Origin of the sequence: Leisingera sp. MMG026 (assembly GCF_021654205.1) — a bacterium.
GTDB lineage: Bacteria > Pseudomonadota > Alphaproteobacteria > Rhodobacterales > Rhodobacteraceae > Leisingera.
The window spans coordinates 57,672-115,342 of record NZ_JAKFZM010000012.1 but is presented as its reverse complement, the minus strand read 5'-3'; the positions used below and the strand labels follow the sequence as shown (position 1 = coordinate 115,342).

Genomic DNA, 57,671 nt, shown 5'->3' with positions numbered 1-57,671 from the left:
TCCTGGATGCTGCCAAGCGACAGACGCACAGCATTCTGCGGCGGCGTCTTGGGGGGCAGGAACGGCGCATCCGGCGCCACCGCGACTTTCAACTCACGTGCGTAAGACACGAAACTGCTGGTGCTCCAGCCCTTGGGCAGCGGCAGCCATAGATGCAATGCCGAAGGGTGGCCCTGCCAGTGCCAGTCTTTCAACACCTCAGCGGCGATGCCATGGCGCTCGGCCAGCGCAGACCGCTGCCACTGCGCCAGTTCCAACGCGGTGCCGTCCAGCACCCAGCGGGTGGCCAGTTCGCACATCAGCGGCGTGGCCATCCAACCGAACACGACAATCCGCCCGGTCAATGCCGGCAGCAGATGCTCCGGCGCTGCCATGTAACCTGCGCGCAACCCTGACACTGTGCATTTGGTAAAGGTGGTCAAGTAGATTGAACGCTCCGGCGCGAGGGCAGTAACCGCCACCGGACGCCCCTCGGCCACCGGACCAAAGGCATCGTTTTCGATGATGTGCAGATCATGTTTGCGGGCAACCCCCACCAACGCACGGCGGCGTTCCTCAGGCATCATGCCCGCCGTCGTATTGGCCAAGGACGGAAGCAAAAACAACACTTTAGGATTGTTTTCCTGGCAATACCGCTCAAGCGCATCCGGGAGGATACCATCCGCATCCACATCAACGCCCGCAAGGTTCAAACCCAAATAAGAACACCCCGAAACCAGCAAATGATGCGTGACCTTGTCTGATACCACCGTGTCGCCTGGCCGGGTCAGCGCCGACAGCGCCGCTGACATGCCATGACTGACCCCATTGGTCATAATGATCCGCTCCGGCGGCACGTCCAAACCGCAGTGCCGCAGCCATTGCGACCCCGCGGCACGATGGGCGTCATGACCGATGTTCGGGCGGCAGGACAGATAGTAGCTCGGATCCAACCCCTCCGGCAGCTTCCTCAGCGCTTGTTCGAACCGCTCAGCGTGCTGCTGCGAGAATGCCGGGCGTGAAATCGACAAGTCGAAACCGCCGCCGCGCTCAGAGCTCAGCTGAAACGGCTGATCGTTGGACTTGTCAGGATCCAGAACGTAGCTGCCCCGGCCGACCTGGCCGTCAATCAGCCTTTGCCGCCGCAAACTTTCATATGCCTTGCTGACGGTGTGGACACTGAGGCCGAGATCATCAGCCATTTTGCGATGAGTCGGCAGCTGCGTCCCCTTCGGCAGCTTGCCGTCTGAGATTGCCTTGGCAATGGCCAGCGCAAGGCTCGCATGCAGGGGGGAGGTCAAGGCGGAGGGATCAGGATGCCAAATTGTCATGCGACATTTTACAAGTGACGGCCCCGATTTCGCAATACAATTTCCACGCAGCTGCCTTCCAAACGCAGGCAATGATCCAACTGCTGGCTTTGCAATAGTCAGTTTCGGCTGCCATTTGATGCGATAACCAGCTCTCCCGTCCGCAATCCTAGCCGGCTGGCAGCTCCAATGCGCGAGGAATCAGATAACCCGGCCGCGCCGGTCACGCCAGTTTCAGCACCTGCTCGACTACATATTCGGTCTGCGCTTCAGTCTGAGCAGGCCCGATCGGCAGGCTGATCACCTGCGCAGCCAACGTCTCAGAAACAGGGAACGCACCCTTGCCATAGCCAAGCCCGGCATAGGCGTTCTGCAGATGCGGCGGTTTGGGGTAGTGGATGACAGTGCCGACTCCTGCAGCCTCCAGCCGGGTGCGGAAAGCATCCCTGTCCGGATGGCGCACCACAAAGAGATGCCAGACCGGGTCCGCCCATTCCGGCACCGCAGGCAGTACCAGTCCCGCCGCAGACAGTGCCTCCAGGTAACGGGCGGCGATGGCCTGGCGGCGGGTGTTCCAATCATCAAGCACTTGCAGTTTCACTTGCAGCGCCGCTGCCTGCATCGGATCCAAACGGCTGTTCTGGCCAGCCAGCTCATGCTCGTATTTAACCGCCGAGCCATAGTTGCGCAGCATCGAGACTCGCTCTGCCAGCTCCGGCGAGGTGGTGGTAAACCCGCCGCCATCCCCAAGCGCACCCAGGTTCTTACCCGGGTAAAAGCTCCAGCAAGCGGCCTCGCCGAAGCTGCCGATCCGCTTGCCTTTGTATTTGGCGCCATGCGCTTGGGCGGCGTCCTCCAGAAGGTGCAGCCCGTGCTGTCCGGCCAGCTCAATCAGCGGATCCATGTCGGCAGGCTGGCCATAAAGATGAACCGGAATGATTGCCTTGGTGCGGGACGTGATGGCAGCAGCCACCGCCTCCGGGCCGATGTTGTGGGTGGCTTCCAGCGGTTCCACCGGAACGATGGTTGCGCCGCAAAAGCTGACTGCCAGCCAGGTCGCGATATATGTGTTCGCGGGCACGATCACTTCATCGCCCGAGCCGATCCCCATTGCCTTCAGCGCAAGGATCAGCGCGTCCAGGCCGTTTCCAGTGCCCAGGCAGCGCGGCGCACCGGTATAGCGGGCGAAATCCGCTTCAAACGCCTCCACTTCGGGACCTAGAATAAAGTAGCCCGAGCGCGTGACCCGCAGCACAGCTGCCTCCAGCTGGTCCTGGATTTCGGCATGGGCGCCCGCAATATCTAGGAAAGGAACCTTCACGCTGCACCTGCCGCAGCTTTGAATTCATCATAGTCGCGGATGTAATCCGCTTCGTCATAAACTTCGGAGGTCAGCACCATGCAAACCGCCCCGGAGGAGAAATTGTCGAGGTAGCGCCACATCATCGGGCAAACATACAGCCCGTAGTAGGAGCGGTTCAGGTGGAAACGCTTGGTCGCAAAGCCGTCGTCCAGCAGGATATCGAAACTGCCCGACATGCAGATTATGAACTGATGCAGCGCCTTATGCGCGTGCTCCCCGCGGTCGGCCCCACCCGGCACGTCATACAGGTAATATACCCGTTTGATATCAAAGGGGATATGGTTGCCGCCCTCAACAAAGGTCAGGTTGCCCCGCACGTCTGTTATCTTGGGCAAGTCAATGATTTTGCAGTCAGTCAGAGGCACGGAAACCGCCTTCGCATTTGAATGTCCCTTGTGTATATGCATATCTGAACCGGACCAGCAAGCAGCGCCGGCCGACAGCGCCGCCTCAATCAAGGACAACGTCCCTCCCATGAGCAAAAAGCTACTGATCATCGGTGCGGGTGAATTCGCCGACATCGCCTATGAATACTTTACCGTCGATAGCGACTATGAGGTCGCGGGTTTTGCGGTGGAGGCAGAGTTTCTGACCGAGGATGAGAAATTCGGCCTACCTGTGGTCGCGCTGGAAACCGTGGAAACCATGTTCCCCGCCTCCGAGGTTGAAGCGCATGTGGCGGTGACCTCCACCAAACTGAACCGGATCCGCGCACGGCTGATCGAGATCGCCCGCAGCAAGGGTTACACGCTGGCCAACTTCATCAGCCCCCATGCCATGGTTTGGCGCACAGCAGAGCTGGGCGACAATGTTTTCATCTTTGAAAACAACGTTGTGCAGCACGGCGTCAAAATCGAAAGCGGCTGCGTCCTGTGGTCGGGCAACCATATCGGCCACCAGACCCGGATCCGCGAGCACTGTTTCCTGGCGTCGCATGTGGTGGTCTCGGGCTATTGCGATATCGGCGCACGCAGCTTTGTCGGGGTCAATGCGACCTTTGCGGACAACGTGAAAATCGGTGAGGACAGCTTTGTCGGCATGGCCGCCGCCGTGAACAAGAGCTTTGACACACCGGGCCAGATCCTGAACGGCAACCCGGCCGAGCCTGCAAAAGTTTCCTCCTACCGCTATTTCCGGATCAAACAGTAAGATGGGCTGGGTTAAGAAAGGGCTGGTATTTGCCCCGGACGGAAGCCAGGACTGGGCTAGGCATTCCTTTATGACACCTTGCCCCTGGCAGCGGGACGCGGACACCATCCGTCTGTTCGGAGGGATGCGGGATGATCAGGGGATCAGCCGGATTGGCTGGGTGGACGTCGATGCCTCCGACCCCCTGCAGGTCAAGGCTGTGTCCGAACAGCCGGCGATCGGGCTGGGGGCGCCAGGCATGTTCGATGACAACGGCATGATCCTGGGTGATGTGCTGGAGGTCGCAGAGGATGAGCTGCGGCTGTACTATGTCGGGTTTCAGCTGGTGGAAAAAGCCAAGTTCCTGGCCTTCAGCGGGCTGGCCATCAGCCGCGACCGGGGCGACAGTTTCGAACGGGTGCAGCAGACACCGGTCATCGACCGCTGCCCCGAAGGTGCCTTCATCGGTGCGCTTCATTCTATCGCCACGCTTCCCGATGGCTCCTACCGGGCTTGGATATCCCGCGGCTTTGGCTGGCAGGACATCGGCGGCCGGCTGTTCCCGCAATATGACTGCTGGACGCTGACCAGCGAAGACGGCGTGCGCTTTGACAACGCAACCGCGCGGCGGATCATCCCCCCTGCCCCGGAGGAATACCGCGTCGGCCGCCCGCGTGCGAACCAGCTGCCGGACGGATCATGGGAGTTGCGCGCAACCTCCGACACTCTGTCAAAGCAATATGCCAGCTTCCGGTTCACCTCTCCTGACGGGGTTAGCTTTGCCCGGACCAGTGACGAGGAACTGCCGCGCGGCACCGCAGGTTCCTGGGACGGCGAGATGACCTGTTATCCGGCACGGATCGACACCACCCAGGGCCGCAGCTTTCTGTTTTACAACGGCAACAACATGGGCGCGACCGGCGTGGGTGTTGCCATGTTTGAGGATTGACTCGTGGCGATTGAGGTACAGCGCTACGCAGCTGAAAACGCCAGCCACTGGGACGATTTCCTGAAGGTGTCGAAAAACGGCACCTTTCTGCTGCAGCGCGGGTTCATGGACTATCACGCCGACCGGTTTCAGGATCATTCTTTGATGATCCATGAAGATGGCAAGCTGCTGGCGGTGCTGCCAGCCAATGCCGATGGCACGGCGCTGAATTCCCATGGCGGGCTGACCTATGGCGGGGTGATTTCCGGCACCAAGATGAGTGCGGAGCGCATGCTTATGGTTTTTGACGCGCTTGCCGCCTATCTGCGCCCCGCCGAGTTCACCGAAGTGAACTACAAAGCCATCCCCTATATCTATCACCGCCAGCCGGCCGATGAAGACATCTATGCGCTGTTCCGGCAAGGCGCGCAGGTTGTACGCACGGATGTGTCAGCCACCATCGCAGTACCGCACCGCCTGCCCTTTGGCAGCGGCAAAAAAGACGGGCTGCGCAAGGCGCGCAAGGCCGGTCTGGAAATCCGCGAAAGCACCGATTGGAGCGCCTGCTGGGCTTTGCTTACCCAAGTTCTGGACGACCGGCATAATGCGCGGCCTGTGCATAGCGAGGCGGAGATCCGGCTGCTTGCGGGCCGTTTTCCTGATCGGGTCCGGATGTTCGGCGCCTTTGACAGTGATCAGATGATCTCCGCCCTGGTGATCTTTGACTGCGGCCAGACCGTGCACGTGCAATATATCGCCTCGTCTGCCCCAGGCCGGCAGAAAGGCGGTGTCGACATGATCGTCCACCACTTGCTGGACGCTGTTTTTACCGGCAGGACATGGTTTGACTTTGGCATATCCACCACTGATCAGGGGCGGGAACTGAATACCGGCCTGGCCCGGCAGAAAGAGATGTTCGGCGCCCGCAGCACGGTGTATCAGCAGTACCGCTGGCAACTCATCTGACGAACGCTTCTGCCGTCCGGACCTCTGACAGAGGAGGCGGCCGGCGGAATAAAAGGACAAGCAATGACACAGACTCCCGCCGCCAGTTTCATCCTGCTGTCCTATTGCCAGGAAGACACTATCGCCGAAGCGGTGCAGTCCTTGCTGGACCAGAATTGCGATCCGATCGAGATCATCATCTCGGATGATGCCTCCGCCGACGGAACGTTTGAGAAGATCAAGCAGCTGGCCGGCACCTATTCCGGTCCGCACAGGGTTGTGGCCCGGCGGAACGAAACCAATATGGGCGTCAATCGGCATATCGAACATGCTATCTCCCTCGCCACCTCCGACCTGATGATCTGGACCGCCGGCGATGACCGCAATGCCCCCAACCGTGCACAGCGGGTTATCGACAGCCACCGGGAAACCGGCGCCAAACTGCTCTATTCGGATGCGGAAACCGTCGGCCCGGACGGAGAACCCGGCGAGAACGCCTACCGCCGCGCCCTGTTCTACAAGGACTTCAGCACCGAGGATGCGGCCACGGCCTTTTCGCTCTACCTGGGGGCAACTGCTGCATGGCACAAAGACCTCTATCGCAAATACGGCGGCTTTCCCAAAGACCGTGCCTATGAGGACCTGATCCTCGGCTTCCGCGCCCTGCTGGAGGACGGCCTGCACTATATTCCCGAGAAGCTGGTGACCTACAAAGAAGACGTCGGCATCTCAGCCCAGCTGACCAAGAAGATCAGCACTCTGACCAATCAGGAGCGCCGGGCGCGAATGCTGAAAGGGCACCTAGCCGTCTTAGAGCAGCGACTTGCGGATGCCAGAACCTTTGGCCTGGCGGATAGCTCTCCGGTTGTCAGGAAGATCAAGCAAGCTGCCGGCAAGATCCATGCCCGGTTGGATTTCTATAACGGTATCGGCGCCGTGCTGGCCAGCCGGCACTATGGCTGGGGGGCAAAGCTGCAGGGCATCGCCAGCGAAGGCATGCGCAGGCTGCGCAACAGGTAACGGGGCAGGCACAAAACCCCGGCCAGCCGGCAGGCCGCAGATTGTCAGGCTTGCAGCCTCCAGGGATCTTCCTGTTCCAGACTACCTGAAACCGCCTCGGACTCTGAATTTGTCCTGAAGGCGCCGATGGCCCCGGCCATGGCCTGCGCTTCTTTGGACAGACCCAGGCTTGAGGAGGTGACCTCTTCGAACAGGGCCGCATTGCGGGTGGTGGCATCGTCAAGATTGGACATTGCCGAATTGATCTCCTGCAGGCTGCCGGATTGCTCTGAAGAGGCCTGGGAAATAGTTTTCATCAGATCTGCTGCGCTGTCGACAGAGGCGGAGATTTCACCAATTGCCGTGCGGGTCTGTTCAACCAGATCCGCACCAAGTTCGACATTCTGGCCGGCTTCATCCACCAGAGCCGAAATTTCAGTCGCAGCTTCTTTCGACCGGTGCGCCAAGGTCCGCACTTCCGAGGCCACCACCGCAAAGCCCTTGCCAACAGTGCCGGCACGTGCCGCCTCGACCCCGGCATTCAGCGCCAGAAGGTTGGTCTGCTGGGCAATCGCCTCAATCATGCCGATGATCCGTGAGATTTTTTCTGAGCTTTCCTTGATTGCTTCCATTGCGCTGTAGGTCCGCTTCACCACCTCAATACTGGCGCTGGCATTCTCGCGTGCCGCTTCAACAGAGGCGGACGCCTCCCCCGAGGCCTGGGCGGTGCCGGCAATGGAAACCGAGAGCTGGTTCACGGCAGCAGCCGTGCCTGCCAGTGTCTGCGCAGTTCGCTCCGAGCGTTCGGACAGATCGCGGGAGGCCGAGGAGATTTCGGTGCTGCCGCCGGCAATCGACTGGCCGCTGGTGCTAAGGCTGCTGACCGACGCCTCCAGTTTTTCCAGCGCCGCATTGAAATCATCCCGCAGCTTGGTATAGCCCTCGCCCATTTCCCCGTGGATCCGGGCTGTCAGATCGCCCTGCGACAGCTGCTCCAGACCCTCGCCAATGGCCGTCACTGCCGCCGTCTGCTCTGCCAGGCGGGCGTCACGTTCCGCATCCGCTGCGGCCTCGACTTCTGCTTTCTCCACCAGCCCGTCGCGAAACACCGAGAGCGCCGTGGCAATCCGGAAGATTTCATCACTCGACCGGTCGTACCCTGTTACCGGGCGCAGATTGCCGGCAGCCAGCCGTTCGGTTGTGCCGCTGATATCAGCCAGAGGGTGCAGAATAAGGATCCGGGTCAAAAACAGAGACGCCAGGAAGACACCGGCAGCCACAGCCGCCAGGATTTGCAGCTGTTGCTGCGCTGCCTTCACCTCAGCCGCAAGACCGCCGGCAATGGACGCGATTTCCAGTCGGCTTTCGGCCCCAAGACTGGTTGCGTGATGTGCAAATTCCAGCACCGCATCCACAGTAGCCTGCGACGCCGCAGCAGCCGCAGCTGTGGCCTCCAGCGACGCCACCTTGAAGACCGGCAATCCCTCCGACGGATCGGCCAGGCCAACCAGGTCCTTAAGCTCCTGTGCAAATACCCCGTTATTGAAACCGGCATAACCCTGCAGCGCCTTGGCAGCGTCCTGAAGCGGGGCAGCAGCGGCATCTGCGGCATCAATATCATGCGCAGCCGCCACATCCAGCGCCGCCACCTGGAAGGCACTGATCCAGCCATTGATCTCCAGCAGCTGCTGCAGCACGCCGACCTGGTTGTCCAGCAGCCCCTGGATCGCCGACCGGTTATCAGAGCTGGCCTGGGTTGCCGCAACAGACAGGGTGAACACCATACGCTCCATCGCCTGGGTCAGCGGGCGCACGCTGGCATTGCGGGCGCTCAGAACTTCCTTGCGGCTGTCCTTCAGCTCCTTACGGCTAGCGGTAAGGGTATAGCGGAACAGCTCCACACCCGCGCGGACCTTTTTGGCCCTGAATGTATCCAGGCCCAGCTCTTCCAGCCGCCCCATGACCGGCTCCAGCCGGCTCAAAGCGTCATTCGCCATTTTCTTGAGCGCCCGCTTGGTGGGCACGTCGCGCACGTGGCCCAGCGCCAGTGCCGCACCGGACAAAATGCTGATATCAGCGCGGGCTTCCAGCAGCGCTTGCAAGCTGCCGAACTGTTGCTCAACCAGGTTTTTGAGGACCTCATCAACCTGGCCGATTGTGTCTTCGCCGCCTGCCATCAAACTGTCGCTGGCCTCCGACGCGACCTGCACAAGCTTTTCCTGCACCGTTTGGCTAAGAGTCTGCAGGCTGCCGGTCTGGGAGTCGATCCAGGCCTGGTTTCGAAAGGCGCTTTTGCGGGCCGCGATCAGATTGCTGAGCATTTCGGAGGCCGCGTCCGCCTCCGGCCTAAACATGGCCCGCTCTGCCGCAGGCAGTTCAGCCAGGCTGTTTTCAAGATGCGCAATCGCTGCAACCGCCTCAGTCTCGGCCTGGACCAGCTCGTCAACTGATCCAGCTTGCAAGACCGCGATCATCGCATCCTTTGCCCGGCTTCCCGCCTTGACAAGACGGCCGCTCAGCTCCAGCCGGGGCACCTTCTGTTCCGTCAAAACCTCCATTTGGCGGCCGGTCTGGGAAAAGACCAGCGTAACCATGACACCGCCAACAGCAATAGCAGCCCCCATTGCCATCAGGATCAGCGTGATTTTTGCGCCAATGCTGGAAAACAATCGGAAACCGCGCTTGGCGGGAAGTTTTTTCTTTGCAGTCATAGTATCACCCAAGGCATCCGCCCATATTCCGTGCCAAGACCGGACTAGCAGCCGGCCTCACCGCCGTTATCGGCCGGTCAGGCATTCAATGGTGCAGGGCCGCTGCCGCACAGCTGCCCGCATCTCCCAAACAAAAGGGACGCAAGAATGTAAAAAAAATATGAGCGGTAATCGGGAAATCTGTTGAATTTTATCGACTGGCAGTGAAAGCAGCCCGCTGCAAAGGCCGCTTCAACACTACCGGTCAGATCTCTCCGGAGAGACGGCGCGCCGCGTGCAGGGGCAAATTTGTGGTTTCGGTAACAGGCCGGTAACCGGAAAGCGGATCAAATATATGCCGGATCTGCCCGCCCTCGCGGCACGTGGTCAGCAACACCGGACGGCCATTCACCTGCTGGCCCGAGACAGTAACCGGCAAGGTGCCTGTCAACCAGCCGCCATAGCTGACGGCCCCGCTGCCGCTGCGGATGACAATCTCGAAGTAGTCCAGCGCTGCCATTCTGAAGATCAGATCCGGCACCTCGCTTGGCCCGCCGCCCAAATGCTCAACCGTCAGATCGGCACCGATAAGGTTTTGCACCGAATAACCCCAGCGGTGCATGAAATCCTCAACAACGTCCAGGATCTCTTGCGTCCGCTCCTCGGGCTGCACGCCCGGGCCGTATTCCGAAAACCGGCGTTCGAAAGACAGATTTTCTGGCACTCCGCCTCCTAGACCTTGGTTCAGGGCCAAACTGCCCGATTTGCTGCTGGTTCCGGCAAAGCCTAGCACGCACAACTGCTTCCTGCAGAAAAGATATTTTTGGAATACAAGTTACACAGCGTCACCGTGGCTTTTGCACAATCGCTTGACCGGCTACTCCGGTACGCCCGCCTGCCGCAAGGCAGAAGCCCATTCCTGTCCCGCCGGGCTCATCGCTGCAGGATTGTCGCGCTGGAACTGCGACAGGCAGAACTCCGGCGCGGCCTCAAGCAGTTTTTGGACTGTGCTGCGGGCTTCAGCACCCCGGCCGGACATTTGCAGGGCGATCGCCTTGGACCGCAGCGGCACTGGAAAGGCGCCCTTGGCTTCAAGCGACCGCTCGGAAAGTTCAATGGCACGGGCAAAGTTGCGGGCAGACAAATACGCCAGGGCCGAGAGCGCATCAAAATAGTACCGCTGCGGCCCTAAAGGCGTCAGCCGCCGGGCCGCGTCGGTCATTTGCACCGCCTCATCCGGCATGTCCTGATAGGCCAGCGTCGCCCCTTTCAAAAGCAGCGCCAGCGCTTCGTTTGGATTGTCGCGCAGCGCAAGGTCATAGGCGTCTTGTGCCAGATCGAAGCGGAACGTCAGATGGCTGGAGATAAGCCCCTTGAGCGTATGAGCCAATGAGAAACCCGGTGCAGCTTCGATGGCGGCCTCTGCCATCCGGCTGGCCAGGCGGCTGTCCTCTCCACGGTTCGGAGACAAGCCCTTTTCAACCCGCATCACATGCCAGAATCCCATCCAGGTCAGCGGCAGCACATGTTTTGGCTCCCGTTCAAGCAGATGCGACAGGATTTCATGTGCTTGCTGGAATTTGCGCGCGTCCATTTCCTGCATCAGCGAAATCGCCGCCATCAACAGGGTATGGCTTTCCAGGGTGGACAGCGGCTTGAAGCCCGCCAGCCGGACAGCTTCGCCCGCAGCGGTCTGTCCGATTTGCTGGGTGGCATTGCGCAGCACGGCACTGCGGCCCTCCATCAGGCTGCCTTTGCTGCCCTCGAAACTGCGCGACCAGATTACTTTTTCGCGGACTGCATCATGCAGATCGATCTCAACCCGGAACCGGTTGCCGTCGCAGCTGACGGTGCCCGACACCAAGTAATCCACGCCCGCGACCGAAGACACTTCGGCTGGACGCACTGTTTCCGGATCAAACTGGCGCGAGGCCAGATAGGAGGTGACCGAAAACGCCCAGCTGCGCGACAAGTACCGTGACAATTCTTCAGACATCAGCGATCCCAGCGGCACAACCGCGTCGCCAGGGGCACGATGCACAAAGGGCAGCACCGCAATCGAAGGCAGCAGCCCATCCAGGATAACACGGCCTGGCGATGTTCCTGCCTGCGGTCCAGGCCGGGCAGCACCACGGGCGAACTCCGCCCGGGCTTCGTTCAGCCAAGCGTTAAAAGCGGTCTCATGAGGCAGTTCAAACCCTTCCATGAAAACCGCATTGCCTGCGCAACTGTCCAACTCCACCCGGGTCAGGTCGAGGATAACCCGCTCCCGGTTTGCATACAGCAGCTTGGCCGCTTCGGGGCCCAGATGCCGACGCAGCGTCGACAAGGCTGTCCGCAGGCTTGCCTTTGCCTGTTCGGGCTGCGCCAGGCACCACAAGGTCTTCTCCAGAAACGCCCGCGTGCGGATCCCGCCATCAGCTGAGGACAAAAGCGCCAGCAGCGCCTGATGTTTCGCCCCAAGCTGAACATTGGTTCCATCTGCGTGAAAGACGCCAAACGCGCCAAACCGACATATCTTCAGAAGGACAGTCATCCGTAAACCCCACAAAAATCCGCGTCGCACTTGAAATTAAAGTAACGTTACATTGCATTGCCGCAATATGTTTTGCAATTACTGATTGCATTAACTTCGCAATTCATTTCAAAAGCAACGCCTGACAACCTTCGGGCATATCTGAGGGCGATCATAACTGTGCGCACGACATGGCATCGCAAACTGACCACATGCAGCAGCCTGCTTTAGTGCAGCAGTGCAGGTCCTTTGCAACAACCATGACCTGATCTGCTAAAAAGAACAACCACACACGCAAAAACTGTAATTCATTATCCCATTGGAACAACGGGACTGACTGCCGGTATCGATTTTCAAGCCCTCACCCCTCAGCCTGTGTTGTTTGGATACCTGCTTCTAAACCGCTGGCACAAAGCGGTAGCCGCTGCCAATGCGCTCTGCCCGCCCGATACCGCCACCAGGCAGATGATAGCCGATCAGCTGCATTTGCTCGGTGGCAAGCCGGTCCAGCAAACGCATACGTGTCGCAGCAGCCGTTTGCGGCTCCTGGTCGGCACCAACCGGCCTGCCAGGGTCAGCAAAGCTCACATGATGATTACCCACTGCATCCCCTAGAACCAGGACACTGTTACTGCCATCCCGGACTTCAAATGACATATGCCCCGGCGTGTGGCCTGGCGTGGCATGAGCTGCGACACCCGGCAGGATCTCCTCGCCGTCCGGGAAAAGCTGCACCTTGTCTTCCAACTGCTCCATCCGGCGCCGGGCCCCAATGGCCATGGCTGTCCTGTTGCTGCCGATACTGTCTGCAGTCTCCGGGTCGAACCAGTAATCCCATTCTCCCTGCCCCATCAGATAGGCCGCGCCAGGGAACAGCAGATCGTCAAAATCATCCAGCACCCCCCACAGGTGATCCGGATGGCAATGTGTAAAGACCACATGCGTCACCTGGTCAGGTGTGACGCCAAGAACATCCAGCGCGCCAGACAGATTTCCCGCACTATCCTGAAACCCCGGCCCAGCGCCGGCATCGAACAGGACAACTCTGCCTTCTTCGCGCAGCAGCGTTACATTCACCTCCGGCTTCAGCGGCCCGGCTGCAAGCCCGTACTGCTCCAACGCCTGCTGCAAAGCGTCCGGTTCAAGCCCGTCAAACAGAAACTCCGGCGGCAGAGTGAGATACCCGTCTGAAACTGTCTCAATCCGCTTGTTGCCCAAATTGATCCGCGCCGAAGCCCAGCCGGGAACAGCAGCAGCAGCCAGCCCCGCTGCAGCCGACAAGCCAAATTCACGCCTGGTGAACCCCATACCGTTTCCTTTCCCTATCGCCGCGCAATCAAATGCATAAATTGTGTTTGATGAATATTACTTCATCACGGCACTAAGGGAAACACTCGGCGATGCCGCAACCCGGCATGCCGGAGTACTGGCGGCACCTAGGCCAGCCCCTGCGCGGTGCAAGCCCTGCGCAGGGCGGCACAAAACCGCTGTGCGGCGGCCGAAAGCCGGTGCTCCCGCCGGACACACAGACCCACGGGGCCAAGGGTGCTGTCCGTATTCAAGGGCAGCGCTGCCATGCTGCCAGCCTCCAGCTCCGGCCGCACCACACCGTGGCTGATGATCCAGATCGCCTGATGCGCCAGGACAAAGCGCCTTCCGAATGTGGCGGAAACGGTTTCGATCGGAAACCTGGGCAGTGCCAGCCCCTGCTCAAGAAACATCCGCTCGACCATCGGCCGGATTATCGATCCTTCAGACGGCATCAGCACCGGGTAGTCCTCAAATGCTGTAGGCGGCACATGCACGGCGCCGGCCAAAGGATGGTCCCGCGCGACAACAACGGCCACCCGCTCGCGGTACAGCGGGTCGAATTCCACACCCGCCATGGCTTCCGGCGCAGGCATCCTGCCAACCACCAAATCAAGCCCGCCGCGGCGCAGCTGGTCGATCAGGTACTGATTGCCCCCGGACATCACCATGAACCGCCCCGGCGCGCCGCCGCCGCGCAGTTGCGCCAGCGTGTCAGGGACCAGATCGGCGGCGACGGTGGGCAGTGCGCCAATGGAAACCAGCGGTCCATCTGCCGCGTCCAGGCCGCGCAACAGCGCCACCCCGTCGCGTGCCAGCGCCAGGCTGCGCCCGGCATGGTCCCGGAACAGCTCGCCATACCCGCTGAGCCGGATACCGCGGCCATGCTTTTCGACAAGCGGCTTGCCGCAAACTTCCTCCAGTTCGCGCAGTGCCCGTGTCACCGCGGGCTGGGTCATGCCCAAGGCCGCGGCCGCCTGGGTGACGCTCATCTTGCGGGCCACTTCGACGAACACCTCAAGATGGCGCAGCTTCAATGAAGACGATAGCCGCATATCACTCCGGTTATGATTGCATGTATGTTTCAAGATTATACAGATCAGCTCCGGTATGCGATACTTTATCCAGCACGGGGAGACCAGGATGACGCAGCAGAACCGGTACAGCCAAGGCATGCAAATCAGGCGCAAGGTGCTTGGCGACGCCCATGTGGAGCGCGCCGAAGCCGCCAAAACCGCGCTGGACGCCCCCTTTCAGGAGCTGATCACCGAAGCTGCCTGGGGCACGGTCTGGGCCTCTGACCGGATTTCGCTGCGGGACCGGTCCATACTGACACTGGCACTGCTGGCTGCCACTGGGAATTTCGACGAGATTCCGATGCACATCCGCGCCACCGCCCGCACCGGCGCCAGCCAGGAAGATGTGCTGGAAGCCTTCCAGCATGTGGCCATCTATGCCGGGGTGCCGTGCGCGAACCGTGCCCTGAAGCTGGCCAAGCAAACCTATGCCGAAATGGAAAGCGAGGGAGGGGAAACCCCATGACCAAGCCGCAACCCGGGGAGTTCTACCAAAGGGACCGCCGATGGCACCCGCCTGCCCTGTCGCAGGACTACAAAACCTCGGTCACCCGTGCGCCGCAATACCCGCTGATCAGCCTGGAAAACACCGCCAGCGAGATCACCGGCCCGGCGTTTGGCCACAACGACATCGCCGCTACCGACAATGACCTGCTGGCCAACTTTGCCCAGCCCGGTGAAAGCCCGATCGGTGAGCGCATCATCGTGCATGGCCGGGTGCTGGATGAAAACGCACGGCCGGTGCCGAATACGCTGGTAGAGATCTGGCAGGCCAACGCCTCTGGCCGCTACCGGCACAAGAAGGACAGCTATCTGGGCGCACTGGATCCGAATTTCGGCGGTTGCGGGCGGGTCCTGACGGATGAAAATGGCCACTATCATTTCCGCACCGTGAAACCCGGCGCCTACCCCTGGCGCAACCGGGTGAACGACTGGCGGCCCGCGCATATCCATGTCTCGGTCTTTGGCACCGGCTTTGCCCAACGGCTGATCACCCAGCTGTATTTCGAGGGCGACCCGCTGATCGCCCGCTGTCCGATTGTGAACACCATTCCGGACCCGGAGGCGGTGCAGATGCTGATCGCGCGGCTCGACATGAATGCAACCATTCCGCTCGACACCATCGCCTACCGCTTTGACATCGTGCTGCGCGGACGGCGGTCCACCCTGTTTGAAAACCGGCTGGAGGGGAATTGATGCGTCAGCGTTTTGATTATCTGAAAGAAACCCCTTCGCAAACCGCCGGGCCTTATGTCCATATCGGCCTCGCTCCCGGCGCTGCGGGATTTGAGATCTATGATCAGGAACTTGGCTGGGACATTGCCGGGCCTAACGCCAAGGGCGAGCACATCCGGGTCGAGGGCATGGTCATCGACGGCACTGGCTCGCCGGTCAAGGACGTGCTGCTGGAGGTCTGGCAGGCCAATGCGAACGGCATCTATGCCCACCCCGAACATGGCGGCACGGTTGAGGACGGTTTTCGCGGCTGGGGCCGGGTGATCTCCGATTTTGAGACCGGAGAATGGGGGTTCGGCACCGTGAAACCCGGCCCGGTCATGGGCCGGGGCGGCCAGATGATGGCGCCGCATATCAACCTGTGGATTGTGGCGCGCGGCATCAATGTGGGGCTGAACACGCGGGTCTACTTTGAGGACGAGGCAGAGGCCAATGCCACCGACCCCGTGCTGAATGTGATAGAATGGGAGCGCCGCCGCGCCACTCTGATTGCCAGGCGCAGCGAGCGGGACGGTTTGGCAATCCACCGCTTCGACATCCGCCTGCAGGGCGACGATGAAACAGTGTTCTTCGACATCTGAAGGGGAGCAATCATGAGTAAACCCTGCATCATCTGCGTGGCCATCACCGGCTCGGTTCCGACCAAGAAAAACAACCCTGCAGTGCCCGTCACCATCGCCGAGCAGATCGAAAGCACTCAGGAGGCGTTTGAAGCCGGCGCCTCCATCGCTCATTGCCATGTGCGCAACGACGACCAGACGCCGACCTCGGACCCGGAACGGTTCGCCCGCCTGATGGAAGGCCTGCACAAACACTGCCCCGGCATGATCGTGCAGCTGTCGACCGGCGGCCGCTCCGGCGCCGGACACGAGCGCGGCGGCATGCTGCCCCTGCGCCCCGACATGGCCTCGTTGTCGGTGGGATCGAACAATTTCCCGGCGCGGGTTTATGAAAACGCACCCGATCTGGTGGACTGGCTGGCCTCGGAGATGCGTGCGCATGAGGTGAAGCCCGAGATCGAGGCCTTTGACCTGTCGCACATACATCAGGCGGTAAAAATGAACCGGGAGGGGCGCATTGCCGGCACGCTTTACGTGCAGTTCGTGATGGGCGTTAAGAACGCGATGCCGGTCGACAGGGACGTGTTCGACTACTACGTCAAAACCATGCAGCGGCTGGCGCCGGAGGCCCAGTGGTGCGGCGCCGGTGTCGGGCCGGGGCAGATCCTGGTCAATGAATGGTCAATCGCCGCGGGCGGCCATACCCGCACCGGGCTGGAGGACAATATGCGGCTCGACCGCGACACCCTTGCGCCCTCCAATGCCGCGCTGGTGAGGCGGGCAGCGGCGCTTTGCGAAACCTACGAACGCCCTGTCGCCACCTGGCAGCAGGCCCGCAAGATCCTGGAACTCCGGCCCGGCTGATGCCGCCCGCTTCGGGCCGCAGGGCCGAAGCCACGCCCAAGGCCGCCAGGCGGCCCGTCAGGGCAACCGCGGGCGCGGGAGCCCCCCCTTCCGCCCGGGCCGGCCAACTGGCGCCGGTCAACTCCCGCCGGAAAGGTCCTTGAGAATCGGGCAATCCGGACGGCTGTCGCCTGCACAGCCTTTGACCAGCTCTCTCAATGTGCCGCGCATCGCCTGCAGATCGGCGATCTTCTCCTCGATCTTGCCCAGATGCTCCAGCGCCAACTGCTTCACATCGGCGCTGGCGCGGGTTTCGTCCTCGTAAAGCGCCATCAGGGTACGGCAGTCCTCGATGGTGAAACCCAGCGCCCGGGCGCGGCCCAAAAAGGCCAGCTTATGCAGATCAGTCTCGGCAAAGCAGCGATAGCCATTGGCGCTGCGATGCGGTTTGATCAGGCCGATATCCTCGTAATAGCGGATGGTCTTGGCCGGCAGGCCGGAGCGGCGGGATACATCTCCGATATTCATGCGCGCGCCTCCTGCTTGCCGGCCGCAAGGACCGCCGGCCCGGCCTGTCCTTCATCCATGGCCGGTTTCAGGCGGCGCAAGCGCAGGGCATTGGACAGAACAAACACGCTCGACAGTGCCATTGCGCCTGCCGCAAGTGCCGGCGACAAAAGAGGCCCCCCAAGGGGGTACAGAACCCCGGCCGCCACCGGTACCAGCAGCACGTTATAGCCAAAAGCCCAGCCCAGGTTCTGGCGGATGTTGCGCATGGTGGCGCGGCTGACTGTCAGCGCGTTCACCACCCCGCGCAGATCACCCGAGACCAGCACCACATCCGCCGCCTCGATCGCCACATCGGTGCCGGTGCCGATGGCAATTCCAGCATCCGCCGCCGCCAGCGCCGGGGCGTCGTTTATGCCGTCGCCCACAAATGCCAGCGCGCCATGCTCTGCCTGCAGCTCCTGGATCGCGGCAACCTTATCAGCAGGCAGGCATTCGGCTTTCACTGCATCAATACCCAGCCGCGCGGCAATCGCCTGCGCCGTCGCCAAAGCATCACCGGTGATCATTGCCACCTTCAATCCTTGGTCATGAAAGGCTTTGATTGCCGCCGGGGTACCCGGCTTGACCGGATCCGCCACCGCAATCACCGCCGCCGCCTGGCCGTCAACGGCGGCGAAAAGCGGGGTTTCGCCGCGCTCCGCCAGTTTCAGCCCCTCCGCCTCCAGCGGGCCAAGCGCAATGCCTTCGCGCGCCATCAGCCGGGCGGCACCGGCCAGCACCACGCGGCCCTCGACCTCGGCGCGCAGGCCATAGCCCGGGATTGCTTCAAACGTATCGGGTTCGGGCAGCCCCTTGCCTGCCGCTGCCGTGACGGCGCGGGCGATGGGGTGTTCCGACTGCGCCTCAGCGGCGCCGGTCAGGCGCAGCACCTCCTCGCGGGTGAATCCTTTGGCGCAAATCAATTCGGTCAGCAACGGCCGGCCCTCAGTCAATGTGCCGGTCTTGTCGAGCGCCACCACGCGCACTTCCTGCAAGTGCTGCAGCGCATCGCCCTTGCGGAACAGAACCCCCATCTGCGCCGCGCGGCCGATGCCGACCATGATAGAAGTCGGCGTCGCTAGCCCCATGGCGCAGGGGCAGGCGATAATCAGCACCGAAACACCGGCCACCAGGGCCAGCGGCAGGGCGGGCGCAGGGCCGAGCAGAGACCACACCAGCACGGTCAGCGCCGCAACCGCGATCACTGCGGGTACGAACCACAGGGTGATACGGTCGACCAGCCCTTGCACCGGCAGCTTGGCGCCCTGCGCCTGCTCAACCATGCGGATGATCTGCGCCAGTACTGTGTCGCGGCCAACGCGGGTGGCCCGGAATTCCAGCGCAGAATTGCCGTTGATGGTGCCCGCCGTCACTTCATCACCGCGGGACTTGGCGACGGGCACCGGCTCACCGCTGATCATGCTTTCGTCGATGTAAGAGCTGCCGGAGGTGATCTCGCCGTCCACCGCGATGCGCTCTCCCGGACGGACGCGGATCAGGTCGCCTGGGCCGATTTCTTCCACCGGAGTTTCAATTGCATCCCCGCCCGAGACCACCATGGCGGTTTTCGGCTGCAGCCCGGCCAGCTTGCGGATCGCGGCGCCGGTGCGGCCCTTGGCGCGGGCCTCCAGGAAGCGGCCCGTGAGAATAAGGGCGACGATCACCACCGCCGCCTCGTAATAGACATTGGCGGTGCCCGCGGGCAGCAGCCTGGGCGCGAAGGTGGAAATCACCGAGAACCCATATGCCGCGGAGGTTCCCAGCGCCACCAGCGCGTTCATGTCGGGAGCGCCGCGGAGCAAGGCCGGAAAGCCCTTAGCATAGAATTGCCGGCCCGGCCCGGCCAGCACCGCAGTAGTCAGGGCGAATTGCAACAAGTAGCTGTTTTGCTTGCCTATATTTTCCATAACCCAATGATGCAGCGCCGGGACCATGTGGCCGCCCATTTCGATCAGGAACACCGGCAGTGTCAGAAGCGCGGCGATCAGCACCTGCCGGCCCAGTGCGGAAATCTCATCCGCGTTGCGGCGGCCGGCCTGCTCCGCTTCATCCTCTGCCACACCGCTGAGACGGGCCGGGTAGCCGGCATCCGTCAATGTGCGGGCGAGATCGGCGGCACGGGCCATGCCGGTTAAATAACGGATTTGTGCCGTCTCATTCGCCAGGTTCACGCTGGCCGATAGCACCCCCGGCACCGCCAGCAGCGCCCGTTCCACCCGGCCCACGCAGGACGCGCAGCTCATGCCGCTGACCACCAGGGAAGCTTGCGCCTCTGCCGCCGGATACCCCGCAGAGGCCAAAGCGCCGGTCAGATCCATCAGCGGAACCTCCGCGGCAGCCTCCACCTGGCCGGTGGCATTGGCAAGGTTGACGGAGGCGCTCTGCACTCCTTCGACCGCCGCCAAGGCTCGCTCAGCACGCCCTGCACAGCCCGCACAGCTGAGGCCGGTGATATTCAGTGAAATCCTGCTAAGTTCAGACATCGGAATCCTGCCGCTTCTGGTCCTTTGACAAGGGATATGAGGGTTCCAGCGAGGGGAAGGTCAAGACCCGGCATTCAATTTCCTTCCCATAACTGGAATCTTTCGAGCAAGCTGCTGGGAACCGGCAGTTTTTCATCACGCGGGAATGGCGCGGACCGTTGGCCGGCTGTCGCATTCAGGGCAAGGCCCGGCACCCTGCTCCTGATAATGTGCCGAGGCAAAGCTTGCGTGCGCCAGCCTGCAAATGTAACGCTGGGTCATTCCGGCCCGCGGCCCTGCTGCTGGCTACGCATTCAACCGGATCCGCTTCGCGGCGGCCCGGCCCCGCAGAATTTGGACGAAGGACCAGTCACATGATCAAGACCCGCGCCGCCGTTGCGGTTGCCCCCGGCAAACCGCTGGAAATCATGGAAGTGAACCTCGAAGGCCCGAAAGCGGGTGAGGTTCTGGTGGAAATCAAGGCAACCGGCCTGTGCCACACCGACGAATTCACCCGTTCGGGCGACGACCCCGAAGGCATTTTCCCGGCGATCCTGGGCCATGAGGGCGCAGGCGTCGTGGTTGAGGTCGGCGAAGGCGTCACCAGCCTGAAGCCGGGCGATCATGTGATCCCGCTGTATACGCCCGAGTGCCGCGAGTGCGACTATTGCCTCAACCCGAAAACCAACCTGTGCCAGGCGATCCGCTCGACCCAAGGGCAAGGCCTGCTGCCGGACGGCACCACCCGTTTCTCGATGCAGGACGGCACCCCGATCCACCACTACATGGGCTGCTCGACCTTCGCCAACCACACCGTGGTGCCGGAAATCGCGCTGGCGAAAATCCGTGAGGACGCACCGTTCGACAAGGTCTGCTATATCGGCTGCGGCGTCACCACCGGTATCGGTGCGGTGATCAACACCGCCAAGGTGGAAATCGGCTCGCGGGCTATCGTGTTCGGCCTCGGCGGCATCGGTCTCAACGTGATCCAGGGCCTGCGGCTGGCCGGGGCTGACCAGATCGTCGGTGTCGACCTGAACCCCGGTAAGGTGGAAATGGCCACAAAGTTCGGCATGACCGATTTCGTCAATCCTGCCGAGGTCGAGGGCGACTTGGTGGCGCATCTGGTCGAAGTGACCGGGGGCGGTGCTGATTACACTTTTGACGCGACCGGCAACGTCAACGTCATGCGCACCGCATTGGAAGCGGCGCATAAGGGCTGGGGGGAATCCATCATCATCGGTGTGGCGCCTGCCGGTGCCGAGATTTCAACCCGGCCGTTCCAGCTGGTCACCGGCCGCTCCTGGCGCGGCACCGCCTTCGGTGGCGCCTCGGGCCGCACTGACGTGCCCAAGATCGTGGACTGGTACATGGACGGCAAGATCGAGATCGATCCGATGATCACCCACAAGCTGACGCTGGATCAGATCAACGAAGGCTTTGAACTGATGCACGAAGGCAAGTCCATCCGCGCCGTGGTGGAATTCTAAGCCCTATCCAGTTCGCAAATAGCAAAACGCAGGCCCTGGGGCCTGCGTTCTCGTTTCTGCGGCAAGGCTGAAAAGCTGCCGCCAAAAGCCGGACCCAGCCCTGTGGAGTGCGTCAGTTTTCAAAGGCGGTCTCCACCGCGTCCAAGCTGACGTCATACCCCCAAAGACGGCGCAAGTGCTTCAGCACCTCTTCCTGATCCTCCTCATCCAAATGAATGCCATCCCGCACAGTATGGGTCAGCTTCAATTCCCGGTCACCGCGCAGATCCGCGTCTGTCACCTGAATATCAGGTTCCAGGTAAGCCAGATCATACTGCTTTGCCAAATCGCGGCGGATCGCCTTGTATCCCGCGCGGTTGTGGATCTGGCTCACCACCAGATTGGGCAGGTCGGCGTCATTGGTCAGCGTGAACAGCTTGAACTTACGGATCAGATGCGGCGACAGGAACTGCTGGATAAAGCTTTCATCGCGGTAATTCGCCCATGCATCGCGCATCACTTTCCGCCAGTCGGGATCACCGGCGAAATCGGGGAACCACTCGCGGTCCTCATCAGTCGGGTCCTGACAGATCCGGCGGATATCCTGCATCATCGCAAACCCCAGCGCATAAGGATTGAGGCCGGAGAAACGCGGATCGTCAAATTCCGGCTGCAGCACCACATTGGTATGGCTGTGCATTATCTCCATAAAGGCGCCTTCGGTGATTTGGCCCTGCTCATAAAGCTTGTTTATGATGTAGTAGTGCACGAAGGTCGCGCAGCCCTCGTTCATCACTTTGGTCTGTTTCTGCGGGTAAAAGTACTGCGCCAGCATCCGCACGATGCGCAGCAGCTCACACTGCCAGGCCTCCAGCACCGGGCTGTGCTTTTCCAGGAAATAAAGCACGTTCTCCTGCGGCAGGTTCATCTGCTTGCGGCGCGCGCTGAAATCAGCATCCTCGACCAGTTCCAGCTTGTCGCGACCCAGGGTTGTATCAGTCCAGATATCCAGCACGCTCTGGCCGCTTTCATAGCCTTCGCGCACCTTCTGCATCGCCACCAGTTCCTCGGTGGTCGGCTTGGGCGGGCGCCCGTAGCGGAACACACCTTGGGATTGCAGCGCATGGGCCGCGTCCAGAATCTCTTCGACCGCACAAGGGCCATACCGTTCCTCGCAAGCGGCGATGTAATTTTTGGCAAAGGCCAAGTAATCATGAATACCAGCGGCATCTGTCCACTGCTGAAACAAATAATTGTTCTTGAAGAAATGGTTATGCCCGAATGCCGCATGCGCCATCACCAGCGTCTGCATCGCCATGGTGTTTTCTTCCATGTTGTAGCTGATGCAGGGGTTCGAATTGATGACGATCTCATAGGCCAGACCCTGGCGGCCGGTGCGGTACAGCGCCTCGTCGCGGGCGAAATGCTTGCCGAATGACCAATGCTGATACATCAGCGGCAGGCCGACACAGGAATAGGCATCCAGCATCTGCTCAGCCGAAATGATTTCGATCTGATTGGGATAAACATCCAGCCCAAGGTCGCCCAGCGCGATCTCCTCAATCGCGTCGCGCGCTGTTTCCATCAGTTCAAAGGTCCATTCCGGCCCGTCGAACAGCGGCTTGCGCGCCTTTTCAGCTGCCTGCATACTGCGCCCCTTTCACCTTGGGGAGGAAGAACTCCCGGAAAATCGGATAGATGTGGCCGGGTTGCGAGACACGCTGCATTTCAAAATGCTGCGCCTGGCCCTTCACGTCACGGTAGTTTTGCCACAGGTCCTCGCCTGCTTCGGGATTGTTCAGCAGCATTTCCGCCGCCTCATCGACGATTTCCACATAGGCATAAAACTGGCTGACCGGCAGCAGGTCGTTCAGCAGCAGATTTTTGCAGCGCACCGAGTCATTGCCGAAATTCTCGCCGTCGGAGGCCTGCGCGCCGTAGATGTTCCACTCATCCGGCGGGTAGCGCTCTTCGATGATCTCCTTCATTTTCTCCAGCGCGGTGGACACAATGGTGCCGCCGGTTTCCCGGGCATAGAAGAAGGTTTCCTCGTCGACTTCCTGGGCGTGGTGAGTGTGCCGCACGAACACCAGTTCGGTGTGTTCATAGCAACGCTCCAGGAATAGGTGCAGCAGCAAGAAGAAGCGTTTGGCCAAGTCCTTTTCGCGCTCCTGCATGGAGCCTGAGACATCCATCAGGCAGAAGACCACAGCGCGGGAATTGCGGATCTTTTCCGGCACAAAGGTGTCGTACCGCAGGTCCAGCGGGTCGATATAGCCGACGACCTTGCGCTTGCGGAGGATGCCTTCGAGTTTCTTTTGCAATTCGGCCAGAAATGCCTCTTGCGGCGGGCTGCGTTCCTCCAGCGCTTCCAGTTCGGCGATCTGCTCTTCCAAATCCCGCTGCGACTTGGTGGTCGGACGCTGCAATGCGATCCGGCGCCCCAGAGAGTTGCGCATGGTGCGCACCAGATTGAGGTTATTGGGCGTGCCCGCAGTGGTCAGGCCGGCCCGGCGGGTGCCGATGGTTTCGGTCTCCACCGTAGCCTTTTCCACCAGGTCCGGCAGCTCCAGCCCCTCAAACAGGATTTCCAGGTATTCTTCCTGCGTGAGTGTGAAGGAAAATTCGTCCGCACCATCCCCGTCCTCGGAGGCCTTGCGACCGCCCTCGCCCGCACCGCCGTCCGGGCGTTTGATGGTGTCGCCGACAACAAAATCCTTGTTACCGGGCAGAACATGACGGCGCAGGCCGCCCTTGGAAGAGTGAAAGAACCGCGGCTCCTTCAGCCCTCTGGTCGGGATAGTGACCTTTTCGCCTTCGTCCGGGACACCGCTTCCGCTTTGGATCGATTTTCCCCGGACCGATTGGTCGACGCGTTCCTTAATATTCTCCCGGGCCCGCCGCAGGAACCGCTGGCGGTTCCCGAGGCTCTTGCCCTTCGGATTGGCGCGCCTGTCGATGAAATGATGCATATGCCACAGCGCTCCTCTTTAGCCCGCCTTGTTAACGCGCATGTACCATTCGACCAGACGCCGCACTTGGCGGTCGGTATAGCCATGGCCGCGCATACGCTCGACGAACTCCTGATGTTTGCCTTCGGTCTTGCTGTCCTTCTTGCTGCCGAAACTGATCACCGGAAGCAGCTCCTCGACCTGGCTGAACATGTGTTTTTCGATCACATCGCGCAGCTTTTCATAGGAGTTCCAGGCCGGGTTTCTGCCCGTGTTTGCGCGATGGCGCAGGGCAAATTTCACGACCTCGTTGCGGAAGTCCTTGGGATTGGCGATGCCAACCGGCTTTTCGATCTTGGAAAGCTCCGAATCCAGCACTTCGCGGTTATAGAGCTGACCGGTGTCGGGATCCTTGTAATCCTGTTCTTCGATCCAGGCATCGGCGTAGGAGATATAGCGGTCAAAGACATTCTGGCCGTATTCCGTATAGCTTTCGAGGTACGCCTTCTGGATCTCGTTGCCGATGAACTCTTCATAGCGCGGCGCCAGTTCCGTCTTGATGAACTCAAGGTATTTCTGCTCGGTCTCCTGCGGAAACTGCTCGCGCTTGATCATCTGCTCGAGCACATACATCAGATGCACCGGATCCGCTGCCACTTCATCCGTGTCGAAGTTGAAAGTGGTGGACAGCACCTTGAAAGCGAAGCGGGTGGAGATGCCGTTCATCCCCTCGTCCACGCCGGCGCGGTCCTGATACTCCTGCACCGTCTTGGCTTTGGGGTCAGTGTCCTTCAGGCTTTCGCCGTCATAAACCCGCATTTTGGAGTAAAGGTTTGAGTTCTCATGCGGCTTCAGGCGGGTCAGCACCGAGAAGCGGCTAAGAATCTTCAGCGTCTCCGGCGCACAGGGCGCGTCACGCAGCTCGCTGAACTCGATCAGTTTTTCGTAGATTGAGGATTCATCCGAGACCCGCAGGCAATACGGCACCTTGACGATAGACACCCGGTCGATGAAGGCCTCGTTGTTCTTGTTATTCTTGAACGACTGCCATTCGCTCTCGTTGGAGTGCGCCAGGATCAGGCCGTTGAAGGGGATCGCACCAAAGCTTTCGGTGCCCATATAGTTGCCTTCCTGGGTCGCCGTCAGCAGCGGGTGCAGCATCTTGATCGGCGCCTTGAACATCTCGACAAATTCCAGAACACCCTGGCTCGCCCGGTTCAACCCGCCGGAGAAGCTGTAGGCATCCGGGTTGTCCTGGCTGAAATGCTCCAGCTGGCGGATATCAACCTTGCCAACCAAGGTAGAGATGTCCTGATTGTTCTCATCACCCGGCTCCACTTTGGCCACGCAGACGCGGCGCAGGCGGGAAGGGTACATGCGAACAACGGAGAATTTGTTGATATCGCCGTCGAATTCATCCAGCCGCTGGACGGCCCAAGGCGACATCAGCCCTGGCAGGCGGTGCTGGACAATGCCGTATTCCTCTTCCAGAACCTTGCCCATGCGGACTGGGTCAAACAGGCCCAGCGGACTTTCAAAAATCGGCGAGATCTGATCACCGGCTTTCAGCACATAGATCGGCTGTTCTTCGACCAGGCGCTTCAGCCGCTCCGCCAGAGACGATTTGCCGCCGCCGACCGGACCCAAGAGGTAAAGGATCTGCTTTCGCTCTTCCAGGCCTTGCGCGGCGTGGCGGAAATAGCCGACGATCCGTTCGATGGTGTCTTCCATGCCGTAGAAGTCGTGGAAAGCGCTGTAGCGCTTGATTGTCCGGTTCTGAAAGATCGGACCGAGCCGCGCGTCCTTGGACGTGTCTACCAGCTCCTCTTCGCCAATTGCCTTCAACATCCTCTCGGCGACGTTCGCGTACATGCTTGGATCGTCGCGGCAGGCATTCAAATAATCCTGCAGCGGCATCTCCTGCTCGCGGGTTTCGCCGTACTGCTCTGCAAAAAGTTCGGCAATGTCTTTCATCTTGAATCAAGCCTCCTGGTTATCTGGCGCCGTTCCTCCTGGCGTTTTAGTTCGCGGACAGACAGACTGCGCCCGGTACGTGGGCATGGATGTCCGCGTTAGTGTTGAGTTCTGATTTCTGCTCGGCGCCGTTTCTGGCGTTATACGTCCGGCTGGCCGCTCTTTGCGGCGGCCTGCGCCCGGATACCAGGCTGGCGGCGTGTTGCTTACTCTCAAGCTTACACCAAATACGTACTTCTTACTATCTGAAAGTGGTGTACTTTTAATTAATTGCCAGAAACTTTTGCGGGAAATTTTCATCACATCGCGGCGATCACTGTTGTTGCGGCCGCCTTACGCGCCGCGGCAAATCAAGTGCCTCCAGCCGCGCGTCCACTGTTGATAAGAGGGATGCAAGGGGCTTTCCCCTTCTGCTTCTGAAGTCCAGACAACAGGGTTAGCAGTGCATACGGCAAGGCAAGACGGCCAATTCTCCGGCGCCAGCCATCCGCCCGCCTCATATCACGGCTGCGTGAAAAACCTTAGAAATTCTGCGGCACTCAGGACACGGTTGCCGCCCAAACTGCATGAATCCCGTCCCTGATGCACTGGACAGGACAATAAAAATCATCACAGTATGGCCTCAAAATGGCCGCAAAAGACGGTCGATGGGCAAACGTACAGGCAACGGAACGACGCAGCACCCGCCAGATTGCGGCGGCGCAGCGCACAGATGAGTGGTATTACAATGAGCACGGTCGCATTTATTACCCGCGATATGGCGGGCACTACACAGCATGGGAACTTTTCCGAAGGCACCCCGGCACGTATTGACGCCGCCCATGCCAAGGATATCTCGCTGAACCTCAGCCCTGCAGATGTCGAAAGCTATTCCCGCCAGGGCGGCAACCTGCACATCACCCTGGCCGATGGCCAGGAACTGGTGATTGAGAACTACTATTCCTACGGCTCATCCGGCGGGAAAAACCTGTTCCTCAGCCAGGACGGCGAATTCACCGAAGTTGTCCTGGAAGACAAATCCAGCGGCATGCTCTTTGCCACATACGAGCCGCTGGATCTGACCGGAAAATGGAGCGCCTACGATGAGATGGTGTTCCTGGACGTTGACCGCATCGAACCGGTGGTTGCACCGCTGGCCGCGCCGCTGTTCGGCGGGCTGGGTGCGGCCGGGGCCGCAGCCGGTGTCGTCGGCGCGGCTGTAATTGCCGGCGGCGGCGGCGGTGACGGCGGCGGCGGAACGGATGGCATTATTCCAGCGGTCGATGACCCCGATGCCACCTACCCGGTTTCTGACTCCACCACCGAACCGGTGGTTATCACCGGCACCGGCGCACCGGGTTCCGAAGTGACTGTCAATGTCGGCACCTCCACAGCCACCACAACCGTCGATGACGACGGCAATTGGAGCGTCAGCTTCCCGGTCGATGATCTGCCAGAGGACGGCAATTATGACACAACTGTGCATGTCGTTGACCCCAACGGGACTGAGTTCGACCTGGATGGCCCCGCTGTCGTAATCGACACGGTTGCCACTGTCGGCCTCGACGAGGGCCAGGCAGGCGGCGACGACATGATCAATGCCGCCGAAGCAGCCGACGGGGTGACCCTGACCGGAACCGCCGAAGCGGGCGCCACAGTGGAAGTCACTTTCCAGGGTGTGACCCGGACGGTTACCGCGACCGAAAGCGGGACTTGGAGCGCTGACTTCGCTGCTTCGGAAATCGCCTCCGGGGAATACGACTCAGAAGTCAGCGTCACCGCGACCGACGCTTTCGGCAATACTGACAGCGTCACCGGTACAATCCGCGTAGACACGACCACGGCCGTGGAAATCGACAACGGCCAAGCGGGCGGCGATGACATTGTCAACAACGCCGAAGCTACCGCTGGTCTGACATTGACCGGAACCGGCGAGGCAGGCGCAAGTGTCAGCGTCACGGTTGAGGGCGTGACCCGCACCGCGACCGTGGATGCAGACGGCAACTGGGCCGCAGAATTCGAAGCCGGCTCGCTTCCTGCCGGTGAATACGACACCACTGTCAGCGTGACCTCCACTGACGAAGCCGGCAACACGGCAACCGCCACGGCGGATCTGCATGTGGACACTGTGGTCGATCCCCTCACCCTGAATTCCGGCAGCATCGAAGGCGACAATATCGTCAACGAGACCGAACGCAGCGACGGGGTAACCCTGACCGGCACGGTTGAGCCAGGCTCGACGGTTGTTGTGCAACTGGGTGATGCAACCGAAACTGCCACAGTTGATGCCGATGGCAACTGGAGCGCATCCTTTGCAGCCGCTGACATTGCCGAGGGCAGCTACGATGCGGCCGTGGTTGTGTCCGCCACGGACGCCGTGGGCAACACGTCGGAAATCACTGACACCCTGGCCATAGACACCGAGGTGGTGCCTTTCACTTCGGACAGCGTGACCGATGATGATGTGGTGAGCCTCGCGGAAAGTGCCGCGGGCCTCTCGATGTCCGGCACCGTCGAACCCGGATCGGCAGTACAAGTCACCATTCAAGGTGTAACCCGGAACGCGCTGGTGGATGCGGACGGCAACTGGACTGCCGAGTTTGAACCCGGCGACCTGCGCGAAGGCACCTATGAGGCCACAGCCGAAATCACGGCCACGGACCCGGCGGGCAACACGCAGACCCTGACCGAAGAATTCAGCGTCGACACCGAATACGATGCCCCAAATATTGGCGACGTGATCAGCACCGGCACCAGTGTCAGCGGAGTTTTCAGCGACGATTTCGAGGCCGGCGACACAATCCATGAGCTGACCAGCACGGGCAGTGTCTCAGATGTCAGCGGCACCGAAACCGATCTTGGCAACGGCCAGACCCTGTACGACTTCGATGCAGACGTGCCGGACGGCTCGCATCTTGTTGTGAACCGGGTGGATGACGCCGGCAACAGCTCTGGTACAATGGTGGTGCTTGAAGACGGCGCCGGCGCATCTGTACTGGATCATTCAGGCCTCTCGCAGTTCAACATCGACGAGCTGAACCTGGTTCATGCCGACGCTGTCGACCTGACCCTGACCGAGGCCGATATCAATGCGCTGTCGGGCAATTCCGACAAGCTCACTGTGCATGGGGAAGCTGACGACACGCTCACCATTACCGGGGCCACCGCCGCGGGAACCGAGACTGTCGATGGCGAGACGTACAATGTCTACACAATCGGCGATGACGGCACCACGCTGTCCGTGGATGAAGACGTCAACGTTGTGATCTGATCTATCGGCCCGGCGGTCATTGCCGCCGGGCCCAATACATCAAAAGCCTAAAACAAAAGGGCATATGGCAGGATGCAACCGGGACGCTTTTTTTGCGCCATCGCAGTGATGTGCAGCCTGTCGGCCTGCGCCCGGACGCTGCCGTTCGGCGGCGGAGAAAGCGCGGAAACCACGCCGCGCAGCAATTTCGCACAATCCGGCGAGACCTCCTCCGAGGTGATCCACGATCTGATGGGGCGCCGCTCCCTGCTGGCGCAGGACAGCGCCTATGGGCAAGTGGCCGAGGCCGCAATTGCCGCCTCTTCCCGCGCTGCCGAAGCAGAGCTGATCGGCGCCAAGCTGCGCGCCGAGGCGGCCTCGAAGAACTGGCTGCCAACCCTTGGCCCATCCGTCAGCCTGACCGATCTGGGGGATTTGGTGGCCGGCCTGCTGATTGAGCAGGTTCTGTTTGACAATGGCCGCCGCAAGGCCGAACGCGCCTTTGCCGCCGCCGATGTCGAAGTGGCCGCCGTCAGCCTGTCCCAGGACATGAACAGCCGCGTCGAAACCGCTGTCGGGCTGTATGCGGCTGCATTGCGCGGCGATGAAAAGGCCGCCTATGGCAACCGTGCTCTGCGCCGGATGCAGGAATTCCGCCGCATCGTTCAGGGACGCGTCGACGGCGGCGTGTCGGACCGCGCCGACCTCAATGTGGTAGACAGCAAGATCAGCGGCATCCGCACGGCCACGGCCACCGCCCATGACGCCGCTGCAACCGCACGCGCCGAGCTGCAGGCGATGACCGGCCAGTCCTTTGCGCGGAAACCCTCGCATCTGGGCATAGCCACGCCGCCGGAACAGGTACAGTTCCTGGCCGTGCTGAAGGCCAGCGCCGAAGCGGACCGTACCATCGCCCAGGCCAAGTCCGGCCGCGCCGGGCTGCTGCCCCAGATTGCCGCCTCGGGCAATGTGACCTCCGACGGGTCCGGCGCCGGGCTGACGCTGGGCGTTGGCCAGCCGCTGGGATTGGGCACGCCTGCCGCCATTCAAGCGCTGGAAGCCACCAAGGAGGCCGCCACCCGCCAGATTGGCGAAACCGAAGAGATTGCCCGCCGCACTTACAGCCGCCAGGTCCAGCAAATTGCGTCCTACCGGCGTCAAGAGGGCGAGACCGCCGCGCTGGTGCGCCGCAGCCGCGAGACTTACGGCCTGTTCCAGAAGCAATTCGAAGCGGGCCAGCGCCCAGTGATGGAGGTGATCCAGGTCTATGAGGAGCTGGTGCGCCGTGAACAGGCCTATATCGACGCGAAATATGAGGTGGTGCTGATCCAGCTGCAGCTGGCACGCGACCTGGGGCTGCTGGCAGATGGGGACAAGATTTGACCGACATGACCCAAAAGCCGCCCCGTCCCCTGCCCGCCTCCGGCAAAAAGCCGGTGCTGCGGGCGGTGCCTGTATCCGGAACCGGAGCACCGGAAGCGATGCAGCCGGCCAACACACCCGCCCCTGCGCCCGTCCCCGCTCCGGACGCCAATCCGCTGCCAAAAGCCCCGCCACAGGACGCCCAGCCCGAAGTCGGCTCGCTGCTGGAGGGCGCAGCAACCCGCATTCAGCACCGCGCCAGCCTGATTGCCACCCTGGCCGCTCTAAAGGGCAGCGAAGTCCCGGTCAGCGACGTCGCCGCCTTCCTGTGGAGCGAAACACCGGGCGACCTGTCGCTGCATTCCCTGGCCAAGGCGTTGCACACGACCGGGCTGCAGCCGAAGATCCTGGAAAAACAAACCTTGAACCCGGCCCTCTGGCCCGCGCTTGCGGTCATGTCCGGCGGCCAATGCGTGCTGGTGCTGAGCCAGACCGAAGAAACACTGACCATCTACGACACCGCCTGCGCGGAAAACCGCACCGAAGTGCCGCTGGGTGAATTCAGCCCCTATTTCACCGGCACGGTGCTGTCGGCCCGCCCCTCGCTCAAGCAGATGGCGGCGAAACACACACCGCAGATCGACCCCGGCCATTGGTTCTGGAGCGAATTCCCGAAATACCGCCGCCAGGTGGGCGAGATCATGCTGGGATCGCTGGTCGCCAATATACTGGCGGTTTCGGTCGCGCTGTTCTCGCTTCAGGTCTACGACCGCGTGGTGCCGCATCAGTCGCAAGCCACGCTATGGGTGCTTGCAGTTGGTGCCTTTTTGGCAATTGCGCTGGAGGCGATGCTGAAGCTGGCCCGAGCCCGGCTGACCGATGCCGCCGGCCGCCAGATCGAGCTGTCGGTGCAGCACAATCTGATGCGCCGCCTGATCGGCATGCGTTCCGACAAGAAGCCGCTGCCGCCGTCCGGCCTGTTTGCTGCAATGCGCGATTTCGGTTCGGTACGGGAATTCTTTACTTCCTCCACCATCTCGACCCTGGCCGATATCCCGTTCATCGCAGTCTTCCTGCTGCTGGTCGCTTCGATTGCCGGGCCGGTGGTCTGGGTGATTGTTGCCGGCGGCATCCTGATGCTGCTGCCTGCCTATTTCATGCAGAAGAAGATGATCGCCCTGACCCGCCAGACCCAAGGCGCCAATGCCAAAGCCGGGCGCCTGCTGCATGAGGTGGTCACCGAACTCGACACCGTAAAAACCCAGCGCGGCGAGGAACGCGTGCTGCGGTTGTGGGATGAGCTGAACACGCTGTCCTCGCATTCCGCGACCGAGCAGCGCAAGCTGTCCAGCGCCCTCACCTATTGGTCGCAAGGGGTGCAGCAGGCCACCTATATCACCGCCGTGGTGCTGGGCACCCTGCTGGTTTTCGCTGGTGAATTCACCGTCGGCACCATTATCGCCACCGGCATCCTGACCAGCCGCACCTTGGCGCCGCTGACGCAGTTTGCCGGCACTTTGGCCCGCTGGAGCAACGTCAAGGCCGCACTCGAAGGGCTCGATGCGATTGCCCAGGCTCCGCAGGAAAAAGAAAAAGAACGCACCTACCTGCGCCGTCAGAAAATCGAGGGCCGGTTCGAACTGCGCGACATCCTGTTCCGCTATGAAGACGACGCCGCACCGACGCTGGATGTGCAAGCCGTGGCGGTCACCCCCGGCCAGCGGGTTGCTGTTCTGGGTGTCAATGGCTCAGGCAAATCCACCCTGCTCAAGCTGCTGTCGGGGCTTTATGCGCCCGATCATGGCCGGATCCTGCTGGATGGCACAGACATGGCGCAGATCGACCCGCGCGACCTGCGCGCAAACATCGGATATCTCAGCCAGGACGTGCGCTTGTTTGCCGGCACCCTGCGCGACAACCTGAACCTTAACCAGCTGGAACGCGATGACGACCGGCTGATGGAAGCGCTGGAGTTTGCCGGCCTCGGCGCCCATGTTCGCAACCACCACAAGGGTCTCGATCTGGAAATCAGCGATGGCGGCCATGGTCTGTCGATCGGCCAGCGCCAGTCCATCGGCTGGGCACAGCTGTGGCTGCAGGATCCGTCCGTGGTACTGCTGGATGAGCCCACCGCTGCGTTGGACCAAACACTGGAGCGCACCCTTGTCAGCCGCCTGGAAACCTGGCTGGAAGGCCGCACCGCAGTGGTCGCCACCCACCGGATGCCGATCCTGTCGCTGACCAACCGCACCCTGATCCTGCAGTCAGGCCGGATGGTTGTGGACGGGCCGCGGGACCAGGTCCTGGCCCATCTGGCCGCCGGGGAAGGCAAATGACCATGTCTGTGCATGACCCCTACGGCAACGCCGAGACGCCGCGCAGCGCCAGCCGCATCATCTACCTGGTGCTTGCCGCCCTGCTCACGTTCCTGATCTGGGCGGCTTTTGCCTCGATTGACGAAATTGTACGCGGCGAGGGCCAAGTGGTTTCTTCGTCCCGCGCCCAGATCGTTCAGAACCTCGAAGGCGGCATCCTGGCTGAACTCCAGGTGCGCCAGGGCGACATCGTCACCGCAGGCCAGGTGCTGGCCAAGTTGCAGGACACCAAATTCCGCGCCGCAGCTGATGAGCTGCAAAACCAGATCGATGCGCTGGAAATCAAACGCTTCCGGCTGGAGGCGCAAATGAAAGGCGCCTTTGAATTTGCCGTGCCGGAGATGCTGGCGCAGCGCTCCCCCGGCATCCTGTCCTCTGAACGCGGGCTGCTGACGGCCCGCCAGACCGATTTCACCAGCCGCCGCGACAGCGCCAAACAGATCCTCGACCAGCAGAATGCCGAGCTTGCCAATATGGAGCGGCTCTACAAGCAGAAGATCGTGGCCTTGATCGAAGTGAACAAGGCCCGCAAACTGTCCACCGACGCCCGCGCCAAATACAACGAGATCGGCACCCAGGCAGAGCTGGAACAGGCCGAGGAATACTCCCGGACCTTGCGCGAACTGACCACGCTGCGCCAGGAGCAGCGTTTGGCGGTGGATCAGCTGAACCGCACTATCATCACCTCGCCGATGGCCGGCATTGTCAACAGCCTGTCGGTCACAACCATCGGCGGTGTGATCCGTCCCGGCGAAGAGATCCTGGAAATCATTCCGCTGGGCGAAGAGCTGTTTGTCGAGGCCCGCATTAAGCCTGAGAATATCGCCAGTGTGCAGCCCGGCCAGGACGCCACAATCAAGCTTTCAGCCTATGATTACACCATCTACGGCTCCCTGCGCGGCAAGGTGGATTTCGTTTCCGCCGACACTTTTGAGGACGAGCGCAATCCGCGCGCCGAACCTTATTACCGGGTAACTGTCCGGGTCGACAAATCCGGCTTTACCGAACGCCAGCAAACCATCGAAATCCGCCCGGGAATGCGGGCAACCGCAGAACTGCAGACCGGCGCCAAGACCGTGCTGCAATACCTGCTGAAGCCGCTCTACAAGTCCCGCGAAGCCCTGCGCGAGCCTTAATGCAAAGGAAAACGCCTGCCCCCAGTACGGCGGCAGGCGGAAAAGCAGTCCTGTCTCTGAATGGGGTCCTTAGCCCGCCCGCCGCATCAGATCCCGCAGCGTCGAATCCAGCGCCGTTCCAATCGACACCCGGCGGTTGCCCATCGCAGCCTTGGCCGAGATGACCGAAACCAGCCGCGGCGGCAATCCCGGACGCATTTCCAGCACCGGCGAGCCTGAAGCACCGAAATCCACCAGGCAGGACATCACCAAGGTCCGGCTCTGCCGCGCCAGGACGCTGCAGGAGCGCTCCAGATTGGGCCGGGTTGCGTGCCTGCGGGTATAGGACAGAACCCCCAGGATATCCCCCCGCGCGGCGCCGCTGGACATAGTCAGCGGCTGAACCTGGCTGCGGCTGATCGGCCGGTCAAGTTTCAGCACCGCCAGATCGCTGCCGATCTGATGGGTGCCTGCAGGCCGGTAGCGGTACTGCGGGTGCATCACCGCTTTCACCACTTGCCGCAGGGCCACGGCCTGCCGCCCGGACAGGCCCGCTTCGAACCGGATCGTGGACGGGTCAACCCGCGCCCCCGTCCTGGGATCGAACAGGCAATGCGCCGCTGTCAGCACCAAGTCCGGCGCAACCAGCGCCCCGGTGCACATGTTCTTGTTGGAGATGTTCAGCCGACCCACGGCCTCCCACCCTTCCATTGATCTGACGTTGGACCGCGAATCATCCGCAGCCACGCCATCGGGCATGCCCAATGACAGGCACGCCGCAATCGCAGCAATTAGAAGTCTCATTATCCACTCCAGCTTCCCACAGACGCATCGTTATTCAGGCGTGCGGCTGGAATGAGGCCCAATGTTGCCAGGCTGAGACGGATTCATGGACAGAATGTGGCAGCGTTAACAATTCCCTAACCCCCCGGTTATTGATGCTTAACCATGGCAAAAAAGCCCCCTGCAGCGCCAGAGAAAGTAAACAATTCGTTAATATTTTTTCCAAACCATGAACAAACAAGGAGAATTCCGCAGCCGTTCACCGGCCTGAGATCCCTGGTTCCGGACTGCACCCCCCCGAATCGAGGCTCCCAATTCTCTGATACGTTAACGTTTTCCGCGTTTTCGAAGCAGAACGGTGCACTGGGCACATCAGCCCGCTGGCTGCGATGCCGCCCAAATGGTTAATGCGCGTCGTCCGGGACCGATGCTGCCTGCCCAACTCACCCCTGGAAACTGCAGGTGTCTTAACAGATCGAAAATCTATCTGGCGTTGTATAGGGAACAATATCAATGCCTGCATCCACTGCCCGGCGGATGCGTTCCGGAGGTCGCAAACTTAGAAATGTTCCGTTCCTTGAAACTGGCTCACAAGCTGCCAATGCTTGTCATCGGCTCTGCACTTACCCTGACAATTGTCCTGATTGCTTTCAGCAGCAGCTACTTCCGGCGCAGTGTTGTTCACGATGCCGAAATTTTCCTGCAATCGATGATTCAGGACCGCGAGGCGGCGCTCCAATCCTATCTCGCCTCTATCGAGGCCGCGATCCTGACAATTTCTTCAGTCCCATCGACCGCCAAGGCAATGAAAGACCTAGGCGTGACCTGGGCCACCCGTGAAGGATCCGGTCAAAAAGAGGTTCAGAACCTTTCGATGTTTGCCTCCGCCGCGTCGCCTTATGACATTCACTTCGAACGCAGCCACCCAGCCTTCAAAAAGATGATGGAGCGGCTTGGGTTTTACGACATATTCCTGATCAGCCCGTCGGGCGACGTTATCTTTTCTGTCGCCAAGGAGGCCGATTACACGACGAACTTGTCTGCCGGCCCCTTCAAGGATTCTGGTCTTGCCCAGGCTTTCCAGCTGGCTGCGGCCGGGGAGAAAGACACGGTCTATTTTTCCGACATCGCATCTTATGAGCCCAGTGCTGGTGCTCCCGCGGCATTTGCTGCCACCCGTATCTTGGACAGCGGCGGGCGCTACATCGGCGTCTTTGCGCTGCAGGCCGCAATTGACGGCATCGCCGGGATCACCTCCAGCTATACCGGGGAGCTGAACACGCTGGACGTCTACCTTGCCGGGCAAGACCTCAAGGCCCGGACTCCTTCCCGGCTTGAAGACGGGCATGCTCTGCTGGAGAAATTGCCGCCTCTGCCCCATATACAAGGTGCCTTTGCCGCAGCGTCCCTGCCGGCCGGAGACGAAGAACCCACAGCTGCCGGAACATTTTACCCTTCAATTGCCCGGGCCGATGGCCGGGAAATTGCCGCAGTTTCAATGCCGGTGGCCTTTCGCAACCTCCAGTGGGCGCTGGTCGCGGAGCTTGACCGGGCCGAAATTCTGACCCCGGCAGTAACGCAACGGCGGTTGATGATCCTGATATCCCTCAGCTGTGCAGCCTTGGTTTCATTGGCGGGCTGGCTGTTGGCGCGTTCAGTCACCAAGCCGATCGACCGTATTTGCGCCGATATGGAAGCGGTTTCGTCAGGAAACCTGGACACCGATGTCGAAGCGGCCCACCGGTCCGATGAAATCGGCAAAATCGGCAAGACGCTTGTTTCGATGCAATCAGACCTTAGACAGGCCCGCAGCGCCGAGGAGCATCGCAACAAGCTGCAGCTGGATCAGCAAATGGTGGTCGAAAGCCTCAGCGCCGGACTGGTCAGACTATCGGCCGGGGATTTTTCCCACCCGATAACTGAAACGTTCCCCAAAGATCACGAGCAACTGCGCCATGACTATAATCTGACGCTCGAAACCCTGAACGAGACTGTGCAGAAGGTTGTCGAGGCTGCCGCCAGTATCCGCAGCGGCGCTGCCGAGATCAGTCAAGCGTCTGATGATCTGTCGCACCGTACCGAAAGCCAGGCCGCAACGCTGGAACAGACAGCCGCGGCGCTGGATGAGCTGACTGCGTCGGTAAAATCCGCCGCAGACGGCGCCCGCAGCGTCGAGTCCACCATGGACGAAGCGCGTTCGGAAGCTGAGACCAGCGACTCCGTTGTTCAAAACGCCGTTTCCGCCATGACCGAGATCGAGCAGAGTTCGAACCACATTTCCCAGATCATTTCCGTCATCGACGACATCGCCTTCCAGACCAACTTGCTGGCCTTGAATGCAGGCGTCGAGGCCGCGCGGGCAGGCGAAGCCGGCAAGGGCTTTGCCGTGGTCGCCTCTGAAGTGCGCGCGCTGGCGCAGCGGTCTTCGGACGCGGCAATGGAGATCAAAACGCTGATCGGCGACAGTTCCAAACAGGTGAAGCGCGGGGTCGATCTGGTCGGCAAGGCCGGCGAGGCGCTGCAGAGCATTGTCACGCGGGTTGCTCATATCACAGAGCTTGTCTCAGGCATTGCCGAAGGGGCTGCGGAGCAGTCGACAGGACTGCATGAGATCAACACAGGTGTTACTCAGCTGGATCAGGTGACCCAGCAAAACGCGGCAATGGTGGAACAGGCAACCGCCGCAGGTCACATGCTGAACAGCGATGCGGGCAAACTGGCAGAACTTGTGGCGCATTTCACGATCAATAGCCAATCCCGGGCTGCACAGGGCATTCAGCTGCCTGTCCGGAACAGAATCTCCGCAGACAACTCTGCGGCGGATATGGCCGCCACAGACCAGCCAGCCCTGGCTGCAGCAACAGGAACCGACGGTCTAGCCAAGTGGGAGAATTTCTAACCCCAGCCGAAAGAACAGTGCGCCATGAAGGCCAGCAAAGGCCTGGCTTCATGTGTTCCCGCCTTTCAATTGCGGTGTGTCCGGACTTCGGACATGCCGCTTTCTGCCAAAAAAACTGTAACCCGCGGACTGGCATACCGACGGCACAATTCTGAACAGGGCTCAATCAAGCGGGCGAGGCCGTCCTTGCAGAGGCAATTCTGCCCAAATTGCTGAAAATCTTCCTCATTCCAGCTCGGCAGCGGAGCTGTTTCCAATCCGCTCACATTCCGAAACGCAAAGATTTCATAAAATGGGCTGTCACAACGCAATTTGGCGCAAAAAACCCAAACTCTATCCACAGCTTCGGATTTCTTAAGTCAAATTCGTCAAGGTAATTAACCTATGCGACAGTCAATATGTGGTAAGTTACCCTTATACGAGTGGACCCGGATACTCACTCCCCGGGCAAAATGTGTTTCACAAGGGGAAGATAATGAGAAATGCTAGCTATTCGGACATGACTGCCCCGCCGACGCTGCAGCCGGTCATACTCAACATCCTGTCTGTGGATGATGATGAAATCGACAGGCTACGCTTGAGCAAACTATGCCGCAAAGCCGGGATGAAAGCTGAATTCTTTGAGGCTGCCAATCTGGAAGAAATGCGCCAGCAGCTGGAGATAGAGCAATTTGATCTGGTGTTTCTGGATCATAACCTTGGCATGGACACCGGGCTTGACGCACTCAAAATTCTGCTGACACATGAAGAGCAAGTCCAGGCTGTGCCGATCATGCTGACGAGCATGACCAACTATCAAATTGCCGTTGAAGCCATGCGGCGCGGCTGCGCCGACTACATAGTCAAGGAAGAGCTGTCCGCCGACACGCTGATCAAATCCATCGCCTCCGCGATTGAACGGCGGGCGCTCTATGGCCAGCTCAGCAGCGCGCGCGCATCTGAAAAAGAGCTCCGGCGGATATTCAAGCGCTTCATTGTCGGCTGCGGCCCAGACCTTCGGCTGCTGCTGAGCCGCACGCTTGCCGGTGTCCGAATGATCAAGACACAAGCCCGGCAGGATGACACCGTGCCTTCCGCCATTTTATCCGACGTCTCACTTCTTGAGCGAAGCTGCAAGGATCTGGTTGTGTTCATGGATGACCTAGACAGCGTCATTTCAGACACCCGGGAAATCACTGCGAAGGCGAATCCCAGCCTGCTCCAATAGCATTCCGCTTCACGGGTCTGCGCAAATGAATCTTAGGCATGTCCAGGGCGTTCATGAAACTGAAGGTCAAAATTGTGTTCATTTTCTTTTGTGCCATCCGGGGCAGTCGCCCACGGCATTCCCTTGCCGGCCGCCCCGTTCCAAGCCGGGTTCAGAGTCAGGCTGCTATGATGCCGGGCCCCAACCAGGACTGCCCAGAAGGACCTTCTGCAGGGTGAAGTGGTCGAAGGAAGCGCCAAAAAGGACATGACGATATGATTTCCAGTTCTCAAACCGCTAGCCGCCCGGCCCTGAATATTATCCTTGTCGAAGATGACGACGGTGATGCGAAAGCCCTGAACCGCGCATTCGACCGGGCCCGGATTGCCAACCCGATCAAACGGTTCGTGGACGGAGTTGAGGCTCTGGCGTTCCTGCGCGGTGAAATGCACCAAGTGCCGCCGCCCAACTTTGTTGTGTTGAGTGATATCAACATGCCCCGCAAGAACGGGATTGAGCTTCTGAAGGAAATCCGCGCTGATCCGGTGCTGCACAAGGTCCTTTTTATCGTGCTGACAACCTCTGCCGACGAACGGGATATTTCCGCCGCCTACGCCAACAATGTCGCTGGATACATTCTCAAATCCAATGCCGGCGGCATGTTTGTCGACTTGATGGCAACCCTCGACAACTACTGGCGCATAGTAGAACTGCCCGATATCCACGTCAGAAAGGTGTCCGATGACGGTCCTCAACATTCTGGTCATTGATGATGACGCCGGTGATCGGAAACTAGCGCGCAGACTGCTGCAGCATCTGTATCCGGATGCCAATGTCATTGAGGCCGACTGTGGAGAGGCCGCCTTGTCTCACTCCGGCCTTCCTGTAGAAGTGATCCTGCTGGACTATCTCCTGCCTGATGGCACCGGACTCGACCTGATTGCGCGGCTGACCGAAACCTGGCCGCGGGCGGTTTTGTTCATGACGACCGGTCAGGGGGATGAGGAAATCGCCAAAAGCGTCATTTTGGCCGACGCAAGTGACTACATCCCAAAATCTGCGATCACTTCTGAAGCCTTGATGCGGATGATCAAGAACGGGCAGAAGGTTGCAGACATGCGCTGGCGGATCCAGGAACAGCAGAACGAGCTGCGCCTTTTCTCCGATGTGCTGGTACATGACATGCGGGCGCCAATCCGGGCCATAAAATTTCTTAGCGATCAGATACACGAGGATTACCAGAACGGCGATCTTGAGGAGGTGGCCCGGCAATTCGAGCTGATGAAAAAATCGGTGCGCAAAACGTCTGAACTGATCGAAGGGCTGGCATCCCATATCAACCCGCACAGCAATGGCAAGCCTGCCCATGTGACCGTCGAAAGCCTCTTTGACAGTCTGCGGGCAGTCATGGCGCAGGATCTTGTGCAATCCGGCGTCCGGATAGGATGGCATTCCGGCGGGCTGGCCGGCTTGTGCTTCCCGCCGGACATCGTGCAATTGCTGCAAAACCTGATCGGCAATGCGATCAAATACAGCGGTGGCAAAACCGCTGAGATTTCCGTGACTGCGGAACGTGCCGGGTCCGGATTGATGATATCCGTTGCCGACAACGGTATCGGCGTTCCAGCGCAATACCGGGAAAAGATTTTTGAGCCGTTCAAGCGGCTGCAGCGTGGCAGTGATCAACCAGGCAGCGGTCTGGGCCTGGCGACCTGCGCCAAGATCGCCAAGCGTCACAACGGAACGATCTGGTGCGATCCGGAGGCGGACGCAGGCACCACAATCCGCTTCACAATCGACCTTGAGGCCGGACTGGCACGGGAAACGGCCTGATTGCTATAGTGCTCCCTCCCGCGGCAGGCAGCACTATACAGGGGAAGGCAGATCACGGTTGCCCCCCGCCCGGTGCCTGCAGAACCAAAGAGCATTCAGATGTCCGTCGCCCAGCCCCTTCAGCGCGGATAGCAAATACGCGGCTTCCTGCTCTGGGATACAGTAAAAAACTCTGATGTAATCCGGCCGCCCCAAGGGGCCCGGCACATTACCACAATAGTGATCGGCCGTGCAGGGATCCCGCTTGCGCATCCGCTGTTTCGGCAACAGTCATCCCGGCGGGGACGGTCGCCAGCGGATGCGCAAAGAAGGCCGCTCAGGAAGCCGCATTTCCATGGCGGCATTGTTGTAATAGCGATCCGCTCATCTTCCCTGTTCTGCGCATGATTTCCTCCACAGTCATCAGCTAAGAGTAAACTATGATTATTGAACTCATTGAGGTCAGGCTTCTTCAGCAACCTCTTAATGGATGTTGCCGCAGGTCCGGCAATGCGCGTAAGGCCAAAATGATCCCGCAGATGGGACTATGGAAAGACAGGCCATGCGCCCCCTGCTCCTCCGCCCCAGCACCTGGATGCACCCTGGCGCGGCCTGCCTTGATACCGCGTTCGCATTTTACGTCCGGCAGTTCGAGCTGCTTGCAGACCTTTGCAGAAGTTCATTCTACCTGCCTGCAAGAAAAGGCAACTCGCCCGCCGGCGCACCGGAGACATTGACCGTTTCGATGATCACAGAGGCCGGTCCGGTGATGCGAGCGGCCTTTGAGTTGAAAACTATTCCTTAATGCCCCTTTTGGCGAACCTGCTTCCGGCACACATTCTTAAGCTTGCGCTGCGTTCAAATGAAACGGGCCAGGATATCGTCCAGCGCGTTGCGATTACTCGGTCTTTCAGACTGCTAATTACCTGCCGCGTCCTTGATCAGTGCCGCAAGACGAAAGAACCCATGCGCCATCTTGGTGTAGGGCATCAGCAGATAAAAGGTCAGCACCGCGCCAAGATGCAACGGCAGCAAAACCGCAACCGCCACAGTGCCCGCAGAAGCATAAAGCAACAAGCCGCTGAGCAATACGAACCCCAGCAGCAACACAAACCCCATTTCTCCGGCCCATGCCCGTCTGGCTCCCAAGGCCGGATCAGCCTTAAGCTTCAGCCGGGCCCGTTCCAGGCAACCTGCTGTCAGCAGCAGCCCGTAGGGTGCAGGCCAATCGAAAATGTAATGCATATCGGTGCCCGATGCGGTTGACCCGAAGCACATGAAGAACCCCCATCCTACCGCCTGATGTGCGTATCTGCGTGAGTTGGAAAAGCGGTCTTCGTCTTCGAAATTGCACCCCTGCCCCTGACCGCCTGACAGGTCCTTCATGTGTGCGGCGCGGCGCAATGCCTGACGGATTTGGGACATACCTATCCCCTGACCGCCCACATGGCGCCAATATCGCCGCAAGGACACAAACAGTGCCAGAAGCGGCAGCAGGAAGGCGGGCATGAAGATCGCGACCATCAACCCGTGACTCATCACTGCATAAAAACCTTCACCGCTTTCGGGGCGCATCGCGTGGGCCGCCCAGAACAGCCCCGCAAACCCCAGCATCAGGGCCCCGGCCAGCGCCGTGCCGCTGCGCTGGAACAGCCGGGCCAAGGGGCTGGGCCAGGCAAAACGCTCCCAGCTTCCGGTGCGCACCTTGGCCAGAATACCGGGCAAGTTCAGGTCGAACTCATGCGGTTCGGTGTATTGGCAGGCGTAATAGCAACCGCGGCAGTTGTGGCAGAGGTTGGCAAACAGGGTGATATCGGCTTCGGCAAAACTGCGCTGGCGCATGATCGCTGGAAAGACTGAACAATAGCCCTCGCAGTAACGGCAGGCATTGCAGATCTCGATCTGGCGGCGGGCTTCGTCGATCCGGGTCGCCGCCTTGCGCTCCATTTGGCTCTGTTCAAACATATCGGGCGGCCTCCTGGCCTGCGATGCGGCCGAATACCGTGCCGATGGTCATGCCGAAGCCGGCCAGATAGCCCTGGCCCAGGATTGAACCGGCCATGGTCTCGCCTGCGGCCCATAGGTTTTCAACCGGGCCGCAGGCGCCTTGCACCTGGGCGGTCTCGTCCACCTTGAATCCCAGATAGGTAAAGGTCACGCCGGGGCGCAGCGAGTAGCCGTGGAACGGCGGTTCCGCAATCGGACGGGCCCAGTTGGTTTTCGGCGGGGCCAGGCCTTCGGTCGCCAGACTGTCCAGCTCAGCCGGGTGAAAATTGCCGGGGCGGCAGGCGGCGTTAAAGGCTTCGATGGTCTCCGAAAGTTTCTGCGGCTCCAGCCCCAGCTTGCCCGCCAGTTCCGGGATCGTGTCCGCGGTGACCGGCGGAAAGACGGAGGGCATGAACAGGTCCTTGGACTTCGAGTCGATGATCGAATAGGCCACCTGCTCCGGCTCGGCAGCCACCAGCCGTCCCCAGATTGCATAGCGCTTGGGCCAAACGTCCTCGCCCTCGTGATAGAAGCGGTCGCCATGTTTGTTCACCACCACTGAGAACGGCACGCAGTCGAGCCGGGTGACAATGCCGCCGTCGAACTTGGGCGCGCGGCCGTCGATCGCCACCGCGTGGCATTGGGTCGGGTCGCCGATGGACTGCCCCCCCTGCCCCAGCAGGTCGAACAGCACAGCGCCGTGGTTGTAAGGCGTGCCGCGGATCAGGAAGTTCTCCGCCTCCGGCCCCCAGGCCGCCACCAGCCGTTCGATATTGCCCTAGAAGCCGCCAGAGGCCGCCGCCACCGCCGGCGGGCTGAGACTGTGGCGCGCGCCGCTATGGGTATAATCAACCCTTGTGATCCGATCGCCGTCCAGCTCGATATGGGTGACCGGCGCCTCATGGAGCACCTCAACCCCCAGCGCCTCTGCAGTGCGGTAGTGCGCATTCACCAGCGCCTTGCCGCCGCCAAGGAAAAAGGCGTTGGTGCGGCTCAGCGACAAGGCGCCTGACAGTGAAAGCTGGAAACGAACCCCGCGCGCTTCCATCCAGGGCTGGCTTTCCTGACTGCCGCGGATGGCAAGGCGGGCCAAATATTCATCCGTGTTGCCCTTGGTCACCAAAAGAAGGTCCTTGTAGTACTCTTCCTCGCCATAGGTGCCGCTCAGCACCGACAGAGGCCCGTCATGCATGCAGCGGAAGTTGCGGGTGTGGCGCGAGTTGCCGCCGCGGTAGGGCTTAGGCGCGGCCTCCAGCATCAGCACGCGCTTGCCCGCCTCCGCCGCGGTGATCGCAGCGCAAAGGGCGGCATTGCCGCCGCCCGCCACAACGATATCGGGCTTGCTCATCATCGGGGCAGCTTTGGCGCCTTGAACAGATCCTTGCGCAGGGTCATCAGCGCGCCGGGGTCGGTTTTGCCCTGGATGATGGTGGTCTCATTGCTGGCAAGGGCTGCCTCCAGCGCCGGGTCCATTCCGCCAGGGCCATCAACCCAGATACCCTTGCCGCCGCAGAGTTCCGCAAATTTGTCATAGCGGGGCGAGGTGATCTCAGCCCCCAAGAGACGCCCACCATAAAACTCCTGCTGATAGGCTTTCTCGGCGCCCCAGGCCTCGTTATCCAAGACCACCATCACGTCGGCATGACCGGTCGAGGCCACCACCGGCACCTCAAGCGTTTCCGCCAGGGCGGTCAGCGCCTCGCGCCCCTTTCCCCATTTAATGCCGCCGCCCGCAAAGATCACCGGGCGCTGCGCGGTTGCGAGCAGGGTTGCGATGGCGCTGATGTCTTCCGGCGCCGCGGGCTCCGGGCGGGCGGGCGTTCACTGGCTTGGGGTCGATGGCGGGAAGGCCGGCGGCAAACAGATCGCGCGGCACATGCAGCACCACCGGCCCGCGGCGGCCCGAGTTAGCCAGCCGGATCGCGTCCTCCAGCATCGGCGCCAGGCGTGCCGGATCCGTGACCATGACCATGACCGAACGTTTCGAGATCGGCGCGAACAAGGCAACCTGATCAACTGCCTGAAAGGTATCCTTGGCCTGATCGCAGCGGCTGATGGCCCCGGCGATTACCACCAGCGGTGAATAGGCCAGCTGCGCCTCGGCTACCGCGGTCACGATGTTGACCACGCCGGGGCCCGCCTGCGCCCCCAGCACCACACCGGGTTTGCCGGTCATCCGCGCCCAGGCATCGGCCATATGGCCCGCCGCGCGCTCATCCCGGGCGCCGACATACCCGATGCCGCCGCCCTGATAAATCGCGTCGTAAAGTTCCAGCATCGAGCCGCCCAACAGGCCGAAAACAGTGCCCATGCCATTTGCCTGCAGCACGCGGTAGACAGCCTCGCCTCCGGTGATCTTGGTGTTGGTCTTGGTCATGGTGTCAATCCTCAGATCGCGGCCGCAGGTTCTGCGGATCAAAAATTGCGTTCTGGTGGACGGTCACGGAAAATTCGCGGTTCAGGATCTGCACACATAGGCCCTCCCGCGGGGTGCCCTTGCGGACAAACAGCCAGCCCAGCGATTTGCCAACAGTATAGCCATAGCCGCCCGAAGTGGTCAGGCCGACGGGTTTGCCATCCAGCAGCACCGGTTCGCCGCCGTGGATATCGATATCCTCCGCGTGCAGCCCGGCATAGAATAGCTCCCACTCCGGATCGCGGGCCAGCAGGGCGTCCTTGCCCAGGAAATCGCGCCCCTCCGCCACGACGAAACGATCCAGCCCCGCGTCCAGCGGCCCCACATCGGTGGTCAGTTCGCCAGATGCACGACAAGCCTTTTCCATCCGCATCCCGTTGAAGGCATAGGAGCCCAAATCGGTCAGCCCGTGTTTTTCACCAGCATCAAAGTGCGCGTCATAGAGTTCACCGATCTGCTCCAGCGGCGCGTGCAGCTCCCAGCCAAGTTCACCGGCGAAGGAAACGCGCAAGGCATAGCAGGGTATTCCCGTCACGGTGATTTCTTGCCCGGATAGCCAGGGGAAGGCCTTGTTCGACAGATCCGCACTTGTCAGCTCCGCCAGGATCCGGCGCGAGGCCGGGCCGGAGAGCGCCAGCATGCCTCAATCGTGGGAGCGGTTGACCATCTGCACGTCTTCGCCCTCGCGGATGTGCGATTTGATCCAGTCGAAATCCGAATTGGCGCGGGCAATGGGCGAGCCGGTGAAATAGCGGTCCTCAGCCATGCGCCAGATGGTGATCTCAGTCTCGAACCGGCCCTTGGCGGCCAACCGGTCAAAAAGCACATGGCGGTTCAGCGGGCGCAAGCTGTTGAACTGCTTGCCAGGGCACGGGGTATCATGGCGGCGCATGAACTCATCCTTGGTGCGCACGACGATGAAATGCCCGGTTGAGAAATTGCCATAGCGGCGCGGATCCATGCCGCGGGTGTTGATCGGTGTTTCGCCATGCACCATCCAGTCGGCCAGTACCTTGCCCGCGCCGCCACCCAAGGCGAGGCCAATGGAGGAGCCGCAAGACAGCCAGACATTCGGCGCCCCGGACGGCCCCACCAGCATGCCGCCATCCGGCGTATGGGTGATCGCGCCGCGCACCACGCGCTTGATACCCAGATCCGTCAGCACCGGCATCTTGCCGAACGCCACCATCAGAAAATCACCGATGGAGTCGTAATCCGCCTCAAAAAAATCATTTTCTGCGGCCCAAGGCGCGCCGCCCGGCATCTCCCAGACTGTAGGGCAGACGTGGCCCTCATAGATGCCGATCAGGCCGGATTTCTGCTCCTGCCGGATATAGCCGCCATAGGCGTTGTCGCGCATCACCGGCAGTTCCGGGCGGCCGAAAAATTCCGGCACCGTATCCGTGACCAGATAGTGGTGCAGGCAGCTGACCGAGGGGATCTTCAGCCCGAACCACTCGCCCACCTGATTGGCATAGGAACCTGCAGCAATCACCACATGATCGGCCAGCACATCGCCCTTTTCCGTGCGCAACAGCCACATGTCTCCCTTGCGGGAGGCGCCCAGAACCTGATTGCGGCGTTCAATCCTGGCCCCGCGCGCGCGGGTGGCTGCGGCCAGCGCCATGGTGACGGATGAGGGGTCGATATGGCCGTCCTCATAGGTGCGCACAGCCGCTTTGACATCACCCGTCTTGTAGAAAGGGTTCACGCGGGCGACCTCCTCCGGGCCGACCAGTTCCATCGGCAGGTCCAGCAGCTTGCCGGCGCCCATAATGGACTTCATCCAATCCACCTCGTCATCACTGGCGGCAATGCGGAAGCCGCCGACCTCATGCCAGCCGATGGATTGGCCGGTTTCCTTTTCAACCCGTTTGTAGGTCTCGATCGAGGTTTTGTTGATCCAGCCCGCCAGACGGCTGCCCACCGCATGGGCGATCTGCCCCGCCGCGTGCCAGGTGGAGCCGGAGGTGAGTTCCGCCTTCTCAAACAGAATGGTGTCGGTCCAGCCGTTCTCGGCCAGCTGGAACTGGGCGGCCACGCCCATGATGCCGCCGCCGATGATGGCGGCCTGCGTGGTGCGAGGGATGTCAGTCATGCGCAAACGCCTCTTTGGCAGGTTTCAGCGGCGCCCTGGCGGAATAGCGGGTGCAGGCGATTTCAACCTCAAAACCCGGGACAACAGTGTTTTTGGAGAGCAGGCCCAGAGGCGCATCAATCATCGCCAATGCCAACGAACGCCCGTAGCGATAGCTTCACGCGGCCGAGGTGATCTGCCCCACCACATCGCCGCGGAAATAGACCGGCTCGTCGTGGATCGGGATGGCCTGCGGATCATCAAACAGGATTGAGACAATCCGGCGTTTCGGAGTGTGCGACTTCAATGCCTCTTCGCCTACAAACCCGGTGCCAAAGGCGCAGAAAGCGCCCAGGTCCGCCTCCTGCGGCGGGAGGCCGGGGCTGAGCTCATGGCCAAAGGCTCAAAAGCCGCTTTCGATCCTGAGCGAGCCGCTGGCGTACAGACCTGCATGGCTTGCCCCTGCTGCCAACAGTGCCTCATAGGCGGCCATGGTCATGTCGGCGGGGATGTACAGCTCATATCCCTCCTCGCCGGTGAAACTCAGCCGCCCGGCCCAGCCGCGGGCCAGGCCGATCTCAACGGGGGCGAACTGGAAGCGTTTCAGGTCCGGCACCGGGCTGTTCGAGGTCGCTTGCAGCACCGCGCGCGCCTTGGCCCCCGCCAGACCGAGGATCGCATAACCGGCGGTCACATCAGTGAATTCCACGTGAAACGCGCCTTTGGTCTCGCGCATCCGCTGGAGGTCGCGCACCACCTCGCCGTCGCACGCGATCAGCAGATAGGTCTCCGGCCCTTGCCGCTGCACGGTAATGTTGCTTTCGATGCCGCCTTTACGGTTCAGGATCTGGCTGTAGGCAATGCGGCCCTCGGCGATATCCATCTGCGCCGCGCACAGGCGGTTGAGGAAAGCGCAGGCATCCGGCTCCTGCACCATGATCTTGCCAAAAGCGCTCTGGTCCAGGATGGCGGCACCGTTGCGGCAGGCCTCTACCTCGCGGCCCACTTGGTCGCGCCAAGCAGGCGCGCCAAAGGTCAGCGGCAGATGCGCAGCCTCCCCGCCGAAATGCACCGCACTCTCCCAGCCGCTGCGGGGCTCAAAACGGGCGCCTGCCGCGACAAGGCCTGCATGAATGGGTGAGCGACGCTGGCCGCGGGCGGTCTCCATCGAGCGGCCGGGATAGGGGTTGTCATAGTGACGGCCCAGTACCTCGGGGATCCGCGCCTCCAGCGCGCCCAGCACGTTCATCTCAGGGCTGAAGCGGCGGATGTCGGCCTCGTTCAGCTCCATCGCCGGCTCACCCGCAATGATCCACTCCGCCATCGCGCGCCCTGCTCCGCCGGCCAGTGCGATGCCGGTGGAGTTCATGCTGCCCAACAGGAACAGGCCCGGCACCTCGGGGCTTTCGCCCAGCATGAACTGGCTGTCGAGGGTGAAGCTCTCGGAACCGTTCAGCAGCATCCGAACCTCGGCCTTCTCCAACGCCGGGATGCGCCGCAGGGCGTTCTTCATCATCGGCATGAAATGGTCCCAGTCCTCGTCCAGCAGGTCGAACGAGAAGTCCTTGGGCAGACGGTCCAGGGACAGCCCTTTGGCGTGGGGTTCGAAACAGCCAACCATCAGCCCCTCTACATCATCGCGGGCATAGAGGAAGGCGTCCTGGTCATTCAGCGTCGGCAGATGCGCACCCTTGCCCAGCGCCTGCACCTCTTCAAAGGGTTTGGTCAGGATGTAGAAATGCTCGCAAGCATAGAGCGGCATATGGGCGCCTGCCATGGCTGCAACCTCGCAGGACCAAAGACCATAGGCGATGACCACCTCGTCCGCCTTGATCAGATGGCCGTCCACTTCAACGCCGGAAATCCGCCCGCCCTGCTTTTGCAGACCCGTTACGGCGGTATCTTCAAAGATCTGCACCCCCGCGCCCGCGCGCCCTTGGACAGCGCCAAAGCCACGTCTGATGGGTTCACCCAGCCATCGGCAGGCGACCAGGCCGCACCGATCACATCATCGGCTTCAATCAACGGCCACAGCTCTTTGGCGCGGGCGCCATCCACCACTTTCGCCTCCAGACCAAAGGCGCGGCCCAGCGAGATCTGGCGTTTGATGTTGGTCAGCCGGTCGGGGTCGGTGGCCAGAGTCAGCGAACCGGTCTGGGTCCAGCCGGTGGCCTGGCTGGTCTCCACCTCCAGCTCTCCGTACTGATCAATGGAATAGTCGGTCAGCTTGGTCAGCATTCCCGAAGGCCGCAGGCGGCGTACCAGCCCGGCGGCGTGCCAAGTGGTGCCGGAGGTGAGTTTCGAGCGTTCCAGTACCACGATATCCTTCCGCCCTTCGCGGGCCAAGTGATAAGCGATGGAACAGCCGATGATGCCGCCGCCGATAATGACGGTGCAGGCGTGGGAGGGGAGGCTCATTGCAATACTCCATCACGGATGAGCGCAGAAATGGCGCCGCGGAAATGCTCCACAGCCTCGTCGATCAATTCCGCGGTAGCGGCAGGCCGGTCACGCAAGAGGTGGAAGACATGAACTCCACTCCCCGCTCCAGCAGCCCGTCGCGCAGGTCTTTGACGATGGCGGGCGGGGTTTTTCGGATAGCCGCTGCGTCCAGCCCGTCGCGCGCCTGGTGTCCGCCGGGCGACCAGCGGAGCCCGGTGATCACCTCGTCAAAGATCAGCACATGGCCGCTTTGATCTGCCAGCGCGCGGATGTCTTGCAGGAACCCCTCAGGCAACGGCACCGAGCCGTAGTTGGCGCCCGAAGCCTCGACAAACACCGTTCCGATCTGCGTGTCGCTATCCAACAGCGCGGCAATGGCGTCCAGATCCGGCGGGGCCACCACGGTCAGGTCGCAGACCGCCTGCGGCACCCCCAGCGAGGGCGCGGTATTGGTGCCGGGTTTGGCGCCCTTGATCAGCATGCCGTGCCAGCCATGGAAATGGCCGTCGATACGCAGCACCTTGTCGCGGCGCGAGTGCGCCCGGCCCAGCCGCAGCGCCAGCATAGTGGATTCAGTGCCGGACCCGGTGAAGCGCACCCGCTCCGCCGAGGGGAACAGACGGTTCAGCCACTCGGCCCATTCCACCTCCAGCGGGTGGCAATCGCCGGTATAGGGCATGCGCCCCATTTGGGCTGCCACCGCGGCGGCGATCTCAGGGTGGGCATGGCCCAGGATCTGGCTGGCCGCGCCCAGCTTAAAATCGATATAGCGCTTACCGTCCGCGTCCCATTATTCAGCCCCATTGGCGCGGATGAAATAGACCGGATGCGGGGTCTTGTAGCGCAACTCATGGCTGACGCCGCCCGGCATGACGAGGCGGGCGCGCTCAGCAAGGGATTGGCTGGTGTTCATGCCGGCTCCTAAGGTTTCAAAACGGTGGATTTCACCGCGCAATAGGCACTGATGCCCAGAAACCCGTTTTCACGCCCCAAGCCGCTGTCCTTGACACCGCCGAAGGGGATCGTGCCGCCGCCTATTAGGAAGCCATTGACGAACACCTGCCCGGCCTTCGCCTTTGCGGGCAATGCGCATGGCCTGGGTGGTATCCGCGTCCCGGCATTCTGTAATGCACCGCCTGGCGACCGCACTGTCTGTCCAGCAATCCTGTATGAGGTCCAGTTGCCGGGGAAAAAGCGGGTGGTCCTGCATCATGCCCGCCCGATTTGCGCCCGGCTCAGGCAAATATTGAACCGCCCGCGCAGTTCCTGGTCCTTGCCGTCCGAAATATGGGCGGGGAAGTGGCCGGCCAGCAGCTCCCGCGCCTTGTCCCTGGCCACCTCGCCAATCGCGCGCGCGCCCTGCTCTTCCCACTCCCGCGGGGTCTGGCGGTCATCCAGATGCGGATAGAAGTAATCGGATTTCATCCGGCTGAAGGTGTGGCGGTGGCCCAGGTAATGGCCTTAGCCGCGGCAGACCTCAGCGATCACCTCAGCGCCGATGTTTTCCGCAGTCACCTCCACCCCGCGCAGGGTCCGCAGAATGTTACCGATCATGTCGTTGTCGACCACATAAGCCTCCAGCGACACGCCCAGAAGGCTTGCCTGCATGCCGCAGGCCTGGGTGATCAGGTTGGAACCGGAATGGGCGGCGGAAGACACGGCCAGGTTCTTCTCGCTGCCATTCTGGGCATCCAGCATCTTGGAGCCGGTGATGCCGGCAATCGAGGTCACAGGCAGGTTATAGAACCGCCCCATCTGCGCGGCTGCTGCCATCAGGATCGCCTGTTCGCCGCCGCCTGCGCACATTGACCCGGTGCGCAGGTCGGAAATCAGCGGCTTGGCACCATAGGTCGCGGCGGCATTCGGGTCGACGAGCCGGGCAAACACCAGCCCGGCCAGGGTTTCCGCCACGGCCTGCACCAGCGAGCCCGCAATGGTTGCCGGGCTGGTGGCGCCTGCTTGGCCTGCCGAAATCAGCTGCACCGGGAAGCCTGCCAGAACCGCGGCCTCCAACGTGTCCAGCGCCTCCTCGGCAAAGCGCATCGGCGGCACCACGTGGCAGACCATCACCGTCAGGAAGGGACGCGCGCGAAAGGCCTCTTCGGATCCGGCCAGCGCATAGCACAGCTCCGCCAGCTGCTGCACATTTCCAGGTTCGGAAACCGACACCGATACATGTTTGGAGGTGCCCATCAGGCCGGTATAAGCGGTGTTCAGGTCCATATCCGCCACGTTCCCAACATCGCGGGCCACCACCGAGCGGCTGAAATGGTGAATGTTTTCCATCGCATCGCAAATGCGCGCCGCGTCATAGAGGTCTTTCAGCGTGCCATCCCGTTAGCGCCCGTCCTCAAGGTCAAAGACCCCGGGCGCGCCGCCGCCCGAGCTCATGTGGACGCGATGGCCGGACAGGTTCAGGTCATTGCGCGGATCCTGGCCAAATAGCACCACATCGCGGCGGGCTTCCTTGATGGTTTTCAGAACCAGCGCCCGTGGGAACAGCAGCCGCTTGTCTTGCGTGCAGCTGCCACCCGCAGCGCAGATTTTCGCGATCATCGAAGGTGTTGCCTGGCTCAGTCCCAGTGTCTCCAGCAGCAACAGCACCGCCTCGTTGATCTTAACCTCATCCGCATCGCTCAGGGGCCGGAACCGGCCGCCCTCAATACCGCCCCAGACCGGCGGGTTGTCTTCTGCCGGTGCGCTTTCGGCTTCGATCCGGGCTTCTCTGCCGCGGCGGCGCGCTCTTGCAGCCATTTTCTGCCTCGGGCGGAATTCCTTTGCACATAGGCGTCTCACCCACCGCCGTCAGCCATCACATTCGCGGGCTGGAGGCCTATTTGAACATCCGGCTTTTCACCCGTGATGGCCGTCAGGTGCATCTGACGGACGACGGCACGCGGCTGGCGGACGGCGCCTCGCAGGCATTCAGGATCCTGGAGGCCACAGTGAACTCAGTGGCCCGCTGGCCCGAGAAAACCACGATCCGCATTGCCTTGGGCCCCAGCTTTGCCACCTGCTGGCTGCTGCCCCGCTTTGCCGGCTTCTGTGCGGAATTCCCGGATATAGAACTGAAGCTGGTGCGGACCCCGCTGCAAGTCGCGCCGCAGAATGTGGACGCCGACATCTTTATCACCTGGGGCGACGGGCGCTTTCCCGGCATGATTTCCGAACCATTGGTCAGCATGCTGTCGGCCCCTGTGGCCAGCCCGGCGCTGCTGGAGCAGCTGAGGCATCCGCAGTCACCTGCCGGCCTGATGCGCTTTCCGCTGATCCACCAGCGCGACACCCTGGGCTGGAACGCCTGGTTCATGCAGGCCGGGGTCCGGCTGGACGGCCCGCTGCCCGGTCCGGTCATTGAGGACACAAATGTGGTGCTGCAGGCCGCTGCGTCCGGGCAGGGTATCGTAATGGGGTGGATTCCGCTGATCGACACCGATCTGCAAAGCGGAGTGCTGGTGCAGCTGTTCGATACAACCGTCAGCGAGAACCGCGCCTATTACCTGGTCCGGCCGGAAGCAGGCCCGAATGAAGGTGTCACCAGCGCTATCAGCGGCTGGCTGCTTGCCCAGACACTCCCAGCACCGGTAGCCTGAGAACAGGTATCAGGACCGGGTCAGAACGGGAAAATGCGCCAGCAACGAGGTTTTGGCCGCTTGAACATGCGCTTTGGTCAGTTCTGCAGCACGAGTGGCATCGCCCTCTTCGCAGGCCGCCAGGATCGCGATATGCTCCCGCTCGGCACGCTCCATACCGTCGCTCATGACCAGCTGCGCACGGATGTAGCGGTCGATCCGGTCCATCGCGCTGCGGGCTGCTTCGCGAAAATAGGTCAGCGCACTGGCACTGTAGAGCGCGTCGTGGAACTCCCGGTTCAGAACACCCCACTCCATCGGGTTCTTGCAGCCGGCAAAGGCCTCGCAATGCAACCGCGCGCTGGCCAGAAGCTCCTGTGACATCCGCGGGACCGCATCACGGATGATCTCCGGCTCCAGCAGCGCGCGGAAATCAAATATCTCCGCCGCTTCATCCGCCGACAGCCCGGCGACAACCGCGCCCTTGAAGCGCTGTGTCTTAACCAGCCCGTATTCCTCCAGCCGCGAAATTGCCTCCCGCACCGGGATCCGGCTGGTATTGAAGCGGCGTGCAATTTCTTCTTGGCGGAGCGGTTCGCCCTCCTCCAGCCGGCCATCGATGATCGCACTGCGCAGCGCCTCAAACACTGCAGCGGAAGCCGAAGCAGCTGTTGAGATATCAATCGGGTCCAGTTTCATCGCAATGCCTCTCCTTTCAGACAGATGTACGTGAACCTGCCCGTCCGGAAAAGCGGCATAACCGTCAGCCCGGGCTTACGGACCTGCGGGCGGTTTCCCCGTCACACTTCCAGCGACACCCACAGCACCCTGGCATCTTCGTTGCTGACCGACACACAGCCGTGGCCCATACCGCTGTCATAATAGACTGAGTCCCCCGCCCCCATACGAAGCGGCCGGTAGTGTTCCGTGTAAAGGATCAGTTCGCCGCTCAGCACAAACATGAATTCTTCGCCCTGGTGGCGGACCCAATTGTCGAACTCCGTCACGTCACGTGCCTTGATGGTGCTGATATAGGGCACCATGCGCTTGCTGGTCAGCTCGCTGCACAGCAGTTCATGATCATAGGTCGAAGTTTCCTTGTGCTCACCCAACCCGGTGCGGGTGAAATCCCGGCGCCCGGTGACGCCGCTTTGCCCGGACTGCACAAACAACTGCGGCGTTTCCAGTTCCAGCGTCTGCATCAGGCGGCGGATGATCTCGAAACTGGGCCGGGTCTGGTTGTTCTCGATCTTCGACAAAGTCGAGCGCCCGATGGCGGCAGCACGCGCTGCTTCCTCCAGCGTCAGCCCCTTTTCCTTGCGGGCGTCGCGAATCATTTTCCCCAGGACTTCGCCGTCCGGAGCCTCCATCGCCTCCGGGCCCAGCCCTGTTTCTTCTGAGGGAATTGGTTCCATTCGTGCAAATTCTCCTGTTCCGCAAACAGCTTAGCTTTGATGTATTCACGGGTCAAAATTTCCGTGATGGAACTTTTTGTTTGCAAGAGGGGAAAAGTTTCCTATAGGAGACGAAACGTCGTATACGGAAGCATACGTGCCGGTCCTGAACCGCATTTCGGAGGAGAATCCACATGAGCGCATATGATCTGATTGTGATCGGGGCCGGTCCGGGCGGTTATGTCGCAGCAATCCGTGCTGCACAACTGGGTCTTAAGGTCGCCTGCGTCGAAGGCCGCGGATCGCTGGGCGGCACCTGCCTCAATGTTGGCTGCATCCCCTCCAAAGCGCTGCTGACCTCCTCCGGTAAGTATGCCGAACTGTCCCATCTGGCCGCGCATGGCATTGCCGTTGAGGGCGCCAGCCTGGATCTGGGCGCGCTGATGGCGCGCAAGGACAAGATTGTCGGCGACCTGACCAAGGGCATCGCCTTTCTGTTCAAGAAGAACGGTGTCGACCATATTGAAGGCTGGGCCAGCATTCCGGCCCCCGGCCAGGTGCAGGTCGGCGAAGCGGCTTACGCCGCAAAGAACATCCTGATTGCCACTGGTTCGGAACCCAGCCCCCTCCCCGGCGTGGATATCGACGAGGTGGACGTGCTGAGCAGCACCGGTGCGCTGGCGCTTGAAGCCGCGCCGGAGCACCTGGTGGTGATCGGCGCCGGCGTGATCGGGCTTGAACTCGGTCAGGTCTGGTCACGTCTCGGATCCAAGGTGACGGTTGTGGAATACCTTGACCGTATCCTGCCCGGCATCGACGGCGAGATCGCCAAGCTGTCCCAGCGGGCGCTGTCCAAGCGCGGGCTGAAATTCCAGCTGGGCCGCGCGCTGAAGACCATTGACAAGGGTGAGACCGGCCTGACCCTGACCCTGGACCGTGTCGGCAAGGACAAGGAAGAGCAGATCGAGGCCGACAAGGTGCTGATCGCCATCGGCCGCCGCCCGGTGACCCGCGGTCTGGGTCTGGAAGACCTCGGTGTCTCGATCAACGCCCGCGGCTTCATCGAGGTGGATGAAACGTTCCAGACCTCAGTGCCCGGCATCTTTGCCATCGGCGACTGCGTGCCCGGCCCGATGCTGGCCCACAAGGCTGAGGAAGACGGTGTTGCCTGTGTCGAACTATTGGCCGGCGAGCACGGCCATGTGGATTACAACACCGTCCCCGGCGTTGTGTACACCGACCCCGAAGTTGCCTCGGTCGGCCAGACCGAAGAAGCGCTGAAAGAGGCCGGTGTCGAATACATCACTGGCAAGTTTGCCTTTATGGCCAACTCCCGCGCGCGTTCCACCGGCGATACCGACGGCGCCGTCAAAGTGCTGGCAACGCCCGGGGGCAAGATCCTTGGCGCCCATATCTGCGGCGCGCATGGCGGTGATTTAATTGCCGAATTGGTGCTTGCGATGACAAAAGGTGCTACTATCGAGGAGGTTGCACGGACTTGCCATGCGCATCCTGCGATGGGTGAGGCGGTGAAAGAAGCCTGCCTTGACGCACTTGGCCGTGCCATCCACGCCTGACCTGGAGGGATATGCGAGATGACGATCCAGCTAAGACCCCGCCACCCGGAAAAGGCCCATAAGACCGACAGCGCTATCCCGCGAAAGCCCCAGTGGATCCGCAAGAAAAAGATCGAAAGCGCCGAGTATTACGAGACCCGCAAACTGATGCGGGAGCATGACCTGGCCACTGTCTGCGAAGAGGCCGCCTGCCCCAATATCGGCGAGTGCTGGTCCAAGCGTCACGCCACCATGATGATCATGGGCGAGGTCTGCACCCGCGGCTGTTCCTTCTGCAATGTGACCACCGGAAGGCCGGACACACTGGACGCGTTTGAGCCGGGCCGGGTGGCGGCTGCGGTCAAAAAGCTGGGCCTGCGCCATGTGGTGATCACCTCCGTTGACCGGGATGATCTGGAGGACGGCGGCGCCGGGCACATCGCCCAGACCATCCGCGCCACCCGTCATCAGAACCCCGGCACTACAATCGAGGTGCTGACCCCGGATTTCCTGGGCAAGGGCGACGCAGCGGAGGCCGTGTTCGAAGCCGCCCCGGATGTATTCAATCACAACCTGGAAACCGTGCCGCGCCTCTACCCGCGGGTGCGTCCCGGTGCGCGCTATTACACCTCGCTGCGGCTGCTGGACGACGCCAAACGCGCCAACCCGCAGCTGTTCACCAAGTCGGGCATCATGGTCGGCCTTGGCGAGACCCTGGAGGATGTGCGCCAGGTGATGGACGACCTGCGCGCGGCACAGGTCGATTTCCTGACCGTGGGCCAGTACCTGCAGCCCACCGCCAAACACCACCCGATCGACCGGTTCTGGTCGCCGGAAGAATTCGCGCAGCTGGAACAGATTGCCCGGTCCAAGGGCTTTCTTCACGTGTCGGCCACGCCGCTGACCCGTTCATCGTTCCACGCGGATGAAGATTTTGCCGCCCTGAAAAAGGCCCGTCAGATGGCCTTGGCAAAGGGTATTTAACTAAAACGCAATCGGGAGGAGACCCATGGAAGCGTTAAACTCAGTAGTCGGCTGGCTAAATGGTGTTGTGTGGGGCGTACCCATGCTCGTCATGATACTCGGCGTCGGCTTTTTCCTGCAGGTAGGCCTGAAGTTCATGCCAATCCTGAAAATCGGCACCGGCTTCAGCCTGCTGTTCAAAGGCCGTGAAGGCCAAGG

General features: G+C 61.2%; 48 protein-coding genes and 3 pseudogenes (2 of these 51 cut by a window edge). 22 read left to right on the top strand and 29 right to left on the bottom strand.

Translation table 11 applies throughout. The annotated features are described in order from the left end of the window. The 3 genes from L1069_RS08840 to L1069_RS08830 all read right to left on the bottom strand — a co-directional run. Positions 1 to 1,310: the 5' portion of a PLP-dependent aminotransferase family protein gene (locus L1069_RS08840; protein WP_237455406.1), read on the bottom strand. It extends 85 nt beyond the left edge of the window; 1,310 of the gene's 1,395 nt are visible here — the first part of the coding sequence; the start codon lies at positions 1,308 to 1,310; its stop codon lies beyond the left edge, outside the window. A gap of 202 nt (positions 1,311 to 1,512) precedes the next feature. Beyond that, a complete protein-coding gene (locus L1069_RS08835) occupies positions 1,513 to 2,610 on the bottom strand; it encodes an aminotransferase class I/II-fold pyridoxal phosphate-dependent enzyme (RefSeq protein WP_237455405.1) in 1,098 nt (365 codons plus the stop codon). Next, positions 2,607 to 3,059, bottom strand: a complete 453-nt coding sequence (locus L1069_RS08830; protein ID WP_129372946.1) for an FdtA/QdtA family cupin domain-containing protein — start codon at positions 3,057 to 3,059, stop codon at positions 2,607 to 2,609. Before L1069_RS08830 ends, L1069_RS08835 begins: the two co-directional genes overlap by 4 nt. A 67-nt stretch (positions 3,060 to 3,126) precedes the next feature. On the opposite strand from L1069_RS08830, the gene L1069_RS08825 reads away from it, so the two are divergent. The 4 genes from L1069_RS08825 to L1069_RS08810 all read left to right on the top strand — a co-directional run bounded on the left by L1069_RS08825 (position 3,127) and on the right by L1069_RS08810 (position 6,673). Further along, the gene (locus tag L1069_RS08825; RefSeq protein WP_134830430.1) at positions 3,127 to 3,801 is read left to right on the top strand and encodes an acetyltransferase; all 675 of its coding nucleotides are present in this window, start codon (positions 3,127 to 3,129) and stop codon (positions 3,799 to 3,801) included. A 70-nt stretch (positions 3,802 to 3,871) separates the two neighbouring features. Then, on the top strand, positions 3,872 to 4,729 hold the full coding sequence (locus L1069_RS08820; protein WP_237455404.1) for a hypothetical protein: 858 nt from the start codon (positions 3,872 to 3,874) through the stop codon (positions 4,727 to 4,729). Positions 4,730 to 4,732: 3 nt separating this feature from the next. After that, complete coding sequence (locus tag L1069_RS08815) at positions 4,733 to 5,674, top strand: GNAT family N-acetyltransferase (RefSeq protein WP_237455403.1); 942 nt, start codon at positions 4,733 to 4,735, stop codon at positions 5,672 to 5,674. A gap of 63 nt (positions 5,675 to 5,737) precedes the next feature. Continuing rightward, on the top strand, positions 5,738 to 6,673 hold the full coding sequence (locus L1069_RS08810; protein WP_237455402.1) for a glycosyltransferase: 936 nt from the start codon (positions 5,738 to 5,740) through the stop codon (positions 6,671 to 6,673). A 44-nt stretch (positions 6,674 to 6,717) separates the two neighbouring features. Here the strand turns inward: L1069_RS08810 and L1069_RS08805 are convergent, their stop codons facing one another. From L1069_RS08805 to pcaQ, 5 genes are all read right to left on the bottom strand, one after another. Further along, positions 6,718 to 9,363, bottom strand: coding sequence for a methyl-accepting chemotaxis protein (locus tag L1069_RS08805; RefSeq protein WP_237455401.1), 2,646 nt, complete (start codon positions 9,361 to 9,363; stop codon positions 6,718 to 6,720). A gap of 244 nt (positions 9,364 to 9,607) precedes the next feature. Beyond that, positions 9,608 to 10,066 (bottom strand): hypothetical protein, encoded by a 459-nt coding sequence (locus L1069_RS08800; protein WP_129371866.1) that lies wholly within the window; start codon positions 10,064 to 10,066, stop codon positions 9,608 to 9,610. A gap of 153 nt (positions 10,067 to 10,219) precedes the next feature. Beyond that, the gene (locus L1069_RS08795) at positions 10,220 to 11,878 is read right to left on the bottom strand and encodes a transcriptional regulator (RefSeq protein WP_129371867.1); all 1,659 of its coding nucleotides are present in this window, start codon (positions 11,876 to 11,878) and stop codon (positions 10,220 to 10,222) included. Positions 11,879 to 12,253: 375 nt separating this feature from the next. Next, positions 12,254 to 13,165, bottom strand: a complete 912-nt coding sequence (locus tag L1069_RS08790; RefSeq protein ID WP_237455400.1) for an MBL fold metallo-hydrolase — start codon at positions 13,163 to 13,165, stop codon at positions 12,254 to 12,256. 128 nt (positions 13,166 to 13,293) lie between these two features. Continuing rightward, positions 13,294 to 14,220, bottom strand: coding sequence for a pca operon transcription factor PcaQ (pcaQ, locus tag L1069_RS08785; protein ID WP_237455399.1), 927 nt, complete (start codon positions 14,218 to 14,220; stop codon positions 13,294 to 13,296). A gap of 88 nt (positions 14,221 to 14,308) precedes the next feature. Here pcaQ and pcaC point away from each other — a divergent pair, with 88 nt between their 5' ends. Genes pcaC through L1069_RS08765 form a run of 4 tightly spaced genes read left to right on the top strand, consistent with a single transcriptional unit; the run spans position 14,309 to position 16,901 of the window. After that, a complete protein-coding gene (gene pcaC, locus L1069_RS08780; RefSeq protein WP_237455398.1) occupies positions 14,309 to 14,707 on the top strand; it encodes a 4-carboxymuconolactone decarboxylase in 399 nt (132 codons plus the stop codon). Then, a complete protein-coding gene (pcaH, locus tag L1069_RS08775; RefSeq protein ID WP_237455397.1) occupies positions 14,704 to 15,438 on the top strand; it encodes a protocatechuate 3,4-dioxygenase subunit beta in 735 nt (244 codons plus the stop codon). The genes pcaC and pcaH overlap by 4 nt, the downstream gene beginning before the upstream one ends. Then, positions 15,438 to 16,058 carry a protocatechuate 3,4-dioxygenase subunit alpha gene (pcaG, locus tag L1069_RS08770; RefSeq protein WP_237455396.1) on the top strand — a complete coding sequence of 207 codons (621 nt, stop codon included), beginning with the start codon at positions 15,438 to 15,440 and terminating at the stop codon, positions 16,056 to 16,058. Before pcaH ends, pcaG begins: the two co-directional genes overlap by 1 nt. Positions 16,059 to 16,070: 12 nt before the next feature. Continuing rightward, positions 16,071 to 16,901 (top strand): 3-keto-5-aminohexanoate cleavage protein, encoded by an 831-nt coding sequence (locus L1069_RS08765; protein WP_129371873.1) that lies wholly within the window; start codon positions 16,071 to 16,073, stop codon positions 16,899 to 16,901. Between the two features lie 117 nt (positions 16,902 to 17,018). Here the strand turns inward: L1069_RS08765 and cueR are convergent, their stop codons facing one another. Both cueR and L1069_RS08755 read right to left on the bottom strand, forming a co-directional pair. After that, entirely contained in the window at positions 17,019 to 17,408 is a 390-nt protein-coding gene (gene cueR, locus L1069_RS08760; protein ID WP_129371874.1) for a Cu(I)-responsive transcriptional regulator, read from the bottom strand. Continuing rightward, a complete protein-coding gene (locus L1069_RS08755) occupies positions 17,405 to 19,912 on the bottom strand; it encodes a heavy metal translocating P-type ATPase (RefSeq protein ID WP_237455395.1) in 2,508 nt (835 codons plus the stop codon). The genes cueR and L1069_RS08755 overlap by 4 nt, the downstream gene beginning before the upstream one ends. 356 nt (positions 19,913 to 20,268) lie before the next feature. Between L1069_RS08755 and L1069_RS08750 the strand changes: the two genes are divergently transcribed. Then, positions 20,269 to 21,381, top strand: a complete 1,113-nt coding sequence (locus L1069_RS08750; protein ID WP_129372948.1) for an S-(hydroxymethyl)glutathione dehydrogenase/class III alcohol dehydrogenase — start codon at positions 20,269 to 20,271, stop codon at positions 21,379 to 21,381. Between the two features lie 112 nt (positions 21,382 to 21,493). Here the strand turns inward: L1069_RS08750 and L1069_RS08745 are convergent, their stop codons facing one another. The 3 genes from L1069_RS08745 to L1069_RS08735 are packed head-to-tail and all read right to left on the bottom strand — an operon-like array spanning position 21,494 to position 26,285. Further along, complete coding sequence (locus L1069_RS08745) at positions 21,494 to 23,008, bottom strand: SpoVR family protein (protein ID WP_129371876.1); 1,515 nt, start codon at positions 23,006 to 23,008, stop codon at positions 21,494 to 21,496. Further along, positions 22,995 to 24,332: a YeaH/YhbH family protein gene (locus L1069_RS08740; RefSeq protein WP_129371877.1), complete on the bottom strand. Its 1,338-nt coding sequence runs from the start codon at positions 24,330 to 24,332 to the stop codon at positions 22,995 to 22,997. The genes L1069_RS08745 and L1069_RS08740 overlap by 14 nt, the downstream gene beginning before the upstream one ends. A gap of 18 nt (positions 24,333 to 24,350) precedes the next feature. Further along, positions 24,351 to 26,285: a PrkA family serine protein kinase gene (locus L1069_RS08735; protein WP_237455394.1), complete on the bottom strand. Its 1,935-nt coding sequence runs from the start codon at positions 26,283 to 26,285 to the stop codon at positions 24,351 to 24,353. Positions 26,286 to 27,012: 727 nt separating this feature from the next. On the opposite strand from L1069_RS08735, the gene L1069_RS08730 reads away from it, so the two are divergent. The 4 genes from L1069_RS08730 (at position 27,013) to L1069_RS08715 (ending at position 34,387) form a co-directional block, all read left to right on the top strand. Next, a complete protein-coding gene (locus L1069_RS08730) occupies positions 27,013 to 29,535 on the top strand; it encodes an Ig-like domain-containing protein (protein WP_237455393.1) in 2,523 nt (840 codons plus the stop codon). Positions 29,536 to 29,607: 72 nt separating this feature from the next. Then, positions 29,608 to 30,897, top strand: coding sequence for a TolC family protein (locus tag L1069_RS08725; protein ID WP_237455392.1), 1,290 nt, complete (start codon positions 29,608 to 29,610; stop codon positions 30,895 to 30,897). A gap of 5 nt (positions 30,898 to 30,902) precedes the next feature. Continuing rightward, positions 30,903 to 33,212, top strand: a complete 2,310-nt coding sequence (locus L1069_RS08720) for an ATP-binding cassette domain-containing protein (protein ID WP_237455419.1) — start codon at positions 30,903 to 30,905, stop codon at positions 33,210 to 33,212. Then, a complete protein-coding gene (locus L1069_RS08715) occupies positions 33,209 to 34,387 on the top strand; it encodes an HlyD family type I secretion periplasmic adaptor subunit (RefSeq protein ID WP_237455391.1) in 1,179 nt (392 codons plus the stop codon). The genes L1069_RS08720 and L1069_RS08715 overlap by 4 nt, the downstream gene beginning before the upstream one ends. 69 nt (positions 34,388 to 34,456) lie before the next feature. Here L1069_RS08715 and L1069_RS08710 read toward each other — a convergent pair whose 3' ends face one another. After that, positions 34,457 to 35,170 (bottom strand): trypsin-like serine protease, encoded by a 714-nt coding sequence (locus L1069_RS08710; protein ID WP_211037657.1) that lies wholly within the window; start codon positions 35,168 to 35,170, stop codon positions 34,457 to 34,459. Positions 35,171 to 35,714: 544 nt separating this feature from the next. On the opposite strand from L1069_RS08710, the gene L1069_RS08705 reads away from it, so the two are divergent. The 5 genes from L1069_RS08705 (at position 35,715) to L1069_RS08685 (ending at position 41,851) form a co-directional block, all read left to right on the top strand. Then, entirely contained in the window at positions 35,715 to 38,048 is a 2,334-nt protein-coding gene (locus tag L1069_RS08705; protein ID WP_237455390.1) for a HAMP domain-containing methyl-accepting chemotaxis protein, read from the top strand. A gap of 499 nt (positions 38,049 to 38,547) precedes the next feature. After that, positions 38,548 to 39,255 (top strand): response regulator, encoded by a 708-nt coding sequence (locus tag L1069_RS08700; protein ID WP_237455389.1) that lies wholly within the window; start codon positions 38,548 to 38,550, stop codon positions 39,253 to 39,255. Between the two features lie 254 nt (positions 39,256 to 39,509). Beyond that, on the top strand, positions 39,510 to 40,004 hold the full coding sequence (locus L1069_RS08695) for a response regulator (protein ID WP_129371885.1): 495 nt from the start codon (positions 39,510 to 39,512) through the stop codon (positions 40,002 to 40,004). Continuing rightward, positions 39,976 to 41,067, top strand: a complete 1,092-nt coding sequence (locus tag L1069_RS08690) for a HAMP domain-containing sensor histidine kinase (protein WP_237455388.1) — start codon at positions 39,976 to 39,978, stop codon at positions 41,065 to 41,067. Before L1069_RS08695 ends, L1069_RS08690 begins: the two co-directional genes overlap by 29 nt. A 526-nt stretch (positions 41,068 to 41,593) precedes the next feature. Then, the gene (locus L1069_RS08685) at positions 41,594 to 41,851 is read left to right on the top strand and encodes a hypothetical protein (protein WP_134830443.1); all 258 of its coding nucleotides are present in this window, start codon (positions 41,594 to 41,596) and stop codon (positions 41,849 to 41,851) included. 113 nt (positions 41,852 to 41,964) lie between these two features. Here the strand turns inward: L1069_RS08685 and tcuB are convergent, their stop codons facing one another. From tcuB to L1069_RS08630, 13 genes and pseudogenes are all read right to left on the bottom strand, one after another. Beyond that, a complete protein-coding gene (gene tcuB / locus L1069_RS08680) occupies positions 41,965 to 43,011 on the bottom strand; it encodes a tricarballylate utilization 4Fe-4S protein TcuB (protein WP_237455387.1) in 1,047 nt (348 codons plus the stop codon). Further along, positions 43,004 to 44,380: pseudogene (tcuA, locus tag L1069_RS08675) on the bottom strand (FAD-dependent tricarballylate dehydrogenase TcuA). The gene tcuB and the pseudogene tcuA overlap by 8 nt, the downstream one beginning before the upstream one ends. Beyond that, positions 44,380 to 44,775 carry a thiamine pyrophosphate-dependent enzyme gene (locus L1069_RS08670; protein WP_237455386.1) on the bottom strand — a complete coding sequence of 132 codons (396 nt, stop codon included), beginning with the start codon at positions 44,773 to 44,775 and terminating at the stop codon, positions 44,380 to 44,382. Before L1069_RS08670 ends, tcuA begins: the two are co-directional and overlap by 1 nt. Further along, positions 44,750 to 45,409: a thiamine pyrophosphate-binding protein gene (locus tag L1069_RS08665; protein ID WP_237455385.1), complete on the bottom strand. Its 660-nt coding sequence runs from the start codon at positions 45,407 to 45,409 to the stop codon at positions 44,750 to 44,752. Before L1069_RS08665 ends, L1069_RS08670 begins: the two co-directional genes overlap by 26 nt. A 4-nt stretch (positions 45,410 to 45,413) precedes the next feature. Beyond that, positions 45,414 to 46,088: a glycine cleavage T C-terminal barrel domain-containing protein gene (locus L1069_RS08660; protein WP_237455384.1), complete on the bottom strand. Its 675-nt coding sequence runs from the start codon at positions 46,086 to 46,088 to the stop codon at positions 45,414 to 45,416. Positions 46,089 to 46,091: 3 nt separating this feature from the next. Next, positions 46,092 to 47,546 carry an FAD-dependent oxidoreductase gene (locus L1069_RS08655; RefSeq protein WP_237455383.1) on the bottom strand — a complete coding sequence of 485 codons (1,455 nt, stop codon included), beginning with the start codon at positions 47,544 to 47,546 and terminating at the stop codon, positions 46,092 to 46,094. Continuing rightward, positions 47,539 to 47,670, bottom strand: coding sequence for a hypothetical protein (locus L1069_RS24155; protein WP_275423060.1), 132 nt, complete (start codon positions 47,668 to 47,670; stop codon positions 47,539 to 47,541). Before L1069_RS24155 ends, L1069_RS08655 begins: the two co-directional genes overlap by 8 nt. 33 nt (positions 47,671 to 47,703) lie before the next feature. Next, positions 47,704 to 47,832: a hypothetical protein gene (locus L1069_RS24150; protein WP_275423059.1), complete on the bottom strand. Its 129-nt coding sequence runs from the start codon at positions 47,830 to 47,832 to the stop codon at positions 47,704 to 47,706. Between the two features lie 96 nt (positions 47,833 to 47,928). Then, positions 47,929 to 49,890: pseudogene (locus tag L1069_RS24265) on the bottom strand (FAD-dependent oxidoreductase); the annotation flags it as partial. 117 nt (positions 49,891 to 50,007) lie between these two features. After that, complete coding sequence (locus L1069_RS08640) at positions 50,008 to 50,700, bottom strand: aminotransferase class III-fold pyridoxal phosphate-dependent enzyme (RefSeq protein ID WP_237455417.1); 693 nt, start codon at positions 50,698 to 50,700, stop codon at positions 50,008 to 50,010. A 57-nt stretch (positions 50,701 to 50,757) separates the two neighbouring features. Next, positions 50,758 to 50,880, bottom strand: a complete 123-nt coding sequence (locus L1069_RS24145; RefSeq protein WP_275423058.1) for a hypothetical protein — start codon at positions 50,878 to 50,880, stop codon at positions 50,758 to 50,760. An 8-nt stretch (positions 50,881 to 50,888) separates the two neighbouring features. Next, positions 50,889 to 51,053, bottom strand: coding sequence for an aldehyde dehydrogenase family protein (locus L1069_RS08635; protein ID WP_343328052.1), 165 nt, complete (start codon positions 51,051 to 51,053; stop codon positions 50,889 to 50,891). Between the two features lie 123 nt (positions 51,054 to 51,176). Beyond that, positions 51,177 to 52,721, bottom strand: a pseudogene (locus tag L1069_RS08630) (trimethylamine methyltransferase family protein). On the opposite strand from L1069_RS08630, the gene L1069_RS08625 reads away from it, so the two are divergent. Further along, positions 52,664 to 53,560: a LysR substrate-binding domain-containing protein gene (locus L1069_RS08625; protein WP_343328051.1), complete on the top strand. Its 897-nt coding sequence runs from the start codon at positions 52,664 to 52,666 to the stop codon at positions 53,558 to 53,560. The pseudogene L1069_RS08630 and the gene L1069_RS08625 overlap by 58 nt on opposite strands. Before the next feature lie 9 nt (positions 53,561 to 53,569). Here the strand turns inward: L1069_RS08625 and L1069_RS08620 are convergent, their stop codons facing one another. Both L1069_RS08620 and L1069_RS08615 read right to left on the bottom strand, forming a co-directional pair. Further along, the gene (locus L1069_RS08620; protein ID WP_129371890.1) at positions 53,570 to 54,238 is read right to left on the bottom strand and encodes a GntR family transcriptional regulator; all 669 of its coding nucleotides are present in this window, start codon (positions 54,236 to 54,238) and stop codon (positions 53,570 to 53,572) included. 101 nt (positions 54,239 to 54,339) lie between these two features. Next, positions 54,340 to 54,954 carry an XRE family transcriptional regulator gene (locus tag L1069_RS08615; protein ID WP_237455381.1) on the bottom strand — a complete coding sequence of 205 codons (615 nt, stop codon included), beginning with the start codon at positions 54,952 to 54,954 and terminating at the stop codon, positions 54,340 to 54,342. 173 nt (positions 54,955 to 55,127) lie between these two features. Here L1069_RS08615 and lpdA point away from each other — a divergent pair, with 173 nt between their 5' ends. The 3 genes in view from lpdA to L1069_RS08600 are tightly spaced (at most 25 nt apart) and all read left to right on the top strand, a layout consistent with a single transcriptional unit that may run on beyond the window. Continuing rightward, complete coding sequence (gene lpdA, locus L1069_RS08610) at positions 55,128 to 56,510, top strand: dihydrolipoyl dehydrogenase (protein ID WP_237455380.1); 1,383 nt, start codon at positions 55,128 to 55,130, stop codon at positions 56,508 to 56,510. An 18-nt stretch (positions 56,511 to 56,528) separates the two neighbouring features. Further along, a complete protein-coding gene (gene lipA / locus L1069_RS08605; protein ID WP_237455379.1) occupies positions 56,529 to 57,473 on the top strand; it encodes a lipoyl synthase in 945 nt (314 codons plus the stop codon). 25 nt (positions 57,474 to 57,498) lie between these two features. Continuing rightward, positions 57,499 to 57,671 carry the beginning of a sodium:alanine symporter family protein gene (locus L1069_RS08600; RefSeq protein ID WP_129371894.1) on the top strand. Its footprint extends 1,243 nt past the window's final position, so 173 of the gene's 1,416 nt are visible here — the first part of the coding sequence; the start codon lies at positions 57,499 to 57,501; its stop codon lies beyond the right edge, outside the window.

What these genes read in the sequence shown, in the direction of transcription:
- L1069_RS08830 (WP_129372946.1), bottom strand. Translation starts at nt 3,059, where the DNA reads ATGCATATACACAAGGGACATTCAAATGCGAAGGCGGTTTCCGTGCCT.
- L1069_RS08825 (WP_134830430.1), top strand. Translation starts at nt 3,127, where the DNA reads ATGAGCAAAAAGCTACTGATCATCGGTGCGGGTGAATTCGCCGACATC.
- L1069_RS08820 (WP_237455404.1), top strand. Translation starts at nt 3,872, where the DNA reads ATGACACCTTGCCCCTGGCAGCGGGACGCGGACACCATCCGTCTGTTC.
- L1069_RS08810 (WP_237455402.1), top strand. Translation starts at nt 5,738, where the DNA reads ATGACACAGACTCCCGCCGCCAGTTTCATCCTGCTGTCCTATTGCCAG.
- L1069_RS08805 (WP_237455401.1), bottom strand. Translation starts at nt 9,363, where the DNA reads ATGACTGCAAAGAAAAAACTTCCCGCCAAGCGCGGTTTCCGATTGTTT.
- L1069_RS08795 (WP_129371867.1), bottom strand. Translation starts at nt 11,878, where the DNA reads ATGACTGTCCTTCTGAAGATATGTCGGTTTGGCGCGTTTGGCGTCTTT.
- L1069_RS08790 (WP_237455400.1), bottom strand. Translation starts at nt 13,165, where the DNA reads ATGGGGTTCACCAGGCGTGAATTTGGCTTGTCGGCTGCAGCGGGGCTG.
- pcaQ (WP_237455399.1), bottom strand. Translation starts at nt 14,220, where the DNA reads ATGCGGCTATCGTCTTCATTGAAGCTGCGCCATCTTGAGGTGTTCGTC.
- pcaC (WP_237455398.1), top strand. Translation starts at nt 14,309, where the DNA reads ATGACGCAGCAGAACCGGTACAGCCAAGGCATGCAAATCAGGCGCAAG.
- pcaH (WP_237455397.1), top strand. Translation starts at nt 14,704, where the DNA reads ATGACCAAGCCGCAACCCGGGGAGTTCTACCAAAGGGACCGCCGATGG.
- pcaG (WP_237455396.1), top strand. Translation starts at nt 15,438, where the DNA reads ATGCGTCAGCGTTTTGATTATCTGAAAGAAACCCCTTCGCAAACCGCC.
- L1069_RS08765 (WP_129371873.1), top strand. Translation starts at nt 16,071, where the DNA reads ATGAGTAAACCCTGCATCATCTGCGTGGCCATCACCGGCTCGGTTCCG.
- cueR (WP_129371874.1), bottom strand. Translation starts at nt 17,408, where the DNA reads ATGAATATCGGAGATGTATCCCGCCGCTCCGGCCTGCCGGCCAAGACC.
- L1069_RS08755 (WP_237455395.1), bottom strand. Translation starts at nt 19,912, where the DNA reads ATGTCTGAACTTAGCAGGATTTCACTGAATATCACCGGCCTCAGCTGT.
- L1069_RS08745 (WP_129371876.1), bottom strand. Translation starts at nt 23,008, where the DNA reads ATGCAGGCAGCTGAAAAGGCGCGCAAGCCGCTGTTCGACGGGCCGGAA.
- L1069_RS08740 (WP_129371877.1), bottom strand. Translation starts at nt 24,332, where the DNA reads ATGCATCATTTCATCGACAGGCGCGCCAATCCGAAGGGCAAGAGCCTC.
- L1069_RS08735 (WP_237455394.1), bottom strand. Translation starts at nt 26,285, where the DNA reads ATGAAAGACATTGCCGAACTTTTTGCAGAGCAGTACGGCGAAACCCGC.
- L1069_RS08730 (WP_237455393.1), top strand. Translation starts at nt 27,013, where the DNA reads ATGAGCACGGTCGCATTTATTACCCGCGATATGGCGGGCACTACACAG.
- L1069_RS08725 (WP_237455392.1), top strand. Translation starts at nt 29,608, where the DNA reads ATGCAACCGGGACGCTTTTTTTGCGCCATCGCAGTGATGTGCAGCCTG.
- L1069_RS08720 (WP_237455419.1), top strand. Translation starts at nt 30,903, where the DNA reads ATGACCCAAAAGCCGCCCCGTCCCCTGCCCGCCTCCGGCAAAAAGCCG.
- L1069_RS08715 (WP_237455391.1), top strand. Translation starts at nt 33,209, where the DNA reads ATGACCATGTCTGTGCATGACCCCTACGGCAACGCCGAGACGCCGCGC.
- L1069_RS08710 (WP_211037657.1), bottom strand. Translation starts at nt 35,170, where the DNA reads ATGAGACTTCTAATTGCTGCGATTGCGGCGTGCCTGTCATTGGGCATG.
- L1069_RS08705 (WP_237455390.1), top strand. Translation starts at nt 35,715, where the DNA reads ATGTTCCGTTCCTTGAAACTGGCTCACAAGCTGCCAATGCTTGTCATC.
- L1069_RS08700 (WP_237455389.1), top strand. Translation starts at nt 38,548, where the DNA reads ATGACTGCCCCGCCGACGCTGCAGCCGGTCATACTCAACATCCTGTCT.
- L1069_RS08695 (WP_129371885.1), top strand. Translation starts at nt 39,510, where the DNA reads ATGATTTCCAGTTCTCAAACCGCTAGCCGCCCGGCCCTGAATATTATC.
- L1069_RS08690 (WP_237455388.1), top strand. Translation starts at nt 39,976, where the DNA reads ATGACGGTCCTCAACATTCTGGTCATTGATGATGACGCCGGTGATCGG.
- L1069_RS08685 (WP_134830443.1), top strand. Translation starts at nt 41,594, where the DNA reads ATGGAAAGACAGGCCATGCGCCCCCTGCTCCTCCGCCCCAGCACCTGG.
- tcuB (WP_237455387.1), bottom strand. Translation starts at nt 43,011, where the DNA reads ATGTTTGAACAGAGCCAAATGGAGCGCAAGGCGGCGACCCGGATCGAC.
- L1069_RS08665 (WP_237455385.1), bottom strand. Translation starts at nt 45,409, where the DNA reads ATGACCAAGACCAACACCAAGATCACCGGAGGCGAGGCTGTCTACCGC.
- L1069_RS08660 (WP_237455384.1), bottom strand. Translation starts at nt 46,088, where the DNA reads ATGCTGGCGCTCTCCGGCCCGGCCTCGCGCCGGATCCTGGCGGAGCTG.
- L1069_RS08655 (WP_237455383.1), bottom strand. Translation starts at nt 47,546, where the DNA reads ATGACTGACATCCCTCGCACCACGCAGGCCGCCATCATCGGCGGCGGC.
- L1069_RS24155 (WP_275423060.1), bottom strand. Translation starts at nt 47,670, where the DNA reads ATGATTGATGCGCCTCTGGGCCTGCTCTCCAAAAACACTGTTGTCCCG.
- L1069_RS24145 (WP_275423058.1), bottom strand. Translation starts at nt 50,880, where the DNA reads ATGAACACCAGCCAATCCCTTGCTGAGCGCGCCCGCCTCGTCATGCCG.
- L1069_RS08620 (WP_129371890.1), bottom strand. Translation starts at nt 54,238, where the DNA reads ATGAAACTGGACCCGATTGATATCTCAACAGCTGCTTCGGCTTCCGCT.
- L1069_RS08615 (WP_237455381.1), bottom strand. Translation starts at nt 54,954, where the DNA reads ATGGAACCAATTCCCTCAGAAGAAACAGGGCTGGGCCCGGAGGCGATG.
- lpdA (WP_237455380.1), top strand. Translation starts at nt 55,128, where the DNA reads ATGAGCGCATATGATCTGATTGTGATCGGGGCCGGTCCGGGCGGTTAT.
- lipA (WP_237455379.1), top strand. Translation starts at nt 56,529, where the DNA reads ATGACGATCCAGCTAAGACCCCGCCACCCGGAAAAGGCCCATAAGACC.